The sequence below is a fragment of the Mycobacterium sp. E183 genome, assembly GCF_001667735.1.
In the GTDB taxonomy this organism is placed as follows: domain Bacteria; phylum Actinomycetota; class Actinomycetes; order Mycobacteriales; family Mycobacteriaceae; genus Mycobacterium.
Genome location: NZ_LZJN01000016.1, coordinates 1 through 45,906, shown reverse-complemented (window position 1 = coordinate 45,906; position 45,906 = coordinate 1). Strand labels below are relative to the sequence as shown.

The 45,906-nt window shown below is 68.4% G+C and carries 47 protein-coding genes, 4 tRNA genes and 1 pseudogene; 26 read left to right on the top strand and 26 right to left on the bottom strand.

Annotated elements, in window-relative coordinates:
* The first annotated feature begins 15 nt into the window (after window positions 1–15).
* The gene (locus tag A5691_RS28975; protein WP_304528530.1) at window positions 16–4,881 is read left to right on the top strand and encodes a PPE domain-containing protein; all 4,866 of its coding nucleotides are present in this window, start codon (window positions 16–18) and stop codon (window positions 4,879–4,881) included.
* Window positions 4,882–4,900: 19 nt separating this feature from the next.
* Here A5691_RS28975 and A5691_RS01870 read toward each other — a convergent pair whose 3' ends face one another.
* Genes A5691_RS01870 through A5691_RS01860 form a run of 3 tightly spaced genes read right to left on the bottom strand, consistent with a single transcriptional unit; the run spans window position 4,901 to window position 6,873 of the window.
* Window positions 4,901–6,034 (bottom strand): flotillin family protein, encoded by a 1,134-nt coding sequence (locus A5691_RS01870; RefSeq protein ID WP_067760618.1) that lies wholly within the window; start codon window positions 6,032–6,034, stop codon window positions 4,901–4,903.
* Between the two features lie 58 nt (window positions 6,035–6,092).
* Entirely contained in the window at window positions 6,093–6,308 is a 216-nt protein-coding gene (locus A5691_RS01865; protein ID WP_082950091.1) for a hypothetical protein, read from the bottom strand.
* 43 nt (window positions 6,309–6,351) lie between these two features.
* Entirely contained in the window at window positions 6,352–6,873 is a 522-nt protein-coding gene (locus A5691_RS01860; RefSeq protein WP_067760622.1) for a 6-carboxytetrahydropterin synthase, read from the bottom strand.
* Between the two features lie 76 nt (window positions 6,874–6,949).
* On the opposite strand from A5691_RS01860, the gene A5691_RS01855 reads away from it, so the two are divergent.
* On the top strand, window positions 6,950–7,306 hold the full coding sequence (locus A5691_RS01855; protein WP_067760624.1) for a DUF732 domain-containing protein: 357 nt from the start codon (window positions 6,950–6,952) through the stop codon (window positions 7,304–7,306).
* A gap of 9 nt (window positions 7,307–7,315) precedes the next feature.
* On the opposite strand, the gene A5691_RS01850 is transcribed toward A5691_RS01855, so the two are convergent.
* From A5691_RS01850 to A5691_RS01830, 5 genes are read right to left on the bottom strand one after another with little or no spacing between them, the layout of a single operon-like run.
* A complete protein-coding gene (locus A5691_RS01850; RefSeq protein WP_068017492.1) occupies window positions 7,316–8,146 on the bottom strand; it encodes an ABC transporter permease in 831 nt (276 codons plus the stop codon).
* Complete coding sequence (locus A5691_RS01845) at window positions 8,143–9,084, bottom strand: glycosyltransferase (protein WP_068017489.1); 942 nt, start codon at window positions 9,082–9,084, stop codon at window positions 8,143–8,145. The genes A5691_RS01850 and A5691_RS01845 overlap by 4 nt, the downstream gene beginning before the upstream one ends.
* Complete coding sequence (locus A5691_RS01840; protein WP_067268672.1) at window positions 9,077–9,904, bottom strand: ABC transporter ATP-binding protein; 828 nt, start codon at window positions 9,902–9,904, stop codon at window positions 9,077–9,079. Before A5691_RS01840 ends, A5691_RS01845 begins: the two co-directional genes overlap by 8 nt.
* 10 nt (window positions 9,905–9,914) lie before the next feature.
* Window positions 9,915–10,421 (bottom strand): bacterial proteasome activator family protein, encoded by a 507-nt coding sequence (locus tag A5691_RS01835; RefSeq protein WP_067760630.1) that lies wholly within the window; start codon window positions 10,419–10,421, stop codon window positions 9,915–9,917.
* Between the two features lie 21 nt (window positions 10,422–10,442).
* Entirely contained in the window at window positions 10,443–12,419 is a 1,977-nt protein-coding gene (locus A5691_RS01830; protein WP_068017486.1) for a DUF6541 family protein, read from the bottom strand.
* 118 nt (window positions 12,420–12,537) lie between these two features.
* On the opposite strand from A5691_RS01830, the gene A5691_RS01825 reads away from it, so the two are divergent.
* Window positions 12,538–13,734 carry a cysteine desulfurase-like protein gene (locus A5691_RS01825; protein WP_068017483.1) on the top strand — a complete coding sequence of 399 codons (1,197 nt, stop codon included), beginning with the start codon at window positions 12,538–12,540 and terminating at the stop codon, window positions 13,732–13,734.
* A 159-nt stretch (window positions 13,735–13,893) separates the two neighbouring features.
* On the opposite strand, the gene A5691_RS01820 is transcribed toward A5691_RS01825, so the two are convergent.
* The gene (locus tag A5691_RS01820; protein WP_068017499.1) at window positions 13,894–14,862 is read right to left on the bottom strand and encodes an NAD(P)H-quinone oxidoreductase; all 969 of its coding nucleotides are present in this window, start codon (window positions 14,860–14,862) and stop codon (window positions 13,894–13,896) included.
* A gap of 37 nt (window positions 14,863–14,899) precedes the next feature.
* Between A5691_RS01820 and A5691_RS01815 the strand changes: the two genes are divergently transcribed.
* A tRNA-Ser gene (locus A5691_RS01815) sits at window positions 14,900–14,986 on the top strand.
* 17 nt (window positions 14,987–15,003) lie between these two features.
* Here the strand turns inward: A5691_RS01815 and A5691_RS01810 are convergent.
* Genes A5691_RS01810 through A5691_RS01795 form a run of 4 tightly spaced genes read right to left on the bottom strand, consistent with a single transcriptional unit; the run spans window position 15,004 to window position 18,450 of the window.
* Window positions 15,004–16,110 (bottom strand): hypothetical protein, encoded by a 1,107-nt coding sequence (locus A5691_RS01810; RefSeq protein ID WP_068017480.1) that lies wholly within the window; start codon window positions 16,108–16,110, stop codon window positions 15,004–15,006.
* A 36-nt stretch (window positions 16,111–16,146) separates the two neighbouring features.
* Entirely contained in the window at window positions 16,147–16,338 is a 192-nt protein-coding gene (locus A5691_RS01805; protein ID WP_055405523.1) for a hypothetical protein, read from the bottom strand.
* A 29-nt stretch (window positions 16,339–16,367) separates the two neighbouring features.
* The gene (gene lipE, locus A5691_RS01800; protein ID WP_068017477.1) at window positions 16,368–17,606 is read right to left on the bottom strand and encodes a lipase LipE; all 1,239 of its coding nucleotides are present in this window, start codon (window positions 17,604–17,606) and stop codon (window positions 16,368–16,370) included.
* A gap of 19 nt (window positions 17,607–17,625) precedes the next feature.
* Entirely contained in the window at window positions 17,626–18,450 is an 825-nt protein-coding gene (locus tag A5691_RS01795; RefSeq protein WP_067760643.1) for a crotonase/enoyl-CoA hydratase family protein, read from the bottom strand.
* A 23-nt stretch (window positions 18,451–18,473) separates the two neighbouring features.
* Here A5691_RS01795 and A5691_RS01790 point away from each other — a divergent pair, with 23 nt between their 5' ends.
* Window positions 18,474–19,058: a TIGR03086 family metal-binding protein gene (locus tag A5691_RS01790; RefSeq protein ID WP_197505064.1), complete on the top strand. Its 585-nt coding sequence runs from the start codon at window positions 18,474–18,476 to the stop codon at window positions 19,056–19,058.
* An 86-nt stretch (window positions 19,059–19,144) separates the two neighbouring features.
* Here the strand turns inward: A5691_RS01790 and A5691_RS01785 are convergent, their stop codons facing one another.
* A complete protein-coding gene (locus A5691_RS01785) occupies window positions 19,145–19,606 on the bottom strand; it encodes a DUF4334 domain-containing protein (protein WP_067760648.1) in 462 nt (153 codons plus the stop codon).
* A gap of 11 nt (window positions 19,607–19,617) precedes the next feature.
* Window positions 19,618–20,685, bottom strand: a complete 1,068-nt coding sequence (locus A5691_RS01780) for a pyridoxal phosphate-dependent aminotransferase (RefSeq protein ID WP_068017474.1) — start codon at window positions 20,683–20,685, stop codon at window positions 19,618–19,620.
* A gap of 84 nt (window positions 20,686–20,769) precedes the next feature.
* On the opposite strand from A5691_RS01780, the gene A5691_RS01775 reads away from it, so the two are divergent.
* The 3 genes from A5691_RS01775 to A5691_RS01765 all read left to right on the top strand — a co-directional run bounded on the left by A5691_RS01775 (window position 20,770) and on the right by A5691_RS01765 (window position 21,661).
* Window positions 20,770–20,861: transfer RNA gene (locus A5691_RS01775), tRNA-Ser, on the top strand.
* 30 nt (window positions 20,862–20,891) lie between these two features.
* A tRNA-Arg gene (locus tag A5691_RS01770) sits at window positions 20,892–20,964 on the top strand.
* A gap of 46 nt (window positions 20,965–21,010) precedes the next feature.
* On the top strand, window positions 21,011–21,661 hold the full coding sequence (locus A5691_RS01765) for a DUF1345 domain-containing protein (protein WP_067760652.1): 651 nt from the start codon (window positions 21,011–21,013) through the stop codon (window positions 21,659–21,661).
* Between the two features lie 13 nt (window positions 21,662–21,674).
* On the opposite strand, the gene A5691_RS01760 is transcribed toward A5691_RS01765, so the two are convergent.
* Both A5691_RS01760 and A5691_RS01755 read right to left on the bottom strand, forming a co-directional pair.
* Window positions 21,675–22,187, bottom strand: a complete 513-nt coding sequence (locus A5691_RS01760; RefSeq protein ID WP_068017472.1) for a hypothetical protein — start codon at window positions 22,185–22,187, stop codon at window positions 21,675–21,677.
* A 19-nt stretch (window positions 22,188–22,206) separates the two neighbouring features.
* Window positions 22,207–23,205: a phosphotransferase family protein gene (locus A5691_RS01755; RefSeq protein WP_231972880.1), complete on the bottom strand. Its 999-nt coding sequence runs from the start codon at window positions 23,203–23,205 to the stop codon at window positions 22,207–22,209.
* A 208-nt stretch (window positions 23,206–23,413) separates the two neighbouring features.
* On the opposite strand from A5691_RS01755, the gene A5691_RS01750 reads away from it, so the two are divergent.
* From A5691_RS01750 to A5691_RS01735, 6 genes are all read left to right on the top strand, one after another.
* Complete coding sequence (locus tag A5691_RS01750) at window positions 23,414–24,352, top strand: class I SAM-dependent methyltransferase (protein WP_067760658.1); 939 nt, start codon at window positions 23,414–23,416, stop codon at window positions 24,350–24,352.
* A 59-nt stretch (window positions 24,353–24,411) separates the two neighbouring features.
* Window positions 24,412–24,819, top strand: coding sequence for an MmcQ/YjbR family DNA-binding protein (locus A5691_RS01745; protein ID WP_067760661.1), 408 nt, complete (start codon window positions 24,412–24,414; stop codon window positions 24,817–24,819).
* Between the two features lie 103 nt (window positions 24,820–24,922).
* Window positions 24,923–25,171 carry a hypothetical protein gene (locus A5691_RS27040; RefSeq protein WP_067779589.1) on the top strand — a complete coding sequence of 83 codons (249 nt, stop codon included), beginning with the start codon at window positions 24,923–24,925 and terminating at the stop codon, window positions 25,169–25,171.
* Window positions 25,172–25,181: 10 nt separating this feature from the next.
* Window positions 25,182–25,337 (top strand): DUF6131 family protein, encoded by a 156-nt coding sequence (locus A5691_RS28235; protein ID WP_197498930.1) that lies wholly within the window; start codon window positions 25,182–25,184, stop codon window positions 25,335–25,337.
* A 151-nt stretch (window positions 25,338–25,488) separates the two neighbouring features.
* Window positions 25,489–26,193 carry a response regulator transcription factor gene (locus A5691_RS01740; RefSeq protein ID WP_067760664.1) on the top strand — a complete coding sequence of 235 codons (705 nt, stop codon included), beginning with the start codon at window positions 25,489–25,491 and terminating at the stop codon, window positions 26,191–26,193.
* 124 nt (window positions 26,194–26,317) lie between these two features.
* The gene (locus A5691_RS01735; protein WP_197508447.1) at window positions 26,318–27,814 is read left to right on the top strand and encodes a cell wall metabolism sensor histidine kinase WalK; all 1,497 of its coding nucleotides are present in this window, start codon (window positions 26,318–26,320) and stop codon (window positions 27,812–27,814) included.
* On the opposite strand, the gene A5691_RS01730 is transcribed toward A5691_RS01735, so the two are convergent.
* Window positions 27,807–28,283 (bottom strand): lipoprotein LpqH, encoded by a 477-nt coding sequence (locus tag A5691_RS01730; RefSeq protein WP_068017469.1) that lies wholly within the window; start codon window positions 28,281–28,283, stop codon window positions 27,807–27,809. The two genes, A5691_RS01735 and A5691_RS01730, sit on opposite strands and share 8 nt — an antisense overlap.
* Window positions 28,284–28,425: 142 nt before the next feature.
* On the opposite strand from A5691_RS01730, the gene A5691_RS01725 reads away from it, so the two are divergent.
* Complete coding sequence (locus tag A5691_RS01725; RefSeq protein ID WP_067760666.1) at window positions 28,426–30,327, top strand: alkyl/aryl-sulfatase; 1,902 nt, start codon at window positions 28,426–28,428, stop codon at window positions 30,325–30,327.
* A gap of 4 nt (window positions 30,328–30,331) precedes the next feature.
* Here the strand turns inward: A5691_RS01725 and A5691_RS01720 are convergent, their stop codons facing one another.
* From A5691_RS01720 to A5691_RS01695, 6 genes are all read right to left on the bottom strand, one after another.
* Complete coding sequence (locus tag A5691_RS01720) at window positions 30,332–31,297, bottom strand: NADPH:quinone oxidoreductase family protein (RefSeq protein ID WP_068017468.1); 966 nt, start codon at window positions 31,295–31,297, stop codon at window positions 30,332–30,334.
* Window positions 31,297–31,905 carry a TetR/AcrR family transcriptional regulator gene (locus A5691_RS01715; protein WP_067760670.1) on the bottom strand — a complete coding sequence of 203 codons (609 nt, stop codon included), beginning with the start codon at window positions 31,903–31,905 and terminating at the stop codon, window positions 31,297–31,299. Before A5691_RS01715 ends, A5691_RS01720 begins: the two co-directional genes overlap by 1 nt.
* The gene (locus A5691_RS01710; RefSeq protein ID WP_068017466.1) at window positions 31,902–33,209 is read right to left on the bottom strand and encodes an acyl-CoA dehydrogenase family protein; all 1,308 of its coding nucleotides are present in this window, start codon (window positions 33,207–33,209) and stop codon (window positions 31,902–31,904) included. Before A5691_RS01710 ends, A5691_RS01715 begins: the two co-directional genes overlap by 4 nt.
* Window positions 33,210–33,333: 124 nt before the next feature.
* Entirely contained in the window at window positions 33,334–34,098 is a 765-nt protein-coding gene (locus tag A5691_RS01705) for an SDR family NAD(P)-dependent oxidoreductase (RefSeq protein ID WP_067784127.1), read from the bottom strand.
* Window position 34,099: 1 nt separating this feature from the next.
* Window positions 34,100–35,146: a phosphotransferase family protein gene (locus A5691_RS01700; RefSeq protein WP_067784129.1), complete on the bottom strand. Its 1,047-nt coding sequence runs from the start codon at window positions 35,144–35,146 to the stop codon at window positions 34,100–34,102.
* Between the two features lie 62 nt (window positions 35,147–35,208).
* Window positions 35,209–35,871 carry a class I SAM-dependent methyltransferase gene (locus tag A5691_RS01695; protein ID WP_067784131.1) on the bottom strand — a complete coding sequence of 221 codons (663 nt, stop codon included), beginning with the start codon at window positions 35,869–35,871 and terminating at the stop codon, window positions 35,209–35,211.
* Between the two features lie 103 nt (window positions 35,872–35,974).
* On the opposite strand from A5691_RS01695, the gene A5691_RS01690 reads away from it, so the two are divergent.
* Together A5691_RS01690 and A5691_RS01685 are read left to right on the top strand one after the other, a co-directional pair.
* Window positions 35,975–36,583, top strand: coding sequence for a histidine phosphatase family protein (locus A5691_RS01690; protein ID WP_067760682.1), 609 nt, complete (start codon window positions 35,975–35,977; stop codon window positions 36,581–36,583).
* Window positions 36,584–36,592: 9 nt separating this feature from the next.
* Window positions 36,593–37,639, top strand: coding sequence for a phosphotransferase family protein (locus tag A5691_RS01685; protein ID WP_067760684.1), 1,047 nt, complete (start codon window positions 36,593–36,595; stop codon window positions 37,637–37,639).
* Between the two features lie 108 nt (window positions 37,640–37,747).
* Here A5691_RS01685 and A5691_RS01680 read toward each other — a convergent pair whose 3' ends face one another.
* Window positions 37,748–38,098 (bottom strand): lipopolysaccharide assembly LapA domain-containing protein, encoded by a 351-nt coding sequence (locus tag A5691_RS01680; protein WP_067760686.1) that lies wholly within the window; start codon window positions 38,096–38,098, stop codon window positions 37,748–37,750.
* A gap of 100 nt (window positions 38,099–38,198) precedes the next feature.
* On the opposite strand from A5691_RS01680, the gene A5691_RS01675 reads away from it, so the two are divergent.
* The 5 genes and pseudogenes from A5691_RS01675 to A5691_RS01655 all read left to right on the top strand — a co-directional run bounded on the left by A5691_RS01675 (window position 38,199) and on the right by A5691_RS01655 (window position 42,231).
* Complete coding sequence (locus tag A5691_RS01675; RefSeq protein ID WP_068017463.1) at window positions 38,199–39,146, top strand: ABC transporter substrate-binding protein; 948 nt, start codon at window positions 38,199–38,201, stop codon at window positions 39,144–39,146.
* Window positions 39,143–40,277, top strand: a pseudogene (locus tag A5691_RS01670) (ABC transporter ATP-binding protein). Before A5691_RS01675 ends, A5691_RS01670 begins: the two are co-directional and overlap by 4 nt.
* Window positions 40,235–40,921 carry an ABC transporter permease gene (locus A5691_RS01665; RefSeq protein ID WP_067784138.1) on the top strand — a complete coding sequence of 229 codons (687 nt, stop codon included), beginning with the start codon at window positions 40,235–40,237 and terminating at the stop codon, window positions 40,919–40,921. The pseudogene A5691_RS01670 and the gene A5691_RS01665 overlap by 43 nt, the downstream one beginning before the upstream one ends.
* The gene (locus A5691_RS01660; RefSeq protein ID WP_067784140.1) at window positions 40,918–41,631 is read left to right on the top strand and encodes an ABC transporter permease; all 714 of its coding nucleotides are present in this window, start codon (window positions 40,918–40,920) and stop codon (window positions 41,629–41,631) included. Before A5691_RS01665 ends, A5691_RS01660 begins: the two co-directional genes overlap by 4 nt.
* Window positions 41,632–42,231, top strand: coding sequence for a putative glycolipid-binding domain-containing protein (locus tag A5691_RS01655; RefSeq protein ID WP_067748773.1), 600 nt, complete (start codon window positions 41,632–41,634; stop codon window positions 42,229–42,231).
* Here the strand turns inward: A5691_RS01655 and A5691_RS01650 are convergent.
* Complete coding sequence (locus A5691_RS01650) at window positions 42,194–43,132, bottom strand: prephenate dehydrogenase (protein ID WP_067748776.1); 939 nt, start codon at window positions 43,130–43,132, stop codon at window positions 42,194–42,196. The two genes, A5691_RS01655 and A5691_RS01650, sit on opposite strands and share 38 nt — an antisense overlap.
* A 147-nt stretch (window positions 43,133–43,279) precedes the next feature.
* Between A5691_RS01650 and A5691_RS01645 the strand changes: the two genes are divergently transcribed.
* From A5691_RS01645 to A5691_RS27790, 4 genes are all read left to right on the top strand, one after another.
* Window positions 43,280–43,801: a tRNA adenosine deaminase-associated protein gene (locus A5691_RS01645; protein WP_067748783.1), complete on the top strand. Its 522-nt coding sequence runs from the start codon at window positions 43,280–43,282 to the stop codon at window positions 43,799–43,801.
* Window positions 43,798–44,256: a nucleoside deaminase gene (locus tag A5691_RS01640; protein ID WP_067748786.1), complete on the top strand. Its 459-nt coding sequence runs from the start codon at window positions 43,798–43,800 to the stop codon at window positions 44,254–44,256. Before A5691_RS01645 ends, A5691_RS01640 begins: the two co-directional genes overlap by 4 nt.
* Window positions 44,257–44,285: 29 nt before the next feature.
* A tRNA-Ser gene (locus tag A5691_RS01635) sits at window positions 44,286–44,375 on the top strand.
* 113 nt (window positions 44,376–44,488) lie between these two features.
* Window positions 44,489–45,906, top strand: a 1,418-nt coding sequence (locus A5691_RS27790) for a hypothetical protein (RefSeq protein WP_156675652.1), incomplete at its 3' end; no start/stop codon positions are given.

The following is a 45,906-nucleotide window of genomic DNA, read 5'->3' as shown; positions in this document are numbered from 1 at the left end:
GGCTATTCCTCCGAACTGGCGGGCTTGACCGGGCTCTGGTTCGGGCCGTCGTCGATGGCGATGAATGCCGCGGCCGCACCTTATGTGGCATGGTTGGCCGCCGCTGCCGCCCAGGCCGGGGTGACGGCCACGCAGGCCTTTGCGGCGGCCGCGGCGTATGAGGCGGCATATCTGATGACGGTGCCGCCGCCGCTGATCGCGGAGAACCGGGCGCAACTGATGGCGTTGATCGCGACGAACTTCTTCGGGCAGAACACGCCTGCGATCGCGGCGACCGAGGCCGAGTACATGGAGATGTGGGTCCAAGATGCGGTCGCGATGTATGGGTATGCCGTCGATTCGGCGGCCGCCAGTGCCTTGCAGTCGTATAGCGAGCCGCCGCAGACGACCAACCCGGCGGGCCAGAACGCCCAGGGCGGCGCGGTAGCCCAAAGTGCTGCGAACACCGCGGGATCCCAGACGCAGTCGGTGATTCAGCAGCAGCTGACCTCGATCGCGACCCAGCAGCTGACCCCGACGACGGACACGCAACAACTGACCTCGACCGCGGCAACCCAGCAGCTGAGCTCGGCCGCGGAGAGCCAGCAGCTGGGCATGCCCATCGCGACCCAACAACTCACCCCGACGGTTTCGCAGCAGTCCGTCACGCCGACGTCGACCGCGCAGTCGGTTACGTCGACGGCGACCACGCCGCAGTCGGTTACGCCGACGTCGACCACGCAGTCGGTTACGTCGATGGCGACCACGCCGCAATCGGCTGCGCCCGCGGCGACGTCACAATCGGTCACGCCCACCGCCTCCACGCAATCGGTTGCCCCCGCGGCGACGTCACAGTCGGTCACGCCCGCCGCCACCTCGCCGCAATCGGCCGCCCCGGCGGCGTCCACACAGTCGGTGGCGCCGGCCGCGTCCCAGCCGCCGCTGTCGATCACCCACGTGATCATCAACGGCGTCGATCCGATCGACCTTCAGGGCACGATCCTGAACGGCCAAGTCGTCGAAGTCACCGCGGGCAATCCTGCCGTCACCCTGCCCGGCCAGACGCTGACCGTCGCCAGCGGCGGGCAGCTCATCATCGATGCGAACGCCAGCTACACCGACACCGGCACCCTGGCCATCAGCTCCGGCGGCGTGGTCACCGACAGCGGCACTCTGACCGTCGGCTCCGGCGGCATCCTGACCGACAGTGGCTCTCTGACCGTCAGCTCCGGCGGCGCGCTCACGGTGAGTACGGGCGGCGCCGACACCGGCTTCCTCTCGGTGACCGGCGGCGGCACGCTTACCGTCAACGGCGGCACGGTCACCGTCAACTCCGGCGGTGTCCTGACCGTGGGCACCACCACAGCCAACAGCGGCACCCTCACCATTACCGGCGGCGGCACTGTGTCCGACGGCGGGACGCTCACGGTCAACAGCGGCGGCGCCCTCAACGTCAGCACCGCGACCACCGGGGACACCGGCAGCCTCACGGTGACCGGCGGCGGCAACCTGACCGACACCGGCGGCAGTTTCACGGTCAACAGCGGCGGCACGCTCAACGTCAGCAATGCCACCGTTACCGGTGACACCGGCAGCGTCACTCTGAGCGGCACCACCCTGACCGACGGCGGGACGGTCAACGTCAACAGCGGCGGCACGCTCACCGGCGGTGTGGGATTCAGCGAGGGCGACATCACCGTCACCAGCGGCGGCACCCTGAACGTCAACAGCGGCGGCACTGTTGCCCTCAACTTCGGCGCCCTCACCGTGGACTCCGGCGGCCAGGCCTTCGACGGCGGCGCTATCACCACCGGCGCGCCCGGCACCGCGGGTGGCCTGGAGGTCTACGGCAATCTCACCGTCACCCAGGGCGGCAGCCTCACCCTCAGTTCCAGCTGCGACGCCGATATCTGGACCGGCGGCACCCTCGCCGTCAACCAGGGCGGCCAGGTCACTGCCGCCGGCGGCAATCTCATCTTCAACGGCGGCAGCCTGGTCGACAGCGGCACCGTCACCGTCAACGGCGGACAGTTCGCCGCCGGCGGCGGCACCGTGACCGTCAACAGCACCGGCGTCCTCACCTTTAACGGCGGCCAGTTCGGCCTCAGCACCAGCACCGTCAACGACTCCGGCGCGATCACGCTCAACAGCGGTACCTCCGTGCAGCTCTTGGGCACCAACACCATCACGGTCAATAGCGGCGGCACGTTCACCAACGGCATCACCCTCAACCTTCCGGTCAACACCACCATCAGTGCCAGCGGCGGGACCGTCGAAATCAGCAATGGCGGTGCCCTCACCATCCCGTCCGGCAACACCCTCGCAGTCACCCAAGGCGGCGCGCTCACTGTCGACAGTGGCGGCAGTCTGACCGTCAGCCACGGTGGTGCGGTCACGGTGGGCACGGCCAGCACCAACAGCGGCAGCTTCACGGTCGGCGGCACTGCGTCCGACGCCGGGACGGTCACGGTCGGTCACGGCGGCACGGTCACCGTCGGCACGGGTGGGACCAACACGGGCAGCCTAACCGTGACCGGCGGCGGCACCCTGTCCGACGGCGGAACGGTCACGGTCCACAGCGGCGGCACGCTGACCGTCGGCACGACGACGACCGGGGACACCGGCAGCCTTACCGTCACCGGCGGCGGCAGCCTGTCCGACGGGGGCACTCTCACCATTAATTCCGGCGGCACCCTCAACGTCAGCACCGCGACTACCGGTGACACCGGCGGCCTCACGATTACCGGTGGCGGCACTCTGTCCGACGCGGGGACGGTCACGGTCAACAACGGTGGCACGCTGACCGTGAGCACGGGTGGCACCGACACGGGCAGCCTGACAGTTGGCGGCTTCCTGAAAGACTTCGGCACGGTCGGCATCAACACCGGCGGCACTATCACCGATAACACCGGCGGCAGCGTTTTCGTCTATTCCGGTGGTACCTTCACCGACGCCGGCACCCTCAACCTGAATGGTGGTGCCCTGACCCTCTCCGGCGGCACCCTGGACGTGGCCAGCGGCGGGGTTGTCAACGACGCCGGCTCATTCTCGGTGGGCAGTGGCACCGGCACGCTGACCATCGACAATGGCGGCACCTTCACGGTCGAGAACGGCGGCTACCTGCTCAGCAACCCGGGCACCATCACCGACTCCGGCTCGGTGGTTGTCGACAATGGCGGCTATGTGGGCTTCGCCAACAGCAGCTTCAACGTCACCGACGGCGGCTCGTTGACCATTCAGTCCGGCGGCGTGTTCAGCGACAACAGCGCCATGACGGTGACCTCCGGCGGCACGGTGACCGACTCCGGTGCGTTGACGGTCCAGCCGGGCGCCACGCTGACGATCAGCCAGGGTGGTACCGACACCGGCAGCATGACGGTGACCGGCGGCGGCACTCTGTCGGACAGCGGGACGGTCACGGTCGGTCATGGCGGCGCCGTCACCGTGACCGGCGGCGGCAACCTCTACGACGCCGGCGCTGTCACCGTGAACCAAGGCGGCACCCTGACCGTGAGCACGGGTGGCACCGACACTGGCACCCTCACCGTCTACACCGGAGGCTCCGTCACCGACGGCGGCGACGTCATCGTCAACGCCGGCGGCAACCTCTACAACAGTGGGGCTTTGACGGTCACCGACGGCGGCACGCTGACGGTCAACAGCGGCGGCAGCGTGACCGACTACGGCGCCTTGACGGTCAACTCGGGCGGCACGCTCACCGACGCCGGGAATTTCGAGGTCAACGGCGGGACGATGGCCATCGACAGCGGCGGCACGGTCACCGTCGACAACGGTGGCGTCTTCTCCAACTACGGCACCCTTGTCGATTCCGGCACGCTGACCGTCGACAACGGCGGGCACCTCTACACCATCGATCCGATGACGGTCACCAACGGCGGCACACTGACCGTCGATCAGGGCGGCACGCTGTTCGACTACGGACCCTTGACGGTCGACTCGGGCGGCACCCTGACCGACAACGGCACCCTGACCATCCCTCAAACGGGCAGCCTGAGCGATGCGGGCACCCTGACCGTGGGCCCCGGCAGCACCCTGGATGACTACGGCACCCTGACCGTCAGCAGCGGCGGCACCCTGACCGACTCCGGCAGCATGATCGTCTACTCCGGCGGGACCCTCGCCGACAACGGCACACTCACTGTCAACGACGGCGGCAGCTTGGGGGTCTTCTCGGGCGGGACCCTCACCGACAGCGGCACTCTCACCGTCGATGACGGCAGCTTCCTCGGTAACTTCGGCACCACGACGGTCGATGCGGGCGGCACGCTGACCGTCGAGCACGGCGGCTCACTGGGTAACTTCGGCGGCACGATGGAAGTCAGCAGCGGCGGCACAATCAACGTCAACTCCGGCGGCACGTTCACCGAGGGCGCGGCGCTGACGATCGACCACGGCGGCGCATTGATCGACAACGGCACGCTCACCGTCAGCCCCGGCGGCGTGGTCAACGACGCCGGTGCGTTCTCCATCAACTCCGGTGGTGTGGTCACCATCGACCCCACCGGTGTCATGAGTGTCACCGGCGGGACGTTGACGGTCGACGACGGCTCCTATTTGATCGTCCACACCGGGGCCACCGTGCCGCTGAACCAGGGCGGTGCGCTGATTATCGGGCCCCACGAAATGGTCACCATCGGTCAGGGCGGCTCTTTCACGCCCAACGGCCTCGTCGGCCAGGTAATCATCAGCCCGGCGGTGCCGCCGGGCCCGGTGCCTCCGGATGCGATCGCCGGCGCGGCCTCACCCGGGCTGTCGGGGACCTCGGGTCTGTCGGGTCTCTCGGGAATCCAGTCTCAACGGGACACCAATGGGATGCTGGACATGGATCTCGACGACCTGTCCAACGTGTTGTCTGACGACCTCACCTTCACCGGCGACTAGTGCTGCAGCACAAGCGAATTCATGAATTACCTGATTCGGAGTTAGTGGTCAGCGGCGGCGCGGCGGTTTCGTCGTCGTAGTAGTCGACGGTGCCCCGCAGGGCGTCGAAGATCGCCCTGCCCTGGGCGACCAGCCCGCTGGCCACCTCGGTGAGTCCCTCGGCGCCGTTGAGCACCGTCACGTTGGCGTTGGCGAGCCCCCGCGCCGCCTTCTCGACGATCTCGGGCAGCTGATCGATCAGCGCCTTGTCCAGGGCGACCCGGTTGTGCGACGCCGCGGCCTCGGCCTGGATCTTCATCTTCTCCGCGTCGGCCACCGCCAGGATCCGCACGCGTTCGGCCTCGGCCTCGGCGGGCTTGACGACCTCGGCGACCAGCTCCTGCTGGCGCAGTTCGGCGGCGCGCTGGGCCAGCTCGGTGCGCATCTGCAACACCTCGCGCTGGGCCTCGGCCTCGGCCAGCGGGCCGGCCTGGGCCGCCTCGGCCTGCGCCTTGTCGACCTCGGCCTTGTACTGCGCCTTGACGATCGCGGTCTCCCGGGCGAATTCCGCCTGCTTGCGCTGCGACTCCTGCTCGGCTTCGGCGGCCGCCTGATTCGCCTGTGCCTGGGCGATCTGCGCCTGCTGCTGGATGGCCGCGTTGTGCGGCGCCGACATCGCGTTGATGTAGCCGAGCCCGTCGTCGTCGATGGACTGGATCTGCAACGCGTCGACCGTGAGGCCGATCCGGGCCATCTCCTCCTTGGAGCCGTCGAGGACCTCGGTCGCCAGCTTCTGGCGTTCCCGGATGATCTGCTCGACGGTCATCGAGCCGATGATCGATCGCAGGTGGCCGGCGAAGATGCGCCCGGTCAGCACGGACATCTGGTCCTGTTCGGACAGGAATCGCTGCGCGGCGCTGATGATGCTTTCGGTGTCGTTGCCGACCTTGAAGGCGATCACCGCACGGACGTTGAGCGTGATGCCCTGCTGGGTCACGCATTTCTCGGCGACCTCGGCCTCACACATCGCCAGCGTGAGGAAGCGGGCCTTGCGGAAGAACGGCATGATGAAGGCGCCGTGGCCGGTGACGACGCGGAAGGGGGCGTTGCTCTTGCTTCGGCCGCCGGAGATCAGCATCGCCTCGTCGGGGGAGGGCACTTTGTAACCGAGCATCGGAACTCCTTTTGGGTTTCGCTGTTGTATCCCGGGCGATCCGGGTCGTCAATTCAGATCACGCGAGTTCGTGCCAGGGTTCGACGGTTACCGTCCGGGCTCCCCTGACCTCCACCACCAGCACCCGTGCGCCCTTGGGCAAGGGGTCGTCGGACCACGCCAGGAAGGCCTCCTTGGCGCCCCGCACGGTGACCAGCACCTCGCCGGCCCCGCGGTCGCCGCGGGTCGCCACGGTCAACGTCCCCACGCAGCCGATTGCCGAGGCGTCGCTCACGAACGCATACTCCCGCATCGGGATTGCAGGCGTCGGGTTTCGTCTAAACGGGACCCGCGGTGAGGGTAACGACGTTGTTGCGGCTCTCCCGGGCCTTGATCCGGGACACCCAGACGCGGCCACCGGTCGCCCGCGCGACGATGCTTTCCACCGTCTCGAACGTCCATGCGGCCGTGCCCGCCATTGCGGTGTCGTCCATGATCCGCAGGTCGATGACGCCCCGGTCGGCCAGCAGCTCGAACAGGTCGCGTTGCGGGTCGTCGACGGCGATCAGCGTGGTGTGGTCGAACTGGTCCCGCAGCGCCGTCTTGACCTCGTCCAGTGTGACTTCGTCGATCACCGCGTCGGTCCCGGCTTCGGTTTCGGCACAGGCGAATTCGATGTCGAAGGCCCGTTCATAGCCGTGCAGGAAGAAACGCTTGCCTTGGTTGGCCCACGAGCGGTGGCAGCAGGGCAGGTTGTCGAACAACCTGCGCAGGTGGAACCTGGCCGTGCGACCCAGCGGGGCGTCGGCACGGTGGATCGTGGCCACGCGGGCCCCATCGGCGAAAACGGTGTTACGCATGGTGGTCAGCGTCCGGCGCCGGCCTTGCGGGATTCTCCATGGATTCTTGGAGCCAACGGCGGCCTATCGTGGTGATATGAACGTCGGTCCGGGAACGAGGTCGACAATCGCCGCGGCCATGCTGGCCGCCGCCGCGCTGCTTTCCGCGGCCCCGGCGGCCGCCGACCCGTCCGACGACGCCTTCCTGGGCGCCCTGGCAGACAACGGGATCGTCGTGAACGACCCGATCACCATGGCGCGCTCGGTCTGCGCGGGGCTCGACAGGAACCAGAAGACGAGCGTCGTGGCGATGAAGGTGATGAAGGACACCAGTCTTTCGGCGCGCCAAGCCGGATTCTTCGTCGGGCTCTCGGTGTCCGCCTACTGCCCGCAGTACAAGGGGCAGACGGACGGTTCGTTGGACTGGCTGAATCCGCTGCCCCCGCTTATGTGAGCTGAGCGGCTAGACCCAGTACGGGACGCGGGCGCGGTACTGCCGCATCGCGAACGCCGCCAGCACCCAGCCGACGGCGGTCAGCGCCGCCACCACGGCCCAGTGCCGCAGCTCCTGGTGGGCGCCCAGCAACGGGGCCCGCACGATGTCGAGATAGTGCAGCAGCGGGTTGAGTTCGACGATGCGCGACCAGCGCCCAGCGCCCTCCTGCCGCAACGTGTCGTCGTTCCAGATGATCGGCGTCATGAAGAACAGCAACTGCACCACCGAGAACAGCAGCGGACCGATGTCGCGATAGCGGGTGGCCAGGATGCCGAAACACAGTGACACCCAAATGCAATTGAGCACGATCAGCCCGAGCGCCGGGATGACCGACAGATCCGCCCACGACCACGGCTTGGGGTAGATGACCGCGATGACGGCGTAGATGACGATGTTGTGCGCGAACAGGATCATCTGCCGCCACACCAGCCGGTAGACGTGCACGGACAGCGGGGTGGGGAGTTGCTTGATCAGTCCCTCGTTGGCCACGAAGACGTCGGCACCCTCCAGGATGGCCGCGTTGATCAGGTTCCAGACGATCAGGCCGAGCGTGACGTACGGCAGGTGCACGGCGAGCTCGAGGTGAAACAGCTTGGAGTACAGGCCGCCCATCGCGACGGCGGTGGTGCCGGTCGCGATGGTGATCCAGAACGGGCCCAGCACCGAGCGGCGGTAGCGCTGCTTGATGTCCTGCCAGCCCAGGTGCAGCCACAGCTCGTGCCGGCGGAAGCCGGCGACCAGGTCGGCGCGGGCGCGGGTGAAGGTCCGCGACTGGGCGGCGGCGTCCAGAAACGTCATCGCGATCCTCCAGGTTCCGACGGTGGCGACCCGCTTCGAGGTTTGCCGAACTGCTCGCGACGGCCCAAGCGCCGCAAGCGAATCCACTCAGCGAGGCCCTTGGGATCGCGGCGGGTCACCACGAAGTACCAGCCGAACCGAACCCACTCCTGGAGCTGCAGCTTGCGCAGGCCGGGCTGCGACAGAAGGTAGCCGCGGTTGCGGTAGGTGTAGAACCGCTTGGTGGGGTCGTCGGGGTATTGGGTGTGCATGCGTCCGCCCAGGATCGGCCGGAATTCCGCCGAGCCGCAGGGGTGGAGGTAGATCGCGTCCAGGCAGGTGCCGAACGGCAGGCCCGACCGCACCAGCCGGCGATGCATCTCGACTTCGTCGCCGCGGATGAACAGACGCAGGTCGGGAACGCCGATCGCCTCGAGCGTGGCCGCCCGGAACAACGCACCGTTGAACAGAGACGCGATTCCGGGCAGCAGGTCCTGTCCGGCCTCGGTGCGCAATTCGCTTGTCCGCCTGCGCCATACCAGCCCGCGGCGCAACGGAAACGCCAGCCGCTCCGGGTCGTCCATGTTGCACACCATCGGCGACACCTCGGCCAGGGCGTGCTTTTCGGCGCACGCCAGCAAGGTGGCCAGCACGCGCGCGTCCTGCGGCCGCCCGTCGTCGTCGGCCAGCCACACCCAGTCGGCGCCCTGCGCCAACGCATGCAACATGCCCAACGCGAAACCGCCTGCGCCGCCCAGGTTTCGGCGCGAGGGCAGGTAGGTGGTCGGGATCGGCTGGCCGGCCACCAGGTCGCGGACCCGGCCGTCACCGCCCCCGTCGTTGTCGACGACGATGAGGTGGTCGGGTACCCGGGTCTGGCTGCTCAGGGTGCCCAGCGATTTGGCCAGTTCGTCGGGACGCCGGTGGGTGACGACGACGGCGAAGATGGAGTCACTCATCCCCGGACGCTCTTTGTGCCAGCGGATTGTCCGCGGCCGTCTCGGCGAGCACCTCGCGCACGTGCCGGGCCGCGTCCTCGCCCTCGTAGGCGCGCACCACGTCTTCGATGCCGCCGGACATGCGGATAACGCCGTGGTCGATCCACATCGCCGTCTTGCACAGCCGGGCGAGGAATTCGTTGGAATGGCTGGCGAACACCAGGATTCCGGACCGCTCCACCAAACTCTGCAACCTGGATTGCGCCTTCTTCATGAAGTCGGCGTCGACCGCGCCCAAACCCTCGTCGAGCAACAGGATTTCGGGGTCGATGCTGGTGACCACGCCCATGGCCAGCCGCACCCGCATCCCGGTGGAGTACGTGCGCAGCGGCATAGACAGGTAATCACCGAGCTCGGTGAACTCGGCGATCTCGTCCACCTTGGCCATCATCTGCTTGCGGGTCTGCCCCAGGAACAGCCCGCGGATGATGATGTTCTCGTAGCCGGAGATCTCGGGATCCATGCCGACGCCCAGATCGAAGATGGGCGCGACCCGGCCGGTGACCTTCGCCCAGCCGCGGGTGGGTTCATAGATGCCCGAAAGCAGTCGCAGCAGAGTCGATTTGCCCGCGCCGTTATGGCCGACCAGGCCGACACGGTCGCCCAACTCCAGCGACATGGTGATGTCGCGCAGCGCCTCGACGACGACCACGTTGGAACTGTTGCGGCCGATGGTGCCGCCCGCCTTGCCCAGGAAGGCTTTCTTCAGGGAGCGCGACTTCGCGTCGAAAATGGGGAATTCCACCCACGCGTTGTGCGTCTCGATGTGAGGACCCGCCACCGTGCTTCGCTTAGAGGTATTGGCCGTGTCCGGAGCCGCCCGGCTTGCCGACGCCGGGGGGCAGCGCGCCCTGGCGCATGTTCTCCAGCTGCGCGCGGGCGGCCATCTGCTGGGCGAACAGCGCGGTCTGGATGCCGTGGAACAACCCTTCCAGCCAGCCGACCAACTGGGCCTGGGCGATCCGCAATTCGGCGTCCGAGGGCGCCGTGTCCTCGTTGAACGGCAGGGTGAGGCGGTCGAGCTCCTCGCGCAGTTCGGGCGCCAGGCCTTCTTCCAGTTCGCGGATGCTGGTCGCGTGGATCTCGCGCAGCCGGTTGCGGCTGGCCTCGTCGAGCGGTGCGGCGCGCACCTCCTCGAGCAGTTGCTTGATCATCGTCCCGATGCGCATCACCTTGGCGGGCTGCTCAACCAGATCGGTCAGGGAGCGCTCGTCGGAGTCGTCCTCCGCCACCGCCGTGATCCGCGGGTCGACGCCGCCGATGATCTCGATGCCGTCGTCGTCGTTGCGGGTACTCAATCCTTCACCATCCTTTGCGGACTAAGAGTGCGGCGCCGCGCCGATTCCGCGCCATTCGTAGATTCGGGCTCCACCGTTGTCGTAGATCAGCGCCCACGACTTCGATTTATCCAGTGAGACTAGTCCGTCGGGTACGGCGAAGCCCCGGACCGTCGGCGTGCTGGTGTAGACGTACCGAATATTGAGCGCTTTGATCGCCTCGACCACCCGCGGATCGGCATCGCCCTTGCGGGCGCCGGCCCAGAAGATGTACCGGTTGGGGCCGGGGCCCATCTGCTGCGGGTAGTCGTAATGGGTCCACAGCGGGTGCAGGTCGGCGACGGCGTACATCCACGCCGTGCCGTCGGTGTTGGCGTTGCCGATCACGGTGGTGTGCGCCCCGGGCAGCGTGGCCAGGTACGCCATGGCCATCAGGTCGCGTTGGTCGATCATCACGGAGTCGTACTTGTCGCCGAACAAGACCAGGTGCCGATAGAAGTAGTGCCGCGCGGTGAACACGGTTGTCACCAGCAGCAGGACCGCCGTGGCCGCGGTCCAGGCCGGCGCGGGCAAGGGTTTGAATCGGCGGTCGGCGACCCGCTTGGCCGCGGCAACCACCACCGTCACCACCAGGAATAGGGCGAGCCCCGCCATCGGCATGAGCAGCAGGGTGATTGCGGCCGAGATCCTGCGCGGGTCCTTGTAGAAGAACTCCCCGAACGCGCCGGCTATCGCCCCGACCGGGCCGCCGAGCGGCGTCCCCGCGTCGACGTCGACGACCACCAGCAACGCCCAGAGCGCCAGCGGCCACCAAATCCTCTTGTAGGCGAAGATGATCCCGCCGGCGATCGCCAGCGCCATGAGCCCGTACTGGTACGGGAAGTCGTTGAGGTGACGCGAATGCTGGAAGACGGCGTCCCACACCCCGCGCTTCTTGCTGAGCTTGGTCAGAAACGAGTGCCCGGCGATGATGTCTTCCTGTTGACGGACGCTGATGAACTGCGGCAGCAGAATCAGCCCGGTGGCCACGGTCACGGCGGCGAGCGTCGCCACGTCGGGAATCCGTCCCCGCACCGGACGCCACAACACATCCATCAGCCACCAGGCGACCAGGAACAGGACGACGATGAACCCGCCGGTCAGGTGGACGGACATCAGCCCGACGAACGCCAGCACCGCCAGCGGGATGCGATCGCGATGGCGCAGCGTGGAGGCGATCAGCACGAACGTCGGGACGGCGACACCGTAGGCGGCCAGGTTGGGCATCGCGGCGACGCCGAACTCGACGTAGGGCAGGGCGGTGAACGACACCGACAGCGCGGCGGCGGTGGCGGCCACGCCGGCGGTGCGCCATTCGCCCCAATGGGGGCGCAGCAGCCGCCAGGTCAGCATCGCCGCGCTGGTCGGAAACAGCCACACCGAGGCCGCCACGGAGCTCAGCGTGTAGCCCGTGGTCGGGGCCGCTCCGGTGAGCTGACAGAACACCGCGGACAGGGCGTGAAACACCGACGGGTAGTACAGCGTCTGATGCGTCTCGACGTTGCGCAGCTCGCCCATGTGCGTCGACGACGCCTGCCCGGTGTCGAGGATGAACCGGATCTCGTTGGCATGCCACACGGCGTCCCAGGTGCTCGGGATGGTCTGCCAGTGGGCGGCCAGGCCGCGATAGGCCGCCCACATGATCAGCAGCGCCCCGAGCAGCACCCCGGCCGCCACCATCAGCGCCGGCCAGCGGCCGATCCCGCGGGCCTCGGCCTCGGTGTCGCGGTACCGGCCGAGCAGCAGCTGCAGGACAACCATCACCAGGCACACGGCAATCAGCGTCGCCAGCGCGGTCCAGCCGTTCCAGGGGATTCCGACGGCGCCGAACGGAATGATCGCCAGCGCGACCGCGCCGTAGGTCAGCGCCGGGCCGACCGCGACCGCGATGGGCCAACTCAGCTGACTGATTCGCGCGATGATCGATCCGGGGGCTATCAGCAAGAACAATGCGATCAGCGTTCCGAACCAGAGGCCCACTCGACTAGTATGGCTGGCCGGGTGCCCTGCCTCGGGAAGCCACCGGTTGGCCGGAACGTCTGCAGCACCCGCTACGGTCACAGTTTCGCGGAAATGCGCAAGCTCTAAGGTGGCTGGCATGGCTTACGACGTCGCCCGGGTGCGCGGACTGCATCCGTCGCTGGGTGACGGGTGGGTGCACTTTGACGCGCCGACCGGGATGCTCATCCCCGATTCCGTCGCGACCACCGTTTCCACCGCCTTCCGGCGATCCAGTGCCACCACCGTGGGCGCGCATCCGTCGGCGCAGCGCAGCGCCGCCATCCTCGAGGCCGCGCGGGCGGCGGTCGCCGACCTGTTCAACGTGGACCCGGCCGGCGTCGTGCTGGGGGCCGACCGGGCGATCTTGCTCTCGGCGCTGGCCGAGGCGTCGTCGTCTCGGGCCGGACTGGGCTACGAGGTGATCGTCAGCCGCCTGGACGACGAAGCGAACATCGCCCCGTGGCTGCGCGCGGCGCACCGCTATGGCGCCAAGGTGAAGTGGGCCGAGATCGACATCGAGACCGGCGAGCTGCCGACCTGGCAGTGGGAGGGCCTGATCGGGAAGTCGACCAGGCTGGTGGCCGTCGCCTCCGCGTCCGCCGCGCTGGGCACCGTCACCGACCTGCGGGCGATGACCAAGTTGGTCCACGACGTCGGCGGGCTGGTGGTGGTCGATCATTCCGCCGCTGCGCCGTACCGGTTGCTCGACTTGAAGGAGACCGACGCCGACGTGGTCGCGGTGAACGCCCTGGCGTGGGGCGGCCCGCCGATCGGCGCGGTGGTGTTCCGTGACCCGGCGCTGCTGAGTTCGTTCGGCTCCATCTCCACCGATCCGAAGGCCACTGGCGCGGCGCGGCTCGAGATCGGCGCGCACCAGTTCGGTCTGCTGGCCGGGGTGGTCGCCAGCATCGAGTATCTGGCGGCGCTCGACGAGTCCGCCCGCGGCAGCCGGCGCGAGCGTCTGTCGGTGTCGATGCAATCGGCCGGCTTGTACATGAACCGGATCTTCGATTACCTCATGGTGGCGCTGCGCTCGCTGCCGCTGGTCATGGTGATCGGCCGTCCGGAGGTGCGGATACCGGTGGTCAGCTTCGCCCTGAACGGCGTGCCCGCCGAGCGGGTGGTGCAGCGGCTGGCGGACAACGGGATTCTGGCCGTCACGTGCGAGAACTCCCGCGCGCTCGACGTGTTGGGCGTCAACGACATCGGCGGCGCCGTCACCATCGGGCTGGCGCACTACTCGACGACGGCCGAGGTCGACCAGCTGGTGCGCGCCCTGGCGTCCCTCGGCTAGCCTCGCTTCCCTCCCGGGTTTTCCTGCCGGGCTCGCGAGTGCGGCTACGGCTTTCCGTGTGCGCTCATGGCGCGAATTCCGCGGAAACGGCGCCCTCACAGCACACTCGAAGCCCTCAACGCACGCTCGACGGGCCGGGCTGGGTACCGCGACCGCCGGCTAGACCGTGAGCACGACCTTCCCGGTCACCTTGCTCGCGGTCAGCTGTTGATGTGCCTCCCCGGCCTGCTGGATGGGCAGGCGGGCGCCGATGATCGGGCGGACGCGGCCCTCGGCGATCATCGGCCACACCGACCCGATCACCGCCTGCACGATCTCCGTCTTGCTGTTGGGTCCGGTGACCGGCCGGGCGCGCAGCGTGGTGCCGATGACCCGGGCACGCTTCATCAACAGCTTGCCGATATTGAGCTCGCCCTTGATGCCACCCTGCATGCCGATGATGACCAGCTGCCCGTCGGTGGCCAGGGCGTCGATGTTGCGGTCCAGGTAGGCGGCGCCCATGATGTCGAAAATCACGTCGGCGCCGCCGCTTTCCCGGAGCCGCTCGACGAAGTCCTCGTCGCGGTAGTTGATCGTGATCTCGGCGCCCAGCTCGCGGCAGAATTCGAGCTTCTCCGCCGAACCGGCCGTGACGGCCACCCGCGCGCCCAGCGCGCGAGCGACCTGGATCGCGTGGGTCCCGATGCCGCTGGCGCCGCCGTGCATCAGCAGCAGCTGGCCCTTGCCCAAATGGGCCGTCAGCACCAGGTTCGACCACACCGTGCAGGCCACCTCCGGCAGCCCCGCGGCGTCGATGAGGTCGACACGAGAGGGAATCGGCATCACCTGACCGGCGGGCACGGCGACGTACTCGGCGTATCCGCCGCCGGCCAGCAGCGCGCAAACCTCTTGTCTCGCAGACCAATCAGTGACGCCCTCGCCCGCTTCGGCGACGACGCCGGACACCTCCATGCCGATGATTTCGCTGGCCCCCGGCGGGGGCGGATACTTGCCCGCCGCCTGCAGCACGTCCGCCCGGTTCACGCCGGCCGCGGCGACCTTGATCAGCACCTCGCCGGGCCCGGCGGACACGTCGGGCACCTCTTGCCAGGAGAGCTCATCGGGGGATTCGGCGACGATTGCGCGCATGGTGGCCACGCTACCGAGTCCCGCTACCCTTATCTGCGGTGGCGTGGCAGAGCGGCCTAATGCACTCGCCTTGAAAGCGAGAGACGGCTAACACCGTCCGGGGGTTCAAATCCCTCCGCCACCGCGCATGTCAGTCGTGGGCTAATGCAGCGTCGGCGCGTAGCGAAGCAGGGCACCGACACCGTTGGCCGGGGCGATCCGCTCGTCGGTGCGCACCAGCGCCGCGCCGACGGAGATCGCGAACACCGGCAGGGCCTCGTCGGCGCGCAGCGTCTTCGCCGGGGCCGCACCCTGTTCGGACAGCACGTTTTCGTTGGGGGCCACTGTCGTCAGGTCCGCGTCGGCGACGACGGTGGCGTCACCGATGTCACCGACGATCAACGTGTCGACCGCGCCCTGGCGCAGGGCCGAGCAGACCGCGTCCAGCCCCTCGGCGGCCAGCCCGGACTGCCGGCCCACCTCGGCGGTGAAACGCTCGGCGGCAGCGTCGATCACGTCCAGATGCCGCCGCAGGCACGCGGATTCGATGGCCCGCTGCAACTCGTCGGCGTCATGGCCGCTGTGGCGCGCGCCGACCTGCAACTGCTCGGCGTGCCGGCTGATCCGCTCGGGCAGTTCGGCGAGCAGGTCCGACCGCGAGCTGACCTCGCCGACGATCAGGACGAGGTCGAGGTTCGCCGCGTCGACGAGTTCCCCGATCCGGTCGGCCACCGCGCGCATGTTCTTGCGGGCGGCCTCGTCGGTGCGCAGCTGAGGATCCCCGTAACCGGCGGTTTCCGCCCCGCTCGCGTGGTGGACGGGGAACCCGCCACCGTCGACGGTCTCGGAGCGTAGCGCGCCGCCGACCTTGCGGGTGATGTCGGCGCCCGTGTGGTCGACCTCCACCAACAGATAGTCGGGTTGATGGAAGCCGTGCTCGACAATCGGCATGACGTAAGGCAATTCGGAGACCCGCACGATCTGCTGCGACGGTGGCCGCAGCAGGTGTTCGTTCAGCAGCACGCCGTCGGCGCCGGCCACAACGGCGCGGCCGCTGCGCCCGATCGGCGGCCGCAGGTCCATCACCGCGCGCCCGATCTCGTCGACCACCTCCTCGGCGGCGCCCCGCGTTTCGAGGTCCTCCTTCAACGCCCGCCACTTGAGCTCGAGCTGAGCCTCGGCGTCGTGGGTGTCATGCGAGTCGTCGAAGTAGACCGATGCGAACGGCCCTGAGGCGTCGAGCAACTTGCGGAAGCGGTCAGAGTCCATGCCTTGCCGGGTGCCCCGCCGATCGGGCGGCAAACACTAGTAGCTGCGATCGCCTTCGCTGTCGTCGAAGAAGCGCCACTCGCCGTCGGCCTCGACCTCCATGCGCCAGCCGAGTTCGTTGCCCTCGACTGCCTCGTCGGCGAACCAGGCGTGCGCTTTGTCGGCGCTTTCGATGTCCTTGGTCGCGACGACGTCGCCCTTGGGGTTGAGCACTCGGTAGGTAGCCATTCGGGCAGTGTTCCCACCCGGGGGCGCCCTCAATCGGTGGGGATTTCGGCGGTGATCGTGTCCAGCAAGGCGGTGTAGCGCTTCGCTTCCGGGTCACGTCCGGGTTTGCCGCTGCTGACGACGCCGGCCGCGAGACCCCGCGCCGGGTCGGCCCAGATCGCGATGTTGACCAGCCCGAGATTGCCGAATGCGTTGGGGGCGTTGCGGCCGAACGGTCCCCAACGGTCGGTCCCGAGGATGAAGCCGGTGCCCCACCGGGCGGGCTGCAGCCCCACCGCGAAATCCGGTCGCAGCCGCCGGCATTGCTTGATGGCGCCGTACATCGTCTCGGGGCTGATCACCCGGACCCCGTCGAGATTGCCTCCGCGACGCCAGATTTCGGCGAACCGCGACATCTCGTGCGCGGTCGAGACGGTGTTGGACGACGGGATGATGGTGGTGAGGAACAACGGCGTGTTCGTGATCGGAATCATCTCGTGCACGGTTCCGCCGATCGCCTTGCGGAAGATCTGGGCGACCACCGGCGGCAACGGACGCCCGGTCGCGTGACTCGGCGCGACCAACGGCAGGTCTTCCTGGGAGACGCCGAAGTTGGTCCAGCGAAAACCGAGCGGGTCGAGAATCTCGGTGGCGAGGATCTCGCGAATCTCCTTGCCGGTGGCCGCAAAAACGAGCTCGCGCACCAGCGGGCCCCAGGTCAGCGCGTGATAGATGTGCACCAGGCCCGGCCGGTACAGCGGGCGCAGCTCGCCCAGCTTCTGCTGCGCGTACTCGTGGTCGTCGGCCCGTTTGACGTCGGGTTTGGCGCCGGTGGGGAACGGCAGCCCCGCGCTGTGCGTCATGACGTGCCGGATGGTGATGCGGTCCTTGCCGTGACTGGTGAACGTGGGGATGTAGTCGCACATCCGGTCGTCGAGGGAGAAGACACCGCGCTCCACGAGCATGTGGATCACGGTCGCCGCCATCCCCTTGGCCGCCGAGTACACGCAGAACGGCGTGTCGGGTGTCACGGGGATCTTTTCGGCGTCGGGCGGGTCGCTCGGGGCATTGCCCCAGCCGTGGCCGATCGCGCGGTTGAGCACGACGCGTCCGTGCCGGCGGATGCACAGCTGGATGGCGGGGTGAAGGCCGCCCTGGTACCAGTGCCGGGCGGCCGCCCAGATGCGGTCGACGGCGACGCTGTCGATTTCGGAGTGGTCTTCCTCACCGATCGCCGTCACGGCGTCCAAGTCAGCCGGGAGGCGGATCTTGCCGTCAGGTGTCGTCACCTCAGCGAGGGTACGTGCCTCACTCGCCGGTGAACTGCGGCGGCCGCTTCTCGAATGTCGCCGCGATGCCCTCGGTCAGGTCCTTCGAGGGCAGGAAGGCGGCGTTCCAGGCGGCGACGTAGCGCAGGCTCTCCGAGACCGCGGCGACGCGCTGCTGATCGAGAACGTCCTTGACGCCGTGGACGGTCAGCGGCGGGTTGGCCGCGATTTCCGCGGCGGTGGCGTGCGCCGCGGCCAGGGTCGCCTCGGGGTCGTCGTACACGTCGTTGACCAGGCCGATCTTCTCGGCCCGGGCTGCGTCGATGTCCTTACCGGTCAGCGCGAGTTCGCGCAGATGCCCGTCGCTCAGGATGTAGGGGAGGCGGGCCAGGCTGCCGACGTCGGCGACGATGGCCAGCTTGACCTCGCGCACCGAGAACTTGGCGTCGGCGCTCGCGTAGCGGATGTCGACCGCGGAGATCAGGTCGACCCCACCGCCGATGCACCAGCCGTGCACCGAGGCGATGGTCGGGGTGCGGCAATCCGCGACCGCGGTGATCGCGCCCTGCATCCGCTTGACCTCGCGATGGAAGACCGCTCGCGGGCCGGCCAGCGCGTCCCCGGACAGCAGCGGGGTGAACGAGCCGCCCATCGCGGGCACGTCCAGGCCGTAGCTGAAGTTCTTGCCCGAACCGGTCAGCACGATCGCGCGTACCTCGGGGTCGGCGTCGAGCGCCGCGAACAGCTCCGGCATCTCGGACCAGAACGCCGGGCCCATCGCGTTGCCCTTGCCCGGCCCGATCAGCGTCACCTGCGCGACGTTGTCTTTCGTCTCCACCGTGACGGATTCGTATGCTTGCGCCATATCGAGACCGTAGCGTGGCAAATATGGCTCCTGATTTGCGGCCCGGCCCCGATTCCCCGCCCACCGACGAACTGCACAGCGCCGAGGACACGTTGGGGGTGCTGCAGCGGGTGTTGCACACGATCGCGGCCGACGACCTGAGCCGCCAGACGCCGTGCGCGGAGTTCGACGTCGCGCGGCTGACCGGTCATCTGCTGGGCTCGATCACGGCGCTGGGCGGCATGGTCGACGCGGAGATTCCCGACCGCGACGAAAGCGATTCCGTGGAAGGGCAGGTGGTCACCGCGGCCCGGCCGACGCTGGACGCCTGGCACCGTCACGGCCTGGACGGGACGGTCCCGTTCGGCAAGGGCGAGATGCCCGCCAAGAACGCGTGTGCCGTCTTGTCGATCGAATTCCTGGTCCACGCCTGGGATTACGCCGTCGCCGTGGGACACGAGATCAACGCGCCCGAGCCTTTGTCCGAGTATGTCTTGGGGCTGGCGCGCGAGGTCATCAAGCCGGAGTTCCGCGGCGGCGCCGGGTTCGACGACCCGGTCGACGTGCCCGAGGATGCGGGCGCGCTCGAGCAGTTAGTCGCGTTCACCGGCCGCAACCCGGCCCGTTGACTCCTGGCTTGTGGGCCCTAAATGTGCGGCCAGCCGCACCTTGGTCGATGAATGTGCGGCCAGCCGCAAACTCGAAGGCCGAGCCGTTAGACCCGTTCGAGGTAGAAGTAGTAATACCGACCGTTGTCGCGGACGCCCTTGCCGTTCATGATGCCCATCACGGCGTCGTCGTCGATCTTCTTGAAGTGGTCGTGCACGGGCTGGCCGTCGTAAACCATGGTCGCGGTGACCTCACCGCGGAACTCTTCGAGCCACAGGCTGGCCTCGCCTTTGCCCATCTCCACGTTCGAGAACTTGTTGCCGTCGGCGTCGAGGCAGACGAGCGGCTGAACGTCGCGGGCCGACTTGAACGTCTTGCCGAACCAGCCGGCCTTCTCCAGCTGGCCGTTCATCCGGTGACCGGTGCGGAACTCGCCGCCCTTCCACTCGCCCAGCATCCCGTCGATCGTCGCCGGCTCGAGGCCGGCCCAGAAGTCGTCGAGCTCGGTGTCGGGAATCTCGCCGCCGCGCTCCTTGAACTCGGTGAACAGTTTGCGCGCCAAGTCCAATGGACCACTCCTTACGGTTCGATGCGGGAAATCCACTCGCAGGCGAAGTGCAACAGGACGTCATTCTCCTCCACCGCGCCGATGGTGACGCGCACCCCCTCGCCCGCGAACGGCCGCACCACCAGGCGCGCGTCGGCGGCCTGCTGGGTGAAGTCCGCGGTCCGGGCGCCCAGCGGCAGCCAGACGAAGTTGGCCTGCGACGTCGGCAGCGTGAACCCGGCGTCGCGCAGCGCCGCGCTGACGCGGGTGCGCTCGGCGACCAGCGCGTCGGTGCGGGCCGCGAGTTCGCCGGCTGCCTCCAGCGAGGCGATCGCGGCCGCCTGTCCGACGTTGGTCACGGCGAACGGCATGACGACCTTGTCCAGCGCGGTGATCAGGTCGGGGTGGCCGACCGCGTACCCGACGCGCAGGCCCGCCAGCCCGTAGGCCTTCGAAAACGTCCGCAGCACAACGACATTGCTGCGGGACAGGGCCAGCTCCAAGCTATTGGGCAGCATGCCGTCGCGGATGTATTCGACGTAGGCCTCGTCGATGGCGATCAGGATGTGCGGGGGCACAGCCTCGACGAAGCGGGCCAGGTCGCCGGGGTCGACGACCGTCGATGTCGGATTGTTCGGGTTGCACACGAAGATCAGCCGGGTGCGGTCGGTGGTCGCGGCGAGCATCGCGTCGAGGTCGTGGGTGTGGTCGGTCAGCGGCACCTTGACCGCCGTCGCACCGGACACCTGAACGATCGGCAGGTAGCACTCGAAGCTGCGCCAGCCCATCATCACCTCGTCGCCGGCGGCGGCGGTGATTTGCACCAGCTGCTGGCACAGGGTGACCGAACCGCTGCCGACCGCAATGTGCTCGGGCGCGACGTCGGATCCCAGGTGCATGGCCAACGCGGCCTTGAGGTCCACAGAGGCGTTGTCCGGGTAGCGGTTGACGACGGCGACCGCGCGCTCGATCGCCGCGTGCACGCTGGGCAGCGGGCCGTGCACGGTCTCGTTGCTGGCCAGTTTGATGGAGCCGGGCACGTTCTTGCCGGGCACATAGACTGGCAGTCCGGCCAGTTCGGGACGCAAGCGAGCAGTCACTTCGACAGTTTATGTCGCAAATGTGTACGCTATGGCCGGTTCCGCGAGACCGGGAAGGGGTCGGGTACCCTCAAACAGTCCAAGGGAGGCGTGCCAGAGCGGCCGAATGGGGCTCACTGCTAATGAGTTGTCCCCCTCAAAGGGGACCGGAGGTTCAAATCCTCTCGCCTCCGCCAAGGAACACGACGCAAGATAATTGAAGACTGGCGCCCGTAGCTCAACGGATAGAGCATCTGACTACGGATCAGAAGGTTAGGGGTTCGAATCCCTTCGGGCGCGCTCTTGAAACATCGGTTCGGCTGCCTCATCTGCTTAAGTCGACGGTGTGACGTCCTACGTGCGCCTTGTCCGTGACACCGTCGCGGTGCGGCTCCTAATCGCGGTGCTCGCCGGAACGGCGGTCGCCGTCGCCATCGGTGAGGCCGTCGGGTGGAGATTCGCCCTCCTCGGCTGGGTGGTCGCCGCAGCGGTTTACGTCGCGTGGAGCTGGCTGATCATCGCCCCGATGGATGCCGAACGCACGGCTCGGCATGCCACCCGCGAGGATGCGACGCGGTTGCTGGCAGACGTGGTCGTCGTCTCCGCGAGCCTGGGAAGTCTCGGAGGGGTCGGATACGTCGTCGCCGCGGGCACGCATTCGGGCGGCGAGTCCCTCGCGGCGGCCGGCGTCGGCGTGCTGGCCGTGGCGGCGTCGTGGTTCGCCGTGCACACGCTCTTCACCGCGCATTACGCGCGCCTCTACTACTCAGACGAGGTGGGCGGCATCGATTTTCACGACGCACACCCGCCGCGCTACCTCGACTTCGCCTACGTCGCGTTCACGGTCGGCATGACCTTTCAGGTTTCCGACACCGAGATCAACGCCTCTCGGGTGCGGGTAACCGTCTTGCGCCATGCGCTGCTGTCGTACCTCTTCGGCGCGGTAATCCTGGCGGTCACCATCAACCTGGTCGCCGGGTTGAGCGCCAAACTATGACGAGGGCTCGCCGCTAGCGCCCGCCGAACGGACCCCCGAAGGGGCCGCGGCGCGGCGGTACGGTCACGGTCTGCGTGACGGTGCTGGTCTCGGTGCTCGGCGACACCGTGACCGTGCTCGGCGGCTCCGTCGTCGTGGGCGTGGGGGTGTCGGTGCTCGGTGGCGGCGCCGTCTCGGTGACGGTCTCGGTCGGCGCGCCACCGCCGCCACCTCCGCCACCGCCGTGGTGCCGGGGCGGCTCTGTCGTCGTGGTGGGCACGGTGGTGGACGGAATGGTGGTCGTCGTGGTCGTGGTCGTCGTCGCGGGGCTGTGCGCGGGCGAACCGCCGACCAGCTTGACCACTGCGAACGCCACCAGGGCCAGCATGATCACCCCGATCGCGCCCGCCGCTACCAGCGCCGCCGGACGGCGATACCACGGCGTCGGCGGCTCGGGCTCGGGCGCCGGCTCGTCGTAATACCCGCCATACCGCGCGGCCTGGGTGGGCTCGGAGTAGTAGTCGGGTTCCTCGGGATAGGGCGGCACGAAGGGTGATGTTAGTGGATTAGCGCTCACCCTCGATGAGGCCCAGCGCGCGCTCGAACAGGTGGACCGTGGCGGCGTGCAACTGGTCGCCGACCTCTTTTTCGGCCTTGCCCGCGCAGGCCCGCGCGAGCGTCCCCTCGATGACGATGCCCAGCTTGAAGCAGGCCAGCACGGTGTACCAGGTGATATGCGACAGGTCGCGGGTGGTGTTGGCCGCGTAGCGCTCGAACAGCTCGCCGGTGCTGGCCAACCCGCCCTGGCCGCCCAGGGCGTGGCTGAACACGCTGGACCCATCGGGCTGGCGCCACGTGGCCAGCAGCCAGCCCAGGTCCAGCAGCGGGTCGCCGATCGTGCACATCTCCCAGTCGACGATCGCCACCACGTCCGGCCCGGTGTTGGAGAACATCACGTTGGCGGCGTGGTAGTCGCCGTGCATGATGCCCGGCGTCCAGGTGGTCGGCCGGTGGCGTTCCAGCCAGCCGGCAACGTCGTCGATCCCGGGGATGTCGGGCCCCGGATAGCCGTCGTACTCGCTGTAGGAGTCCAGCTCGGAAAGCCAGCGCGGCACCTGCCGTTCGAGGAAGCCCTCTGGCTTGCCGAAATCGGCCAGGCCCACCGCGACGTGATCGACGGCGCCCAACCGGGCCAGCGCATCGGCCATCGAGAGGCCCATGCCGTGGCGTACGGCCGGATCGCCCGCATGCAGGGGTGGCAGTCCTTCGCCGGCGTTGAAGCCGTCGACCGGGTCCATCAGGTAGAAGACGGCATCACCCAGCACGCCGGTGTCCTCGCAGGCGGCGATCAGGTGCGGGTGCGGGACATCGGAACCGGCCAGCGCGGCAAGCACTTTCGTCTCCCGCAGGATCACGCTGTTGCTGCGCGGACGCAGGTGGCGCGGCCCGCGCCGCAGCACGTAAGGGCGCCCGGCCCGGGTGAACCGCAGCATGACGTTCTGCGTGCCGCCGGTGACGGGGGAGACGTCCTCCAACGGGCCCTCGCCGAGTCCCTGTTCGGACATCCACGCCGCTACGGCGTCCAGGCTCACGCCATCCACGCGCGGCCCTTACCGATCGGGGCGAACACTTCCGTCATGCCAGCGCTCCTCTGCGACCCTGTGGGGCGTCTGGGAAAAAGCCTAGGTGACCGTTTGCAAGCGGCTTCGGGCGGCGCGGGCTGGAACAATAGTGTGCGCAACTAACTGACTCCCCCTTGGAAGGGAACTGGCGATGCCGCGTACCGACAACGATTCCTGGGACATCACCCAAAGCGTGGGAGCCACCGCGCTGGGCGTCGCCGCGGCGCGGGCCGCCGAGACCGAGAGCGCAGACCCGCTCATCGACGACCCGTTCGCGCGCGTGTTCGTGGACGCCGCGGGCGAGGGAATGTGGAGCATCTACGCCGATCCCAAGCTATTGGCAAAGGCCGTTGAACTCGAGCCGGAGGTGCGCTCGCGCATCCAGCTGATGATCGACTTCATGGCCACGCGGACAGCGTTTTTCGACGAGTTCTTCCTGGGCGCGGCCAACTCCGGTGTGCGGCAGGTGGTGATTTTGGCCGCCGGCCTGGATGCCCGCACCTGGCGGTTGCCCTGGCCCGACGGCACCGTCGTCTACGAGCTGGACCAGCCCAAGGTCCTGGAATTCAAGTCCAACACCCTGCGCGAGCACGGGGCCGAGCCGAAGGCGCGGCTGGTGAACGTGGCGATCGATCTGCGGCAGGACTGGCCGAAGGCGCTGCAGGAAGCGGGCTTTGACCCGTCGAGGCCGGCCGCGTGGTCGGCCGAGGGCCTCGTGCGCTACCTGCCGGCGCAGGCCCAGGACCTGTTGTTCGAGCGCATTCATGCGTTGAGTGCGGCCGGAAGCTGGCTGGCCTCCAACGTCCCGGCTGCCGGTTTCACCGAACCCGAGGTCGTCCGGCGTCAGCGCGAGGACATGCAGCGGATGCGGGCCGCGGCCGCCAAACTGGTGGACTCCGAGATCACCGACTTCGACGACCTCTGGTACGCCGAAGAGCGCACCCCGGTCGATGGGTGGCTGCGCGAGCACGGCTGGGAGGTCAGCACCGCGACGTTCGCCGAGTTGATGGCCCGCTATAACCGGAGCATTCCGCACGACGCAGAGGCCACGATGCCGCCCACGCTCTACGTTTCCGCGCAGCGGCGCTGATCGTCAGGGCGCTCGACCGCTGAATCGCTCACGCCCGCAAGGCCGCTACGCTCGCCGGTGTGGTTGACCGACCCGCACGAGTGGGCGACGTGCACGAGATCGCCGGATCGATGCCGCACGTCCAGCGCCTGGAGGGGCCGAAGGGCAACGCCATCTATCAGGTCGGCGGCAAGTCATTCGTGTTCTTCCGGACGCCGCAGCCCGACGCCACCGATCCGGACACCGGTGAGCGCTATGCCGACGTGATCATGCTCTGGGTGGAGTCGGAGAGCGACAAGCTGGCGCTGACCCAGGATCCCGATTCCCCGTTCTTCACCACCGACCATTTCGACGGGCATCCGTCGGTGCTGGTGCGGGCTGCCCGATTGCCGGAAATTGGCAAGACGGAACTGGCCGAGCTGATCCAGGATGCGTGGCTTTCCCGCGCGTCGAAGAGGCGGGCCTCGGCATGGCTCGCCGGGCGTTAGTGCGGCGGGCTCCGCTGGCGCACCGCCGAATTCGCCCACGCGGAATGTTTAGACACAAGTCGAATGGGTAACTATCGTCCACGAGAAATTTTTCTCGACCACATTGGAGGTCACCATGCGTGGCAGCGGAATCATCGGCACGATTGCCCTGGTATGGCTGCTCATCGGGGTTTTTGCGGCATGGCAACGCGATTACTTCAAGGGTGACTCAACCAGTTGTGTCACGGCGGGAAACATCGCGTTGACCGTCATCGCGGGGCCTTTGAATTACGGGGGCGTCAACCCGAAAGTCAAGGACTGCCATGTTCCGCAGCCCAGTTCAATGCCTGCTGTCCTAGTGCCCCTTACCTAAAGGAGTCGTCATGATTGTCCTCGGCGTAATCCTGCTTATTCTCGGCTTTGTATTCAGCATCCCATTGCTGTGGGAGATCGGCGTCGTCGTGCTCGTCATCGGCGCAGTGTTGTGGATCATGGGCTCGATTGGCCGCCCGGTCGCCGGCCGGCGCTACTGGTATTAGCCACTTCGCCGGGAAACGGGATCGCGCGACTGCTCGGCAGTCGCGCGATCCCGTTCACAGGGCACACAAAGCTAGGCCATAGCGGCGGCTCAGCGCGGTGCGCATACTGGAACCTGTGACTCAGCCGCGAGCCTCCGTCGAGCGGGTCGTTATGTGTCGTGCCGATGGCAATCCGATCAATGTGTTGGTCGTGGACGACGAGTCGGTGCTGGCCGAGATGGTCTCGATGGCGTTGCGCTACGAGGGCTGGAACATCGCGACGGCCGGCGACGGGGCATCGGCTATCGCCGCCGCCCGTGCCCAGCGCCCGGACGTGGTCGTGCTCGATGTGATGCTTCCCGACATGAGCGGGCTCGACGTCCTACACAAGCTGCGCGAGGAAAACCCCCAGCTGCCGGTGTTGCTGTTGACGGCCAAGGACGCCGTGGAGGACCGGATCGCGGGGTTGACCGCCGGCGGCGACGACTATGTCACCAAACCGTTCAGCATCGAAGAAGTGGTGCTGCGCCTGCGGGCGCTGCTGCGGCGCACCGGGGTGACGACGCTGGACAGCGGCGCGCAACTGGTGGTCGGCGATCTGGTCCTCGACGAGGACAGCCACGAGGTCACCCGCGGCGGCGAGCCGATCTCGTTGACCTCCACCGAGTTCGAGTTGCTGCGGTTCATGATGCGCAACTCCAAGCGGGTGCTCAGCAAGGCCCAGATCCTCGACCGGGTGTGGAGTTATGACTTCGGCGGCCGGTCCAACATCGTCGAGCTGTACATCTCGTATCTGCGCAAGAAGATCGACAGCGGTCGCGAGCCCATGATCCACACGCTGCGTGGCGCGGGTTATGTCCTCAAGCCCGCGCGCTAGGAGCGATCGCGAGCGCGGCGAAGCCGGGCGAAGCGGGTCGCGACCGTTGGCTGGGAGCGATCGCGAGCGCGGCGAAGCCGGGCGAAGCGGGTCGCGACGGTTGTTCAGCAGCGGGTCGCGACCGTTGGCCAGTTCACGGCGGGCCTGGTCCCTGCGGCTGCGGCTGCTGGTCGGGCAGATCGTCGTGTTGGCCATCGTGTGCGTCGGCATCACTGCGGTGACCGAGCTGGCGCTCAATCACCACCTGGTGAAGCAGCTCGACGGACAACTCGCCGGCACGTCTTTCCGCTCGGCGCTGATGTACCCCGAGCCGAACCGCCCGCGGCACGAACACTCTTACTACCCGCGGCCGGGTCCTGGCCCGCGGTTTCTGGACGCCCCCGGTCAGCCGGCGGGCATGGTGGCCGCGGTGGTCAACCACGGCAAAACCGTCGACGCCGGCTACCTCACCAGCAGCGGCACCCGGGCCGCGCTGAGCCCGGCCGCCCAGTCTCAGCTGGAGCAGATCGCGGGCAGCCGCGCTCCGGTCACCCTGAACCTGGACGGGCTCGGCCGGTATCGGGTGGTCGCCGCCCCGAGCCGCAACGGGGGTGACACCATCGTGACCGGCCTCTCGATGGCCAACGTCGACGCCACTTTGATCCGGATGCTGATCATTTTCGCGATCGTCACCGCGGTCGCGCTGGCCGCCGCGACGATCGCCGGGGTCATCATCATCCGGCGGGCGCTGGCGCCGTTGCGCCGGGTCGCGCAGACCGCTAGCCGGGTGGCCGACCTGCCGCTGGATCGCGGTGAGGTCGAGCTGCCGCTCCGCGTGCGTGAATCCGACGCGAACCCGTACACCGAGGTGGGCCAGCTGGGGTCAGCCCTCAACCGGATGCTCGATCACATTGCGGCCGCCTTGTCGGCCCGGCAGGCCAGCGAGACCCGTGTCCGCCAGTTCGTCGCCGATGCCAGCCACGAACTGCGCACGCCGCTCGCCGCGATCCGCGGCTACACCGAACTCACCCAGCGGATGGGCGACGACCGGGAGGCGGTGGCGCACGCGATGAGCCGGGTGGCCTCCGAGACGGAACGGATGACGCGACTGGTCGAGGACCTGCTGCTGCTGGCCCGGCTGGACTCCGGCAGGCCGCTGGAACGCGAACCGGTCGATCTGTCGCGGGTGGCGGTCGACGCCGTCAACGACGCGCATGTCGCCGGACCGGACCATCAGTGGGAACTCGACCTGCCCGAGGAACCCGTGATCATCACCGGCGATGCGGCCCGCCTGCACCAGGTGCTGGCGAACCTGCTCGCCAACGCCCGCCTGCACACCGGCGCGGGCACCGTCGTGACAACGCGGTTGAGCACCGAGCCGGCGCACACCGTGCTGCGGGTCATCGACAACGGCCCCGGGATCCCGGCGGCGCTTCAATCCGAAGTGTTCGAGCGCTTCGCCCGCGGCGACACCTCGCGGTCCCGCAAGGGCGGAAGCACCGGGCTGGGCCTGGCGATCGTGTCCGCGGTGGTCAAGGCGCACAACGGGACTATCACCGTGGACAGCTCACCCGGCCATACCGAGTTCACGGTGCGGTTGCCACTCAACGGGTGGCAACCGCCCGCATCCTCGATTAGCTAGAGCAGTTGACGTCGATTTCGAACGGCTTGTTCACCGGCTGCATCGGGTTGGCCATGTCGACGCCGGTGGCCGTGCCGGTGATCTTGTAGCTGTTGCCGTTCTTCTCGGCCGAGGCGTTACCCTGGCCGGTCCCGGAGGTGTAGCCGAGCGTCACACCGTTGACGTTGCCCAGTCCAACCGACTTCACCTGGGGCGGGTTGGCGTCAGTGAGCACGGCGGCGATTCCGGTCGCGGCACCACCGATGGCGATGTTGACGTTGCCGCCGGCGGTCGTGCACACCACCGAGCCGCTCACGTTCTGGTCCTTGCCGTCGATGAGGACCTTGGTTCCGCTGGCAGCGCCCGCCGAGGTGTTCACCGCGGAGCTGGTGGCAGAACCGCCTGAACTCGACTTATTGCTGGAACAGCCGGAAATGCCGGCGGCCAGAATTGCTGCTCCGGCCACCGCGACCATCAGTCCACGCTTCACGTGTTCTCCTTTGCCCGAAAGTTGCGACCCTCGGCATTGAGGGCCGTGTGGGCAGTATGAGGGTTAACTGGACCGAAGATCTAGAGTTCCGGGTAATTGTTTCTGTGTTCGTTAGTCACTTGACAAGAACCTCTAGTACGGAATGGCGCGCCAATGGCAATGTATTGGCGTGCAGCGTAAACCCCCCACCGCAGTCATCGAGGCGGCGCATCGCGCACACGCCCTGCCATTCGATGACGACACCGACTTTCACAACGCCGACCGCGGATTCATCGCCGCCCTGTCCCCGTGCGTCATCAAGGCGGCCGACGGCCGCGTGGTGTGGGACAACGACGCCTACTCGTTCCTCGGCGGTGCGGCGCCGACATCGGTGCATCCCAGTCTCTGGCGGCAGTCGACGCTGGCCGCCAAACAGGGACTCTACGAAGTGGTTCCGGGGATCTATCAGGTCCGTGGCCTCGACATCTCGAATGTCACGTTGGTCGAGACCGACACCGGGATCATCGTCATCGACCCGCTGGTGTCCACCGAGGTCGCCGCGGCCGCGCTGGCGCTGTATCGCACCCACCGCGGGGGCGACCGGCCCGTCGTCGCGGTGATCTACACCCACAGCCATGTCGACCACTTCGGCGGCGTGCTGGGCGTCACCTCGCAGGCGGACGTGGACGACGGCGCCGTGGCCGTGTTGGCGCCGGACGGTTTTGTCGAACATGCGGTGCAGGAGAACGTGTACGCCGGCCCGGCCATGACGCGGCGGGCGACGTACATGTACGGCAGCATGCTGCCCCGCGGCCCGCGCGACCAGGTGGGCTGCGGGCTGGGTCAGGCCCCGTCGACCGGCGAGGTGGCGATCATCGTGCCGACCATCGACATTCGCGAGACCGGTGAGACGCACACCATCGACGGGGTGGAGATCGAGTTTCAGATGGCGCCCGGCACCGAGGCGCCGGCCGAAATGCATTTCTACTTCCCGCGGTTCCGCGCGCTGTGCATGGCGGAGAACGCCACCCACAACCTGCACAACCTGTTGACCCTGCGGGGAGCACTGGTGCGCGATCCGCACGCCTGGTCCGGCTATCTCACCGAGGCGATCGACACCTTCGCCGACCGCGCCGACGTGGTGTTCGCCTCCCATCACTGGCCGACCTGGGGCAGGGACAGCATCGTCGAGTTCCTGTCGCTGCAGCGCGACATGTACGCCTATCTGCACGACCAGACGCTGCGGCTGCTCAACCAGGGCTACACCGGGATCGAGATCGCCGAGATGTTCCGGATGCCGCCGGCGCTCGAGCGTGCGTGGCACACCCACGGCTATTACGGGTCGGTCAGCCACAACGTGAAGGCCGTCTATCAGCGCTACATGGGCTGGTTCGACGGCAACCCGGCGCGGTTGTGGCCGCATCCCCCGGAGGCGCTCGCGCCGCGCTACGTCGAGGCGATCGGTGGGATCGACCGGGTTGTCGGCCTGGCCCAGTCAGCCTTTGACTCCGGCGACTTCCGTTGGGCGGCAACGCTACTGGATCATGCGATCTTCACCGACAGCGCGCACGAGGGCGCCCGCACGCTTTACGCCGACACCCTCGAGCAGCTGGCCTATGGGGCCGAGAACGCGACGTGGCGCAACTTCTTCCTCAGTGGCGCAACGGAATTGCGGGGCGGTAACTTCGGCACCGCGGCGCAGGTCGCCTCGCCCACCATGCTCTCCCAGTTGACGCCCGAGCAGATCTTCGACAGCCTCGCGATCCGGGTCGACGGCCCGCGCAGCTGGGATCTCGACCTCGCCATCGATCTCGCCTTCGCCGATCTTGCCACCAACTACCGGCTCACCCTGCGCAACGGCGTGCTGGTCTACCGCAAAGTGGCGGCCGATCCGGCGACGGCATCGGTCACGGTTCAACTGGACAGCAAGTTTCGGCTGCTGTCCGCGGCGATGGGTGATTTCTCCTCGCCCGGGTTGCAGATATCCGGCAACCAGGCAGCGCTCCAGGCCCTGCTCGGTGTGCTCGATCAGCCCGACCCGAGCTTCGACATCGTCACGCCGTGACAAGTCAGATGTCGATGACGACCTTGCCCAACACCTTCCGGTCGGCCACATGCCGCAACGCCGCCGCCGTTTCGGCCAGCGGGAACCGTGCTCCGATGTACGGCCGGATCGTGCCGGCGGCGAACATCTCCGACAGTTCGCGCAAGTCCCGGGCGGACTCCTCGGGGTGGTCGGTCGCGAAGGTGCGGATCTCCATGCCGCGGACGCAGATGTCCTTGAGCAGAACGAGGTTCAGCGGGATCGCCGGGATCGTCCCCGCGGCGTAGCCCAGGGTGACGAAGGTGCCGCCACGCACCAGCCCGCGCAGCGCCGGCTCCGCGTACGGCCCGCCGACGGGGTCGAGCACCGCCCGGGCGCTGTCGCCGGTCAACTCGCGGATGCGCGACTTGAGGTCCTCCCGGTCGTAGTCGACGGTCGCCTCGGCGCCGCGACGCCGGCACAGCTCGAGTTTCTCGGGGCTCGATGCGGCGGCCAGCACCCGTGCCTTCATGGCGACGGCCAGGTCCACCGCGGCCAGCCCGACGCCGCCCGCGGCGCCCAGCACGACGACCCAATCCCCTTCCGTCACCGCGGCGGTCGAGCGCAGCGCGTGATAGGCGGTGCGGTATGTCACCCCGAAGGCGGCGGCCGACCCGAAGTCGACGTCCTCGGGGATCAGCGCGGCCTGGTTCGCGTCCAGCAGCGCCTGTTCGGCGAACGCCCCAAAAGTGGTGCCGGACACCCGCTGTCCAGGCTCGAAACGGGCGCCCGCACCGGCGGCGATCACCTCGCCGGCGACCTCATTGCCCGGGATGAACGGCGGCGGAATCTTGACCTGATACTTGCCGGCGATGAACAGCACGTCGGGGAAGTTGACCGCCGCGGCGTGCACCCGCACCAGCAGCTGCCCGGGGCCTGGCACCGGCTCGTCCACGTCCTCGAGTACCAGATCTTCCGGAGTGCCGTAGGAACGACAGACAACGGCGCGCATCAAACCCCCAGACCGCGTAGGCAGAACTCCACCAGGTGTGCAATGTCGGGCGGACCCGGCCGGTCGCCTGACCCTAGGTAGCGGCGCATCGTCGCGACGGTGCAGCTGAACACGGCCTCGACATCGCGCTCGACATCCTTGCTGCCCAGCGCCGCAACGGGTTCGACGAGGAGATCCCGCAGCGGCCGCATCATCTCCTGATCCGCCGCGCGCCAGTTCGCACCGGCCGACATCTGGCCGGCGGCCGCCCGGCTCATGCTGATCAGCTGCGGGTCGGCCACCTGCGCGAGCGTGCCCTCGATCCAGCGGGCGACCTGGTCGCGGGGCTCGCGCTCCTTGGCCATCTGGTGCTCGAGGTAGGACACGACGATGGCGACCCCGCGCTCCATGACGGCCAGGATCAGGTCGTCCTTGCCGGCGAAATAGCGGTAGAACGCCTTGTTCGACGAGCCGGCCTCGGCGACGATGTCACTCACCCGCGGCGGTTCGGGCGCAACCCGTTCCATGACGCGGACGGCCGCGGCCAGGATCCGCTCCACCTCTTCGGTCGCCTCCCGCTGCCGCTCGTCGAGCGCCCGCTCGACGGCCGCCGTCACCCTGCTGCTCACGGCTTATCGGGCAGCGCCGGAACCCGATCGATCCGGTCGCCGTACTTGGTGCGCGCGGCCTCCCGGCGGATGTCGAGCAGTTCGCTCGGCCACTCAGCGTCCTCGGCCTCGTATCCCTTGAGTAGCAGCCGGGCCAGGTTGACCTTGTGGGCTTCGGTCGGTCCGTCTGCCAGGCCCAGTGCCACCCCGCCGAGCAGCACGTTGACCAGTGGCAGCTGATCGGTGGTGCCGAGTGCACCGTGCACCTGGATCGCGCGCAGCCCAATCGATTTCAGCACTTGCGACGCCAGGATCTTGCAGGCGCCGATTTCGGCGCGGGCCGCGTGCTCCCCGGCGGTGTCGATAAGCCATGCCGCGTGCAGCACCGCCAGCCGGAAGGGCATCAGCTCGGTGTAGGAGTCGGCGATGAACGCCTGCACCAATTGCTTGTCCGCCAGCGAACTGCCCTGGGTGAAGCGGCTTTTCGCGCGCCGGGCCATCATCTCCACCGCCCGTTGGGCGACCCCAATCGAGCGCATCGCGTGATGCAGCCGCCCGCCGGCCAGCCGGGTCTGCAGGATCATGAAGCCCTGGCCGGGTTCGCCCAGCATCGCGTCCGCCGGCACCCGCACGCCGTCGTAGTGGACCAGCGAGTGCCCGGGCTCGTGCGGTAGCGCGCCGACCAGGTGATGGGTGGCCTCGATGGTGAGGCCTTCGGTGTCGGCGGGTACCAGGAACGTCGAGGCGCCGCGGTGCACGGGCACGTCCGGGTCGGTGATCGCGACGACGATGAAGAAGGAGGCGACGGAGGCGTTGGAAGAGAAGTACTTTCGACCGGTGATCACCCAGTCGTCGCCGTCGCGGAAGGCGCGGGTCCGGAAGACGCGCGGATCCGCGCCGCCCTGCGGCTCGGTCATCGAGAAACACGAGAAGATCTCCCCGGACAGCAGCCCGGCGAGGTAGCGGTCCTTTTGGCCCTGGATTCCGAAGCGGGCGATGATCTCGGCGTTGCCGGTATCGGGCGCCTGCGTGCCGAACACGATCGGCGCCCACGGGCTGCGGCCCAGAATCTCGTTGATCAAGGTCAGCTTGACCGCGCCGAATCCCTGCCCGCCCAGTTCGGGGCCCAGATGCGGCGCCCACAGGCCGTGGTCGCGAACCTGCTGCTTGAGCGGATCGACTATGCGGCGGCGCTCGTCGTTGAGCGGCAGGAACTCGCAGCCGGGGAAGAGCACCTCGAGGGGTTCCACCTCGTGGCGGACGAACTCTCGGACCCAGTCGATTTTCTCCTGAAACTCCGGTTCGGTGGAGAAGTCCCAAGACATTCGAATCTCCTACTCTCTCATCGGCGGCGACCCGCCGGACTCGGCGGCGCCGCGCTTGCGATCGCCGCGCTCATCGGCGGCGACCCGCCGCGCCCGGCGGCGCCGCGCTCGCGATCGCCGCGCGTCAGGGAATTCCACCGTCGGCGCGCAGGATCGAGCCGGTGGTGAAGCTGGACGCGTCGGACGCCAGAAACAAAGCGGCACCGACGATTTCGGCCGGATCTCCGGCGCGCTGCAGCGCGAGGTGCCCGAACGGCTTGCCGGGCGCCGCGTCGAGGTTCCATGCCTTGCTCACGTCGGTCAGGAACGGGCCGGCCATCAGGGTGTTGACCCGCACCGACGGCCCGAACGCCTTCGCCAGCGCCTCGGTCATGGCGTTGAGCCCGGCCTTGGCTGCGGCGTAGGGGACGATGTCGGGCGTCGGTCGCAACGAGCCGGCCGTGCTCACGTTGATGATCGACCCGCGGCCGGCCGCCACCATCCGCTCGCCCACCAAGGCCGACAACCGGAACGGGCCCTTGAGGTTCAGGTTGACCACCGCGTCGAACAGTTTCTCGGTGACGTCGGTCAGCTTGTCGTACAGCGGTGACATGCCGGCGTTGTTGATCAGCGTGTCGACCTTGCCGAACCGGTCGTAGGTTGCCTCGACCAATCCGTCGAGCTGATCCCAGCGACCGACGTGGACCTGATACGGCAGGGCCGAGCGCCCGGTTTCGGCCTCGATTTCCTTGGCCGTGGCCATGCAGTTGTCCATGTTGCGGCTCGCGACCACGACGTCGGCGCCGCAGCGGGCCGCCGCGAAGGCCATCTCGCGCCCCAGCCCGCGACTACCGCCGGTGACCAGCACGACCCGATCGGTGAGATCGAAAAGCCGGTCGGCGTAACCCATTTCAGCGGCCCCCGGACGGCAGTGACCGCGCGAGGTCGGCGGCCGTGGCGATCAGTTGCGGGATCATCGCCCCGAAGGCGTCCTGGATCTTGGGATCGACCTTCCCGGTGCGCACCCCCGCAGCGTAAGTCTTTTCCAGCACGATGCCGAGTTTCCAGTTGGCCAGTACCAGGTAGTAGTCGATGTTGTCGGTGGACAGGCCGCTGATCGCCTCGTAGTGCCCCAACAGCTCGCTGCGCGTGGGCATGCCGGCCATGTCCAAATAGAACCCGTCGGCCCGGGGCTCTTCGCCGTCGTAGCCCAGCAGGCACCACGCCAGATCGAGCAGCGGGTCGCCGACGGTGGTCATCTCCCAGTCCACGATCGCGGCCAGTCGCGCCGGCTCCCCGTGGGCGAACATCACGTTGGCGAACTGGTAGTCGCCGTGCATGATTCCCGGCCGGTAGTGCGAGGGCCGGTTGTTGCGCAGCCAGTCGGCGGCCTCGTCGAGCCCGGGAAGGTCGCGCACCTTGTACGCGTCGAGGAAGGTCAGCCAGCGATCGACCTGCCGCTCGTGGAACCCGTCCGGCCGACCGAAGCCGTCGAGGCCCTGGGCCCGCCAGTCCACCCGGCCCAGCTTGGCGGCGCCCTCGACCAACTGGAAGGCCAGGCCGCGCCGGGCCGTCAAGTCGGTGTCGAACGGCGGCTGCCAGCCGCCGTCCATCGGACTCCACCCGTCGATGGCCTGCATGACGTAGAACGGCATGCCCAGCACGGTGCCGGTCTCGTCGGCGGCGATCAGCGCCGCGTGCGGGACGTCGGTGCCGGACAGTGCTCGCACCAAGCGGATCTCGCGGAGCAAGCCGTTGATGCGGGCGGCGTCGGCGCGGGCGCCTGGCATCCGCAACACCATCCGCTGGCCACCGCGGACGAGTAGGCACAGCGTGTTCTGGGACCCGCCCTTCAGTTGCTCTACGCGCGGTTCTTCACCGTTCCCCGGTGCGCCGTTCGCATCGAGCCAGCGGGCAAGCACGGCCGCATCCAGCCCGGACTGATCTACCGTCGTCATCCGCACACTCCACTCTCCGTGCGGAGAATAGCATTCTCTCGCGCCCGCGCCTCGCTTTCGGCTCAGTCCTGCTTGCGTGCGCTGACCAGGAATCCGGGGGCCAGGAAGTGGCCCTCGCCGTCGCGATCGAGGTGTGCCAGCGGGCCGTCGGAGGACTCGGGCGCGTTGCCGTACACGTGCGCCGGCCGCAGATCGTCGATCCGCCAGAGCGTCGAGACGGCCTCGCGCAACTCCTCCTCGTCGAAGCCCCGCGGCCCGCCGCCCTGGTTGGCGTCGCCCAGGGCCCCGGCGGCGAAGGCCAGGATGTAGAGCGCCGCTCCCGGGGCGGCCGACCGGAGGATCGACTGCAGGTAGTCCTGGCGCTTCTCCGGCGGCAGCGCGTGAAACAGCCCGCTGTCCAGGATGGTGTTGAAGCGGCCGTCGTAGCCGCGGAAATTCGTGACATCGGCCTGCGCGAAGGTCGCCGTGGCCAGGCCGCGTTCCGCCGCCGCCACCGAAGCGGCCTCGATCGCGGTCGCGCTGCTGTCCAGGCCGACGACGGTGAAGCCGCGCTCGGCCAGCGCCAGCGACAGGGCGGCGTGGCCGCACCCGGCGTCCAGCACGTCGCTGCGGATTCTGCCTTCGTCGATCAGCCTCGCCAGCTCGGGCTGCGGCCGGCCGATGCTCCACGGCGGTGGCGTGTCCTGCCGGTACGCGGTGTCCCAATCCATGCTCGGCTCGGTCATTTTTCCTCCTCGAGATCGGCCTTCCCTGAGCCCTATTTTGCGGGGGCGAGTCCGCATGCTTTGAATGAACACGTCGCGCGCAACCACAGACAGGAAGACACCCATGCAATTGCTTCTGGTCCGGCACGCGCTGCCGCTGCGCAGCGAACACGGCGAGGGCTCAGACCCGGACCTGTCGGACGAGGGATTGGCTCAGATCGAGCGACTACCCAAGGCGCTGGACAGGTTTCCCATTTCCCGGGTGGTGAGCAGCCCGCAGCGGCGCGCCATCCAGACCGCCGAGCCGGTCGCGGCGGCGCGCGAGCTGACCGTCGAAATCGACGACCGATTCGCCGAATACGACCGCGACCTTCCGCTCTACATCCCCGTCGAGCAGATCCGCGAGGAGATGCCCGAAGAGTGGGCGCGGCTGGCGCAGGGGCACCTGCCCAGCGCGGTCGACGAGGACGCGTTTCTCGCCCGGGTGCGCGCGGCGGTCGACGACCTCGTCGCCTCCGTCGCCCCCGAGGACACCGTTGCGGTGTTCAGCCACGGCGGGGTGATCAACGTGCTGTTGCACCAGATCCTGGGCACGTCCCGGCTGTTGTCGTTCCCGGTCGACTACGCCTCGGTCACCCGGCTACTGTTCTCGCGATCAGGTGAGGCGACGGTCGCTGGGGTCAACGGTGTCGAGCACGTGTGGGACCTGCTGCCACGAAATCAGAGGTGGTAAACAAGTCCGGTGACTTCAGCTGACCAACTCGAAGGCCTCGACCTGGCCTCGCTGGACTCCTACCTGCGTTCGCTGGGCATCGGGCGTGACGGCGAGTTGCGCGCGGACTTCATCTCCGGCGGCCGCTCCAATCTGACGTTCCGCGTCTACGATGACGCGACCAGCTGGCTGGTGCGGCGCCCGCCGCTGCACGGCCTGACCCCGTCGGCGCATGACATGGCCCGCGAGTACCGGGTGGTCGCCGCGCTGCGTGACACCCCGGTTCCGGTGGCGCGCGCGATCGCGCTGTGCCAGGACGAGTCGGTGCTGGGGGCGCCGTTCCAGATCGTCGAATTCGTTGCCGGCCAGGTGGTGCGCCGCCGCGCCCAGCTCGAAGCGTTCAGCCACACCGTCATCGAGGGCTGTGTCGACTCGCTGATCCGGGTCCTCGTCGACCTCCACTCCGTCGACCCCGCGGCCGTGGGCCTGGCCGACTTCGGCAAGCCCAATGGTTATCTCGAGCGGCAGGTGCGGCGGTGGGGTTCGCAATGGGCGCTGGTGCGGCTGCCCGACGACCGCCGCGACGCCGACGTCGAGCGCCTGCACTCCGGTCTGCAGGACGCCATCCCGCAGCAGAGCCGGACCTCGATCGTGCACGGCGACTACCGGATCGACAACACGATCCTGGACGCCGACGACCCGACGAAGGTTCGCGCCGTCGTCGACTGGGAGCTGTCCACCCTCGGGGACCCGCTCTCCGACGCGGCGTTGATGTGCGTGTACCGAGACCCCGCGCTGGACCTGATCGTCAACGCGCAGGCCGCCTGGACGTCACCGCTGTTGCCGACGGCCGACGAGCTGGCCGATCGCTATTCGCTGGTCGCCGGTCTGCCGCTGGCGCATTGGGAGTTTTACATGGCGCTGGCTTACTTCAAGCTCGCCATCATCGCCGCCGGGATCGACTTCCGCAGGCGGATGTCGGATCAGGCTCGCGGGATGGACTCCGACCACATGCCGGAGGTCGTCGCGCCCCTGATTTCGCGCGGGCTGGCCGAGCTGGCCAAGCTGCCGGGCTGAGTGTGCGACCACGGCTTCGAGTGTGAGGTGACGGCGCGAAATCGCCCGTTTTCCCGCCCGGGGCGCGCGGCCGAAGCCCAGGACGCATAAGCGATGGCGCGCTGCCGCCTACCGCGACGCGGCGGCGTGGTGCTTCTTGGCGGCGCGGCGCAGCTGCAGGATGCGCGCGGTGCCGACGGCCACCGTGATCAGCCCGCCGACCACGGCGGCGAGCAAAATGGCCACCCCCAGCGGCAGGCTCCAATGCCAGCCCAAGAACTGGAACGGCGTGGAGGTCGTGTTCTGGGTGATGAAAATCAGCAACAAGATCAGGATCAGGAACCCGGCGATCAGGGACGACCACAGCGCACCGGCGCGGGTGAACCCGATGGCAGGCTCCTTGGGCGCCGCGCCGGACTTGGGCGCCGCGGCGGGCTTGGCGGGTGGTTGGGTGGGCGAGGCAGGGTTGGGGCTGCTCATAGGGTCATCTTTGTCCGATCCGGCGCAGAATGAAACCACGCAGCGCAGCCGGCCCGCTTCGTCCCGGCGCGGGGCGGGTTCTGACGTTACTGTCGGCGGTATGAGGATGCCGTCGCGCGCGCTCCGCGCGATCGTGCAAGCGGCGGTGTGGGTCACGGCGATCGGCGTTCTCGCGGCGTGCAGCAGCCCCGACCCGCTCGGCGCGGAGGTCCGCAGCCCGAAATCGATCGTGGTGGGATCCGCCGATTTCCCGGAATCGCAGATCATCGCCGAGATATACGCACAAGCGTTGCAGGCCAACGGCTTCGAGGTCGGCCGGCGGATGGGGATCGGCAGCCGGGAGACCTACATACCCGCGCTCAAAGACCATTCCATCGACCTGGTGCCCGAGTACATCGGCAACCTGCTGCTCTACTTCGAGCCCGAGTCGACGGCGACCATGCTCGACGCCGTCGAGCTGGAGCTCGACCGCAAACTTCCCGGCGACCTCGCCGTCCTCACCCCGTCGCCTGCCGCCGACACCGACACCGTGACCGTGACCGACTCGACCGCTAATTCGTGGAAGCTGAAGACAATCGCCGACCTGGCGGCACATTCGCCGGACGTGAGATTCGGGGCGCCCTCCGCGTTCGCCAACCGCCCGGCCGGCCTGCCGGGGCTGCGGCAGAAATACGGGCTCGACATCGGGCCCGGTAACTTCGTCGCCATCAACGACGGCGGCGGCGCGGTGACGGTGCGCGCCCTGCTGGAAGGGAGGGTCAACGCCGCCAACATCTTCACCACGTCACCGGCCATCCCGCAGAACCGTCTGGTGGTGCTGGAGGACCCGGAGCACAACTTCATCGCCGGCAACATTGTGCCGCTGGTCAATTCGCAGAAGAAGTCGGACCGGCTCAAGCAGGTGCTGGACGCCGTGTCGGGGAAGCTGACCACCGCCGGGGTGGCGGGGCTCAATGCCGCGGTGGCGGGAAACTCTGGTATCGACCCCGACCAGGCCGCGCGGAACTGGTTGCGGGACAACGGCTTCGACCATCCGGTGGGCCAATGATCGTTTTCGACAACGTCAGCAAGGCATTCGCCGACGGGACCACCGCGGTGGACCAGCTCAGTCTGGTGATCCCCACCGGGAAGTTGACCGTCTTCGTCGGTTCGTCGGGCAGCGGCAAGACCACCGCGCTGCGCATGGTCAACCGCATGATCGAGCCGACGTCCGGCACCATCACCGTGGACGGGGTGGACGTGTCCACGCTCGACCCGGTGAGGCTGCGCCTCGGGATCGGCTACGTGATGCAGCACGCCGGACTGATGCCGCACCTGCGGGTGATCGACAACGTCGCAACGGTTCCGGTGCTGAAGGGACAGTCGCGGCGGGCGGCCCGTGCCGCCGCCTACGGGGTGCTCGAACGCGTCGGACTGGACACCAAGCTGGCCACCCGCTACCCCGCGCAGCTGTCCGGCGGTGAGCAACAACGCGTCGGCGTGGCGCGTGCACTGGCCGCCGACCCGCCGATTTTGTTGATGGACGAGCCGTTCTCGGCGGTCGACCCGGTGGTACGCCTTGACCTGCAAAACGAAATCCTGCGTCTGCAAAGCGAATTGCGCAAGACGGTTGTGTTCGTCACGCACGACATCGACGAAGCGCTCAAGCTGGCCGACCGGGTGGCCGTCTTCCGGGCCGGCACGCTGCAGCAGTACGACGAACCCGCGCGCTTGCTGTCGCGGCCTGCCAACGACTTCGTCGCGAGGTTCATCGGCCTTGGCCGCGGCTATCGTTGGTTGCAACTCATCGACGCGGCCGGCCTGCCGCTGCACGGCGTGCGGTGCATCCCCGCGGCCGATCTTCCCGAGACCGTCGCCGACGAGTGGGCGGTGGTGGTGGACGGCGCGCACGCACCGATGGGGTGGATCGACGGCGACGGCCTGCGCCGGCATCGGGCCGGCGCGTCGCTGTCGGACAGCATGAGCGGCGTCGGCTCGCTGTTTCGTCCCGGGGGGAATCTCAGCCACGCGCTCGATGCGGCGCTGTCCTCACCGTCGGGCGTGGGCGTCGCCGTGGACGACGGCGGCAGGGTGATCGGCGGCGTGCTGGCCGGTGACGTGCTGGCCGCGGCGGAAGCCCGGCGGCGGGGGTGACGCATGCACTACCTGCTCACCCACCTCGACGATGCCTGGGCCTTGACGATCATTCATCTGCGGCTGTCGTTGGTGCCGGTGCTGATCGGATTGGTGATCGCCGTCCCCCTGGGCGCGACGGTGCAGCGCGCGCCGGTTGCGCGCCGGCTGACGACGGCGACCGCGAGCGTCGTGTTCACCATCCCGTCACTGGCTCTGTTCGTGGTCTTGCCGATGATCATCGGGACCCGCATCCTCGACGAGGCCAACGTGCTGGTCGCACTGACCGCATACACCGCGGCGCTGCTGGTGCGGGCGGTCCTCGAGGCGCTCGACGCGGTGCCGGCGCAGGTGCGCGACGCCGCCACCGCGGTCGGCTACCCGCCGCTGAGCCGCTTGCTGAAAGTCGAACTGCCGCTGTCCATTCCGGTCCTGGTGGCCGGGTTGCGGGTGGTGGTGGTCACCAACATCGCGATGGTCTCGGTGGGCTCGGTGATCGGCATCGGCGGCCTGGGCACGTGGTTCACCGAGGGCTATCAGACCAACAAGAGCGACCAGATCCTGGCCGGCATCATCGCGCTCTTCGCGCTGGCGGTCGTCATCGACGCCCTGATCATGGTGGCGGGCCGGCTGATCACGCCGTGGGAACGCGCCGGGCGACCGCCGCGCCGGCGGTCGGTGGTCGCCCCGATCGTGGGGGGCGCGCGATGAACTTCGTGGCGCGGGCCGTCTCCTTTCTGCTGACCGCCGACAACTGGACGGGTCCGGTCGGGCTCGCGGCGCGCATCCTGGAGCATCTGGAGTACACGGCCGTCGCGGTCGGCGCCTCTGCCCTGATCGCTGTCCCCGTCGGGCTCGTCATCGGGCACACCGGTCGGGGCACCCTGCTGGTGGTGGGTGCGGTCAACGGGCTCCGCGCACTGCCGACCCTCGGTGTGCTCTTGCTCGGCACGCTGCTGTTCGGGCTGGGCCTCGGGCCGCCCCTGGTCGCGCTGATGCTGCTGGGGGTGCCGGCACTGCTGGCCGGCACCTATGCGGGCATCGCCAACGTCGAGCCGACCGTGGTCGACGCCGCGCGCGCGATGGGCATGACGGAGGCCCGGGTGCTGTGGGTGGAGGCGCGCAACGCGCTGCCGTTGATCCTGGGCGGGTTGCGCAACGCGACGCTGCAGGTGGTCGCGACCGCGACGGTTGCGGCCTACGCCAGCCTCGGCGGGCTCGGCCGCTACCTCATCGACGGAATCAAGGAGCGCGAGTTCCACCTCGCCCTGGTCGGTGCCTTAATGGTGGCCGCCTTGGCGCTCGCGCTCGACGGGCTGCTGGCGTTGGCGGTGTGGGTCTCGATGCCGGGCACCGGTCGACTGCGCCACACTTATCGGACACTTCCCTCGCGCATCGCGGGCACGATTTACGGTAGGTGAGTGAACGCAGATTCCTCTGATTCGACTCGGCGCGTGTGGCAGGCGATGCTCACTTGGCGTGCACAGGACGTATCGCGGATGGAATCGGTACGAATCCAGGTGTCCGGCAAGAGGATCAAGGCCAATGGCCGCATCGTCGCGGCCGCCACCGAAACCAACCCGGCGTTCGGCGCGTACTACGACCTGCAGACCGACGAGACCGGCGCCACCAAGCGCCTCGGCATGACGGTCACGCTGGCCGAACGCGAACGGGTGTTGTCCATCGCCCGCGACGAAGAGAACATGTGGCTGGTCACCGACCATCAGGGCGAGCACCGCGCGGCGTACAACGGCGCCCTCGACTGCGACGTGGTGTTCAGCCCGTTCTTCAACGCGTTGCCCATCCGGCGGCGCGGCTTGCATGAACAGGCGGACTCGGTGACGCTGCCGGTGGTCTACGTCAACCTGCCCGACATGTCCATCACGCCGGACATCGTGAGCTACACGAGCTCCGGCGGCACAGAAGGCATCAAGCTGCGCTCCCCGGTCGCCGACACCGTCGTCAGTGTCGACGAAGAGGGGTTCATCGTCGACTATCCAGGCTTGGCAGAGCGGATCTGATCACCCCGCCCGCCCGGCCGGCGGCGGCCAATTCCTCGCGCCAGTTCTCGGCGCCGATGATGACGTGGAAGATGTCCGAACGCGGGAAGCTGTCGTAACGCGTCCGGGCGGCGTGGCCGGCCTCGACGAGTTCGGCCACCGTATTGTTCGCGGCCAGCGACTCGCGGGCCCGGCTCAGGAGCTCGATGACCCGGTCGGCAGCCGGTATGAGCTGGTCGGTGTTCCCCTCGCACATCGCCCGCACCAGGTCGGGGGCGGTTGCCGCGACCCGCGTCCCGTCGCGGAACGACCCGGCGGCCAGCGCGAACGCCAGCGGCACCTCCCCGGCGATGACCGCGAGGGCCTCGGCGAGCAGGTGCGGCAGGTGCGAGATGGCGGCCGCTGCGGCGTCGTGGTCGTCGGACCTGGCCGGCACCACCACCGCGCCGCAATCCAGCGCCAGCGTCATCACCATCGACCACACAACGGGGTCGACGTGGTCGTCCACGCTGATTACCCACGGCGCCCGGGTGAACAGGCCGGGGTGGCCGGCGGCCCAACCCGAGTGGGCGGTACCCGCCATCGGGTGGCCCCCGACGAAACGTTCCTGAAGACCGGCGGCGACGACCTCGTCGAGCACCGCCCCCTTCACGCTGGTGACGTCGGTCAACGGGCAGGCCGGGGCCAGTTCGCCGATGTGGGAGAGCATGCCGGCCAGCGCCGGCATGGGCACCGCCAGGACGATCAGCGCGCCGGTGTCCGCGGCGCGGGTCAGCGTCGCCGTGAGATCGGTGGTGGCGTCGAAACCGTCGGCGGCGGCCACCTTCGCGCCCTCCACCGACCGGTTGTAGCCGAAGACTTCCCGGCCCGCCGCCGTGGCGGCCCGCATGATCGAGCCTCCGATCAGCCCCAGCCCGAGCACGCAGACCGGCGTTTGAGAAACAGGGCTAGCCACAGACCAAGGTTGGCACAATCCGGCGGCGGCGGTGCGTCCAGATGTCGCCGCGCCCCCGCCTTCGTCGCGCTCCGTCTGGTCAGGGGGCCTGGTCTGCGACTACCGTAAGCGGCCATGGGAGCACAACGGGCCCCAGCCCAGGGCCTGTCCGCCGACACGCCGGACGGTTTCGGCGTAGCGGTCGTACGCGAAGAGGGCCAGTGGCGGTGTTCTCCGATGGCCCGTAAATCCTTGATGAGCCTCAAGGCCGCCGAGACGGAGCTGCGGGAATTGCGCAGCGCCGGCGCGGTGTTCGGCCTCCTCGACGTGGATGACGAGTTCTTCGTGATCGTGCGCCCCGCGCCGTCGGGGACCCGGCTGCTGCTGTCGGACGCCACCGCCGCACTGGACTACGACATCGCCGCCGAAGTGCTCGACAAGCTGGACGCCGACATCGACCCCGAAGACCTGGAGGATTCCGACCCGTTCGAGGAGGGCGACCTGGGGTTGCTTTCCGACATCGGGCTGCCGGAGGCGGTGCTGGGCGTCATCCTCGACGAGGCCGACCTGTACGCGGACGAGCAGCTCGGCCGCATCGCCCGGGAGATGGGCTTCGCCGACCAGCTGTCGGCCGTGATCGACCGCATCGGTCGGTGATCGCCGACGAAGATCTGATCCGTGCCGCGTTGGCGGTCGCCGCGACTGCGGGCCCCCGCGACGTCCCCATCGGCGCGGTGGTCGTCGGCGCTGACGGGATCGAACTGGCCCGCGCGGTCAATGCCCGCGAGGCCCTTGGCGATCCCACCGCGCACGCGGAGATCCTGGCGCTGCGCGCGGCGGCCGGCGCGGCGGGTGACGGCTGGCGGCTGGAGGGCGCCACGCTGGCGGTCACCGTCGAGCCGTGCACCATGTGCGCCGGAGCGCTGGTCCTGGCCCGCGTCGGCCGGCTGGTGTTCGGCGCGTGGGAACCCAAGACGGGCGCGGTCGGATCGCTGTGGGACGTGGTCCGCGATCGGCGGCTCAATCATCGGCCGGAAGTGCGCGGCGGCGTGCTCGCCGAAGAGTGCGCCGCACCGCTGGAGGCTTTCTTCGCCCGCCAGCGATTGGGGTAACGGGCCGACGGTTCGGTAAGCTGCTCCGCGGTGGCGTGTCCGAGCGGCCTAAGGAGCACGCCTCGAAAGCGTGTGACGGCTAACACCGTCCGAGGGTTCAAATCCCTCCGCCACCGCCAAAGACCTGCACCCGCTAAGGCGGGGGAGGGCCGCCGCGCGCGTGTGCCGGGCTTTCGTCCGGAAGCACGCGCGGGAGACCGTCTTGAGCAGACCGGTGACGTAAAGTCGGCGCGTGCGGCCGGTTCTTCGGGGTTTCATTCGTGCAGCCGCCGGGCTCGGCGTGGTCGCGGCGCTCCTGGCGGTGTCGAGTGCCTGCACCACCCACAAGCACGATTCGGCCTCGAGTCGGCCGACGCTCACAGCCGCACCGACGGAAGGCGGGGACTGCGCGCCGGATCGGTTGGCGCGCTGCATACCCGGGCTGGCTGATTTTCAAGACGACCTCTTCAACCGCGTCAGCGTCTATGCGCCCCAAGCGGGCTTCGGGTCCGAGCCTCCCTTCGGCGGACGCGAGTCCACGCCTGCAGACTGCCAACGTCTGCCACGGTTCGGCGCGACGGACAAACCGGAACTGGATGTGGAATACAGCCCCGCCACGGACGCCAACGGTCACGTTCCGAGCAACCGATTCCCGGCGAACGGCGGCGATTCCGTCCGGGTCCGGTTCACCGCTGCGGGCGAGGGCGATGACGTCAGCAGCGAGATGGCGGCATGGTCGCATCGGTGCCCCATGTGGGCGGTTGCCCACCCGATGGACAACGGCGGCGTCCAGGGTTGGCTGGTCGGCGAATCCAGCCAAACGCTGGCGCAGTATCAATCAGGCGACACCGGCCCCCAGTGGCCCAACGTCGTCAATATGGCAGCGACCGTGCTGCCCAGCCGGGTGACGGTGCAGGCGTGGTATCGCACGCCCGATCCGTCGGCGGCCTCGCGCAATCAGCTTCTTTCGGAATTGATCGGCGCGGTAGGGCGATCTCGGCCGCGCTCGGCGCTGCCGCCGATGCTCGCCAACTGGAGCCAAGCCCAGATCTCGACGCTACTTCCAGCGCTGGCGGTTAACACCGACATCGAGACCGCCTCTGCTGACAACGGCGCCCTCACCAGCGGCCCGGGCGGCGCATCGTGGTCGCTCTGCCCGTCCGGTGGCTCGGTTCCCGCCCCGCGCTACGATCCCCTGGTCGGCTGGCAGGACTTCGACCAGTCGAAGTGGGACAAGCCCGGGAAACCGCCCCGTCCCAAAGTGATGATCGGCCGCGCGCATGCCGGCGACGATTTCCTCACCGATCTCCGGCGTGAAATCGCTACGTGCACTGCGCATTTAGCGGACAAGCCGGCACTCTGTGGGGACCGCGAAAACCGCCAGACCCTCGAGACGGATTCGGCTGTCGCCGAAGGTGAGGACACGGTGCGGTTGACACACCGGTGGATGCGGGTAGTTGATGTCCGCGGCCATGGAGTGTGTGGTGAAGGCGTCGAGGCGCTCAGCGGCAAAGGCGGTGTGTCCCCCTTGAACAGCCATCCGCCATCGCTCGAGCTGCTGACGACGATCAGTCCTCGCACCTGGGTGACCCTCAGCGCCTCGACGCCTTCACCACACACTCCATGGCCGCGGACATCAACTACCCGCATCCACCGGTGTGTCAACCGCAC

Coding starts and splice junctions, on each gene's coding strand:
- A5691_RS01740 (WP_067760664.1), top strand. CDS start 25,489: ATGTGTCGTGCCGATGGCAATCCGATCAATGTGTTGGTCGTGGACGAC.
- A5691_RS01795 (WP_067760643.1), bottom strand. CDS start 18,450: ATGGCGCAAGCATACGAATCCGTCACGGTGGAGACGAAAGACAACGTC.
- A5691_RS01825 (WP_068017483.1), top strand. CDS start 12,538: ATGGCTTACGACGTCGCCCGGGTGCGCGGACTGCATCCGTCGCTGGGT.
- A5691_RS01700 (WP_067784129.1), bottom strand. CDS start 35,146: ATGACGACGGTAGATCAGTCCGGGCTGGATGCGGCCGTGCTTGCCCGC.
- A5691_RS01695 (WP_067784131.1), bottom strand. CDS start 35,871: ATGACCGAGCCGAGCATGGATTGGGACACCGCGTACCGGCAGGACACG.
- A5691_RS01810 (WP_068017480.1), bottom strand. CDS start 16,110: ATGGACTCTGACCGCTTCCGCAAGTTGCTCGACGCCTCAGGGCCGTTC.
- A5691_RS01755 (WP_231972880.1), bottom strand. CDS start 23,205: ATGTCCGAACAGGGACTCGGCGAGGGCCCGTTGGAGGACGTCTCCCCC.
- A5691_RS01845 (WP_068017489.1), bottom strand. CDS start 9,084: ATGAGTGACTCCATCTTCGCCGTCGTCGTCACCCACCGGCGTCCCGAC.
- A5691_RS01855 (WP_067760624.1), top strand. CDS start 6,950: ATGAACGTCGGTCCGGGAACGAGGTCGACAATCGCCGCGGCCATGCTG.
- A5691_RS01805 (WP_055405523.1), bottom strand. CDS start 16,338: ATGGCTACCTACCGAGTGCTCAACCCCAAGGGCGACGTCGTCGCGACC.
- A5691_RS01860 (WP_067760622.1), bottom strand. CDS start 6,873: ATGCGTAACACCGTTTTCGCCGATGGGGCCCGCGTGGCCACGATCCAC.
- A5691_RS01690 (WP_067760682.1), top strand. CDS start 35,975: ATGCAATTGCTTCTGGTCCGGCACGCGCTGCCGCTGCGCAGCGAACAC.
- A5691_RS01725 (WP_067760666.1), top strand. CDS start 28,426: ATGGCGCGCCAATGGCAATGTATTGGCGTGCAGCGTAAACCCCCCACC.
- A5691_RS01645 (WP_067748783.1), top strand. CDS start 43,280: ATGGGAGCACAACGGGCCCCAGCCCAGGGCCTGTCCGCCGACACGCCG.
- A5691_RS01820 (WP_068017499.1), bottom strand. CDS start 14,862: ATGCGCGCAATCGTCGCCGAATCCCCCGATGAGCTCTCCTGGCAAGAG.
- A5691_RS01790 (WP_197505064.1), top strand. CDS start 18,474: ATGGCTCCTGATTTGCGGCCCGGCCCCGATTCCCCGCCCACCGACGAA.
- A5691_RS01720 (WP_068017468.1), bottom strand. CDS start 31,297: ATGCGCGCCGTTGTCTGTCGTTCCTACGGCACTCCGGAAGATCTGGTA.
- A5691_RS01665 (WP_067784138.1), top strand. CDS start 40,235: ATGCACTACCTGCTCACCCACCTCGACGATGCCTGGGCCTTGACGATC.
- A5691_RS01850 (WP_068017492.1), bottom strand. CDS start 8,146: ATGACGTTTCTGGACGCCGCCGCCCAGTCGCGGACCTTCACCCGCGCC.
- A5691_RS01705 (WP_067784127.1), bottom strand. CDS start 34,098: ATGGGTTACGCCGACCGGCTTTTCGATCTCACCGATCGGGTCGTGCTG.
- A5691_RS01675 (WP_068017463.1), top strand. CDS start 38,199: ATGAGGATGCCGTCGCGCGCGCTCCGCGCGATCGTGCAAGCGGCGGTG.
- A5691_RS01660 (WP_067784140.1), top strand. CDS start 40,918: ATGAACTTCGTGGCGCGGGCCGTCTCCTTTCTGCTGACCGCCGACAAC.
- A5691_RS28235 (WP_197498930.1), top strand. CDS start 25,182: ATGATTGTCCTCGGCGTAATCCTGCTTATTCTCGGCTTTGTATTCAGC.
- A5691_RS01710 (WP_068017466.1), bottom strand. CDS start 33,209: ATGTCTTGGGACTTCTCCACCGAACCGGAGTTTCAGGAGAAAATCGAC.
- A5691_RS01680 (WP_067760686.1), bottom strand. CDS start 38,098: ATGAGCAGCCCCAACCCTGCCTCGCCCACCCAACCACCCGCCAAGCCC.
- A5691_RS01870 (WP_067760618.1), bottom strand. CDS start 6,034: ATGCTCGGTTACAAAGTGCCCTCCCCCGACGAGGCGATGCTGATCTCC.
- A5691_RS01750 (WP_067760658.1), top strand. CDS start 23,414: ATGCCGCGTACCGACAACGATTCCTGGGACATCACCCAAAGCGTGGGA.